Source organism: Nocardia sp. CDC153, assembly GCF_035818515.1.
Taxonomy (GTDB): Bacteria; Actinomycetota; Actinomycetes; order Mycobacteriales; family Mycobacteriaceae; genus Nocardia.
In genome coordinates this window covers 1,730,189-1,787,200 of sequence record NZ_JAYKYU010000001.1, presented here as the reverse complement: position 1 = coordinate 1,787,200, position 57,012 = coordinate 1,730,189, and the positions used below count along the sequence as shown (strand labels likewise).

General features: G+C 67.6%; 51 protein-coding genes (2 of these 51 only partly in view). 21 read left to right on the top strand and 30 right to left on the bottom strand.

What is annotated here, in order from left to right:
- From lpdA to VMT65_RS08210, 6 genes are all read left to right on the top strand, one after another.
- Positions 1 to 1,377, top strand: partial view of a dihydrolipoyl dehydrogenase gene (gene lpdA, locus VMT65_RS08235; RefSeq protein WP_326307354.1) — the 3' portion only. The gene continues 81 nt to the left of window position 1, outside the view; 1,377 of the gene's 1,458 nt are visible here — the last part of the coding sequence; its start codon lies beyond the left edge, outside the window; the stop codon is at positions 1,375 to 1,377.
- 11 nt (positions 1,378 to 1,388) lie between these two features.
- Entirely contained in the window at positions 1,389 to 2,525 is a 1,137-nt protein-coding gene (gene pdhA, locus VMT65_RS08230; protein ID WP_326307353.1) for a pyruvate dehydrogenase (acetyl-transferring) E1 component subunit alpha, read from the top strand.
- Positions 2,526 to 2,544: 19 nt separating this feature from the next.
- The gene (locus tag VMT65_RS08225; protein WP_326307352.1) at positions 2,545 to 3,528 is read left to right on the top strand and encodes an alpha-ketoacid dehydrogenase subunit beta; all 984 of its coding nucleotides are present in this window, start codon (positions 2,545 to 2,547) and stop codon (positions 3,526 to 3,528) included.
- A 15-nt stretch (positions 3,529 to 3,543) separates the two neighbouring features.
- Entirely contained in the window at positions 3,544 to 4,836 is a 1,293-nt protein-coding gene (locus VMT65_RS08220) for a dihydrolipoamide acetyltransferase family protein (protein WP_326307351.1), read from the top strand.
- A gap of 322 nt (positions 4,837 to 5,158) precedes the next feature.
- Positions 5,159 to 6,061: an oxygenase MpaB family protein gene (locus VMT65_RS08215; protein ID WP_326307350.1), complete on the top strand. Its 903-nt coding sequence runs from the start codon at positions 5,159 to 5,161 to the stop codon at positions 6,059 to 6,061.
- A 176-nt stretch (positions 6,062 to 6,237) separates the two neighbouring features.
- Entirely contained in the window at positions 6,238 to 6,642 is a 405-nt protein-coding gene (locus tag VMT65_RS08210) for a DUF4240 domain-containing protein (RefSeq protein WP_326307349.1), read from the top strand.
- Positions 6,643 to 6,666: 24 nt separating this feature from the next.
- Here the strand turns inward: VMT65_RS08210 and VMT65_RS08205 are convergent, their stop codons facing one another.
- Together VMT65_RS08205 and VMT65_RS08200 are read right to left on the bottom strand one after the other, a co-directional pair.
- A complete protein-coding gene (locus VMT65_RS08205) occupies positions 6,667 to 7,524 on the bottom strand; it encodes an ADP-ribosylglycohydrolase family protein (protein ID WP_326307348.1) in 858 nt (285 codons plus the stop codon).
- Between the two features lie 112 nt (positions 7,525 to 7,636).
- Positions 7,637 to 8,311: a GNAT family N-acetyltransferase gene (locus VMT65_RS08200; protein ID WP_326307347.1), complete on the bottom strand. Its 675-nt coding sequence runs from the start codon at positions 8,309 to 8,311 to the stop codon at positions 7,637 to 7,639.
- Between the two features lie 178 nt (positions 8,312 to 8,489).
- Between VMT65_RS08200 and VMT65_RS08195 the strand changes: the two genes are divergently transcribed.
- From VMT65_RS08195 to VMT65_RS08185, 3 genes are all read left to right on the top strand, one after another.
- Positions 8,490 to 10,151, top strand: coding sequence for a CocE/NonD family hydrolase (locus VMT65_RS08195; RefSeq protein ID WP_326307346.1), 1,662 nt, complete (start codon positions 8,490 to 8,492; stop codon positions 10,149 to 10,151).
- A gap of 4 nt (positions 10,152 to 10,155) precedes the next feature.
- The gene (locus tag VMT65_RS08190) at positions 10,156 to 11,526 is read left to right on the top strand and encodes a M20/M25/M40 family metallo-hydrolase (protein WP_326307345.1); all 1,371 of its coding nucleotides are present in this window, start codon (positions 10,156 to 10,158) and stop codon (positions 11,524 to 11,526) included.
- 156 nt (positions 11,527 to 11,682) lie between these two features.
- The gene (locus VMT65_RS08185; RefSeq protein ID WP_326307344.1) at positions 11,683 to 12,522 is read left to right on the top strand and encodes an alpha/beta hydrolase; all 840 of its coding nucleotides are present in this window, start codon (positions 11,683 to 11,685) and stop codon (positions 12,520 to 12,522) included.
- Positions 12,523 to 12,576: 54 nt separating this feature from the next.
- On the opposite strand, the gene VMT65_RS08180 is transcribed toward VMT65_RS08185, so the two are convergent.
- Positions 12,577 to 13,470: an SEL1-like repeat protein gene (locus VMT65_RS08180; RefSeq protein ID WP_326307343.1), complete on the bottom strand. Its 894-nt coding sequence runs from the start codon at positions 13,468 to 13,470 to the stop codon at positions 12,577 to 12,579.
- 133 nt (positions 13,471 to 13,603) lie between these two features.
- Positions 13,604 to 15,049, bottom strand: coding sequence for a metallopeptidase (locus VMT65_RS08175; RefSeq protein ID WP_326307342.1), 1,446 nt, complete (start codon positions 15,047 to 15,049; stop codon positions 13,604 to 13,606).
- A 176-nt stretch (positions 15,050 to 15,225) separates the two neighbouring features.
- Here VMT65_RS08175 and VMT65_RS08170 point away from each other — a divergent pair, with 176 nt between their 5' ends.
- Entirely contained in the window at positions 15,226 to 16,050 is an 825-nt protein-coding gene (locus VMT65_RS08170; protein ID WP_326307480.1) for a class I SAM-dependent methyltransferase, read from the top strand.
- A 13-nt stretch (positions 16,051 to 16,063) separates the two neighbouring features.
- Here VMT65_RS08170 and VMT65_RS08165 read toward each other — a convergent pair whose 3' ends face one another.
- The 6 genes from VMT65_RS08165 to VMT65_RS08140 all read right to left on the bottom strand — a co-directional run bounded on the left by VMT65_RS08165 (position 16,064) and on the right by VMT65_RS08140 (position 22,775).
- Entirely contained in the window at positions 16,064 to 16,372 is a 309-nt protein-coding gene (locus VMT65_RS08165) for a hypothetical protein (protein ID WP_326307341.1), read from the bottom strand.
- 11 nt (positions 16,373 to 16,383) lie between these two features.
- Positions 16,384 to 16,863 (bottom strand): SUKH-3 domain-containing protein, encoded by a 480-nt coding sequence (locus VMT65_RS08160; protein WP_326307340.1) that lies wholly within the window; start codon positions 16,861 to 16,863, stop codon positions 16,384 to 16,386.
- 14 nt (positions 16,864 to 16,877) lie between these two features.
- Complete coding sequence (locus tag VMT65_RS08155; protein WP_326307339.1) at positions 16,878 to 17,522, bottom strand: hypothetical protein; 645 nt, start codon at positions 17,520 to 17,522, stop codon at positions 16,878 to 16,880.
- Positions 17,519 to 21,757 (bottom strand): WXG100-like domain-containing protein, encoded by a 4,239-nt coding sequence (locus tag VMT65_RS08150; protein WP_326307338.1) that lies wholly within the window; start codon positions 21,755 to 21,757, stop codon positions 17,519 to 17,521. The genes VMT65_RS08155 and VMT65_RS08150 overlap by 4 nt, the downstream gene beginning before the upstream one ends.
- Before the next feature lie 194 nt (positions 21,758 to 21,951).
- Positions 21,952 to 22,455 (bottom strand): YbaB/EbfC family nucleoid-associated protein, encoded by a 504-nt coding sequence (locus tag VMT65_RS08145; RefSeq protein ID WP_326307337.1) that lies wholly within the window; start codon positions 22,453 to 22,455, stop codon positions 21,952 to 21,954.
- Entirely contained in the window at positions 22,455 to 22,775 is a 321-nt protein-coding gene (locus VMT65_RS08140) for a hypothetical protein (protein ID WP_326307336.1), read from the bottom strand. Before VMT65_RS08140 ends, VMT65_RS08145 begins: the two co-directional genes overlap by 1 nt.
- 129 nt (positions 22,776 to 22,904) lie before the next feature.
- Between VMT65_RS08140 and VMT65_RS08135 the strand changes: the two genes are divergently transcribed.
- Positions 22,905 to 24,038 (top strand): hypothetical protein, encoded by a 1,134-nt coding sequence (locus tag VMT65_RS08135; protein WP_326307335.1) that lies wholly within the window; start codon positions 22,905 to 22,907, stop codon positions 24,036 to 24,038.
- Between the two features lie 206 nt (positions 24,039 to 24,244).
- Positions 24,245 to 25,420 carry a hypothetical protein gene (locus VMT65_RS08130; RefSeq protein WP_326307334.1) on the top strand — a complete coding sequence of 392 codons (1,176 nt, stop codon included), beginning with the start codon at positions 24,245 to 24,247 and terminating at the stop codon, positions 25,418 to 25,420.
- Between the two features lie 7 nt (positions 25,421 to 25,427).
- Here the strand turns inward: VMT65_RS08130 and VMT65_RS08125 are convergent, their stop codons facing one another.
- From VMT65_RS08125 to VMT65_RS08115, 3 genes are all read right to left on the bottom strand, one after another.
- Positions 25,428 to 28,442, bottom strand: a complete 3,015-nt coding sequence (locus VMT65_RS08125; RefSeq protein WP_326307333.1) for a bifunctional [glutamine synthetase] adenylyltransferase/[glutamine synthetase]-adenylyl-L-tyrosine phosphorylase — start codon at positions 28,440 to 28,442, stop codon at positions 25,428 to 25,430.
- Positions 28,443 to 28,587: 145 nt separating this feature from the next.
- A complete protein-coding gene (locus VMT65_RS08120) occupies positions 28,588 to 29,442 on the bottom strand; it encodes a fumarylacetoacetate hydrolase family protein (protein WP_326307332.1) in 855 nt (284 codons plus the stop codon).
- 27 nt (positions 29,443 to 29,469) lie between these two features.
- Entirely contained in the window at positions 29,470 to 30,312 is an 843-nt protein-coding gene (locus tag VMT65_RS08115; protein WP_326307331.1) for an amidohydrolase family protein, read from the bottom strand.
- A 41-nt stretch (positions 30,313 to 30,353) separates the two neighbouring features.
- Here VMT65_RS08115 and VMT65_RS08110 point away from each other — a divergent pair, with 41 nt between their 5' ends.
- Positions 30,354 to 31,025 carry a FadR/GntR family transcriptional regulator gene (locus tag VMT65_RS08110; RefSeq protein ID WP_326307330.1) on the top strand — a complete coding sequence of 224 codons (672 nt, stop codon included), beginning with the start codon at positions 30,354 to 30,356 and terminating at the stop codon, positions 31,023 to 31,025.
- Between the two features lie 20 nt (positions 31,026 to 31,045).
- Here VMT65_RS08110 and VMT65_RS08105 read toward each other — a convergent pair whose 3' ends face one another.
- The 6 genes from VMT65_RS08105 to VMT65_RS08080 are packed head-to-tail and all read right to left on the bottom strand — an operon-like array spanning position 31,046 to position 37,399.
- A complete protein-coding gene (locus tag VMT65_RS08105; RefSeq protein WP_326307329.1) occupies positions 31,046 to 32,014 on the bottom strand; it encodes an aldo/keto reductase in 969 nt (322 codons plus the stop codon).
- Positions 31,995 to 32,321 (bottom strand): L-rhamnose mutarotase, encoded by a 327-nt coding sequence (locus VMT65_RS08100; protein ID WP_326307328.1) that lies wholly within the window; start codon positions 32,319 to 32,321, stop codon positions 31,995 to 31,997. Before VMT65_RS08100 ends, VMT65_RS08105 begins: the two co-directional genes overlap by 20 nt.
- Position 32,322: 1 nt before the next feature.
- Positions 32,323 to 33,363, bottom strand: coding sequence for an ABC transporter permease (locus VMT65_RS08095; RefSeq protein WP_326307327.1), 1,041 nt, complete (start codon positions 33,361 to 33,363; stop codon positions 32,323 to 32,325).
- 20 nt (positions 33,364 to 33,383) lie between these two features.
- Complete coding sequence (locus VMT65_RS08090) at positions 33,384 to 34,907, bottom strand: sugar ABC transporter ATP-binding protein (protein ID WP_326307326.1); 1,524 nt, start codon at positions 34,905 to 34,907, stop codon at positions 33,384 to 33,386.
- A gap of 48 nt (positions 34,908 to 34,955) precedes the next feature.
- Positions 34,956 to 36,053 (bottom strand): sugar ABC transporter substrate-binding protein, encoded by a 1,098-nt coding sequence (locus VMT65_RS08085; protein WP_326307325.1) that lies wholly within the window; start codon positions 36,051 to 36,053, stop codon positions 34,956 to 34,958.
- Positions 36,050 to 37,399 (bottom strand): enolase C-terminal domain-like protein, encoded by a 1,350-nt coding sequence (locus VMT65_RS08080; protein ID WP_326307324.1) that lies wholly within the window; start codon positions 37,397 to 37,399, stop codon positions 36,050 to 36,052. The genes VMT65_RS08085 and VMT65_RS08080 overlap by 4 nt, the downstream gene beginning before the upstream one ends.
- Before the next feature lie 173 nt (positions 37,400 to 37,572).
- On the opposite strand from VMT65_RS08080, the gene VMT65_RS08075 reads away from it, so the two are divergent.
- On the top strand, positions 37,573 to 38,352 hold the full coding sequence (locus VMT65_RS08075; protein ID WP_326307323.1) for an SDR family NAD(P)-dependent oxidoreductase: 780 nt from the start codon (positions 37,573 to 37,575) through the stop codon (positions 38,350 to 38,352).
- A complete protein-coding gene (locus VMT65_RS08070) occupies positions 38,349 to 39,581 on the top strand; it encodes an alpha-hydroxy acid oxidase (protein ID WP_326307322.1) in 1,233 nt (410 codons plus the stop codon). The genes VMT65_RS08075 and VMT65_RS08070 overlap by 4 nt, the downstream gene beginning before the upstream one ends.
- An 82-nt stretch (positions 39,582 to 39,663) precedes the next feature.
- On the opposite strand, the gene VMT65_RS08065 is transcribed toward VMT65_RS08070, so the two are convergent.
- Both VMT65_RS08065 and VMT65_RS08060 read right to left on the bottom strand, forming a co-directional pair.
- Positions 39,664 to 41,004, bottom strand: coding sequence for a glutamine synthetase family protein (locus VMT65_RS08065; RefSeq protein WP_326307321.1), 1,341 nt, complete (start codon positions 41,002 to 41,004; stop codon positions 39,664 to 39,666).
- Positions 41,005 to 41,078: 74 nt separating this feature from the next.
- Positions 41,079 to 42,611 carry an alpha/beta hydrolase gene (locus VMT65_RS08060; RefSeq protein ID WP_442790188.1) on the bottom strand — a complete coding sequence of 511 codons (1,533 nt, stop codon included), beginning with the start codon at positions 42,609 to 42,611 and terminating at the stop codon, positions 41,079 to 41,081.
- A 266-nt stretch (positions 42,612 to 42,877) separates the two neighbouring features.
- On the opposite strand from VMT65_RS08060, the gene VMT65_RS08055 reads away from it, so the two are divergent.
- The 5 genes from VMT65_RS08055 (at position 42,878) to VMT65_RS08035 (ending at position 47,497) form a co-directional block, all read left to right on the top strand.
- Positions 42,878 to 43,969 (top strand): S1C family serine protease, encoded by a 1,092-nt coding sequence (locus tag VMT65_RS08055; RefSeq protein WP_326307320.1) that lies wholly within the window; start codon positions 42,878 to 42,880, stop codon positions 43,967 to 43,969.
- Between the two features lie 131 nt (positions 43,970 to 44,100).
- Complete coding sequence (panB, locus tag VMT65_RS08050; protein ID WP_326307319.1) at positions 44,101 to 44,952, top strand: 3-methyl-2-oxobutanoate hydroxymethyltransferase; 852 nt, start codon at positions 44,101 to 44,103, stop codon at positions 44,950 to 44,952.
- A 242-nt stretch (positions 44,953 to 45,194) separates the two neighbouring features.
- Positions 45,195 to 45,644 carry a hypothetical protein gene (locus tag VMT65_RS08045; protein ID WP_326307318.1) on the top strand — a complete coding sequence of 150 codons (450 nt, stop codon included), beginning with the start codon at positions 45,195 to 45,197 and terminating at the stop codon, positions 45,642 to 45,644.
- Positions 45,644 to 46,600 carry a prolyl aminopeptidase gene (gene pip / locus VMT65_RS08040; RefSeq protein ID WP_326307317.1) on the top strand — a complete coding sequence of 319 codons (957 nt, stop codon included), beginning with the start codon at positions 45,644 to 45,646 and terminating at the stop codon, positions 46,598 to 46,600. Before VMT65_RS08045 ends, pip begins: the two co-directional genes overlap by 1 nt.
- Positions 46,601 to 47,497: a CHAD domain-containing protein gene (locus tag VMT65_RS08035; RefSeq protein WP_326307316.1), complete on the top strand. Its 897-nt coding sequence runs from the start codon at positions 46,601 to 46,603 to the stop codon at positions 47,495 to 47,497.
- Positions 47,498 to 47,517: 20 nt separating this feature from the next.
- Here the strand turns inward: VMT65_RS08035 and VMT65_RS08030 are convergent, their stop codons facing one another.
- Positions 47,518 to 48,279, bottom strand: a complete 762-nt coding sequence (locus tag VMT65_RS08030; RefSeq protein WP_326307315.1) for a TIGR00645 family protein — start codon at positions 48,277 to 48,279, stop codon at positions 47,518 to 47,520.
- A 123-nt stretch (positions 48,280 to 48,402) separates the two neighbouring features.
- On the opposite strand from VMT65_RS08030, the gene VMT65_RS08025 reads away from it, so the two are divergent.
- Entirely contained in the window at positions 48,403 to 49,320 is a 918-nt protein-coding gene (locus VMT65_RS08025) for a DUF4436 family protein (protein WP_326307314.1), read from the top strand.
- A 1-nt stretch (position 49,321) separates the two neighbouring features.
- On the opposite strand, the gene dgoD is transcribed toward VMT65_RS08025, so the two are convergent.
- The 8 genes in view from dgoD to VMT65_RS07985 are tightly spaced (at most 57 nt apart) and all read right to left on the bottom strand, a layout consistent with a single transcriptional unit that may run on beyond the window.
- Positions 49,322 to 50,467: a galactonate dehydratase gene (gene dgoD, locus VMT65_RS08020; protein WP_326307313.1), complete on the bottom strand. Its 1,146-nt coding sequence runs from the start codon at positions 50,465 to 50,467 to the stop codon at positions 49,322 to 49,324.
- Entirely contained in the window at positions 50,464 to 51,240 is a 777-nt protein-coding gene (locus VMT65_RS08015) for an SDR family NAD(P)-dependent oxidoreductase (protein WP_326307312.1), read from the bottom strand. Before VMT65_RS08015 ends, dgoD begins: the two co-directional genes overlap by 4 nt.
- Positions 51,237 to 52,325 (bottom strand): sugar kinase, encoded by a 1,089-nt coding sequence (locus VMT65_RS08010; protein WP_326307311.1) that lies wholly within the window; start codon positions 52,323 to 52,325, stop codon positions 51,237 to 51,239. Before VMT65_RS08010 ends, VMT65_RS08015 begins: the two co-directional genes overlap by 4 nt.
- Before the next feature lie 11 nt (positions 52,326 to 52,336).
- Positions 52,337 to 52,963: a bifunctional 4-hydroxy-2-oxoglutarate aldolase/2-dehydro-3-deoxy-phosphogluconate aldolase gene (locus VMT65_RS08005; protein ID WP_326307310.1), complete on the bottom strand. Its 627-nt coding sequence runs from the start codon at positions 52,961 to 52,963 to the stop codon at positions 52,337 to 52,339.
- On the bottom strand, positions 52,953 to 53,864 hold the full coding sequence (locus tag VMT65_RS08000; RefSeq protein WP_326307309.1) for an SMP-30/gluconolactonase/LRE family protein: 912 nt from the start codon (positions 53,862 to 53,864) through the stop codon (positions 52,953 to 52,955). Before VMT65_RS08000 ends, VMT65_RS08005 begins: the two co-directional genes overlap by 11 nt.
- Before the next feature lie 20 nt (positions 53,865 to 53,884).
- The gene (locus tag VMT65_RS07995; protein ID WP_326307308.1) at positions 53,885 to 54,952 is read right to left on the bottom strand and encodes an ABC transporter permease; all 1,068 of its coding nucleotides are present in this window, start codon (positions 54,950 to 54,952) and stop codon (positions 53,885 to 53,887) included.
- Between the two features lie 57 nt (positions 54,953 to 55,009).
- Positions 55,010 to 56,521, bottom strand: coding sequence for a sugar ABC transporter ATP-binding protein (locus tag VMT65_RS07990; RefSeq protein WP_326307307.1), 1,512 nt, complete (start codon positions 56,519 to 56,521; stop codon positions 55,010 to 55,012).
- Positions 56,512 to 57,012, bottom strand: partial view of a substrate-binding domain-containing protein gene (locus VMT65_RS07985; protein ID WP_326307306.1) — the end only. The gene runs 549 nt beyond the window's last position; 501 of the gene's 1,050 nt are visible here — the last part of the coding sequence; its start codon lies off the right edge, out of view; it ends in the stop codon at positions 56,512 to 56,514. The genes VMT65_RS07990 and VMT65_RS07985 overlap by 10 nt, the downstream gene beginning before the upstream one ends.

The following is a 57,012-nucleotide window of genomic DNA, read 5'->3' as shown; positions in this document are numbered from 1 at the left end:
AATGTGGGCCTGGTGGAGAAGGAGCGCCCGGGCGGGGTCTGCCTGAACTGGGGCTGCATCCCGACCAAGGCGATGCTGCGCTCGGCCGAGGTCTTCCACACCATCGCGCACGCCGCCGACTTCGGCATCTACGCCGACAACCTGCGCTTCGACTACGCCGCGGTGCGGCAGCGCAAGGACGGCATCGTCAAGGAACTGACCGACGGTGTCGCGGGTCTGCTCAAGGCCAATGGCGTGACGGTCATCGAGGGCCACGCCCGCTTCACCGGGCCCACGACCGTCGAGGTCGTCGAGGCCGGGCCGTCGCCGATCTTCGAGGGCGGCCCACGCTACGCCGCCGCCCCGACCGCCAACGCGGTGCGGACCGTAAGCGCCAAGGACGTCATCATCGCGACCGGTTCGGTTCCGGCCGTGCTCCCGATTCCGGGCGCCGATCTGCCCGGCGTGATCACCTCCGACGGCGCGTTCGGTCTGACCGAGGTCCCGAAGCGGCTGGTCGTCATCGGCGGCAGCGCGGTCGGCGCGGAGTGGGCCAACCTGTTCCACGAGTTCGGCGCGGACGTCACCGTGGTGGAGATGCAGGATCGCCTGGTTCCGTTGGAGGACAAGGAGATCGGCACCGCGCTGGTGCGCTCGTTCACCAAGCGGGGCATCAAGGTGCTGACCGGCGCGACCGTCACCGCCATCGCCGAAGCCGGTAACGGCCTGTCCGTCACCGTCGGCGGCGCGAAGCCGCAGGAGCTGCCCGCGGACGTGGTGCTGGTCGGCGTGGGTCGCCGCCCCAACACCGCTGAGCTGGGCCTGGATGTCGCCGGAATCGACACGGACGCACGCGGTTTCATCCCCGTCGACGAGCACCTGCGCACCGGTGTCGAGCACGTGTACGCCATCGGCGATGTCACCGGCAAGGCGCTGCTCGCGCACGTCGCCTCGCATCAGGGCCTGGTCGCCTCCGACACCATCGCGGGCCACGCGGCCCACATCGACTACAACGTCATCCCCGCCGCGACCTTCACCCACCCGGAGATCGCCAGCGTCGGCCTCACCGAGGACGCCGCCAAGGCCGCGGGCCACGACGTCATCGTCGCCAAGTTCCCGTTCGCGGCGCTGGGCCGGGCCAAGTCCTTCGGCGATCAGGAGGGCTTCCTCAAGATCGTCGCCGGTGCCAAGCACAAGGACGTCCTCGGCGTGCACATCATCGGCCCGTCGGCCTCGGATCTGATTACCGAAGGGGCCCTGGCGATCTCGCTCGAGGCGACCCTCGACGAGCTGGCCGAGACCATCCACGCCCACCCCACCCTCGGCGAGATCGGCATGGAGGCCGCCCTGGTCGGGCTGGGCCTGCCGGTTCACGTCGCGCCGCCCCGGAAGCGTTGAGGAGTTCGCTCATGACCACCACCACCGCAGCGCCGCGCAAGTCGGCGCGCAAGGCCGGCAAGGCCGCCGACGTATCCGCTCTTGAAAAGGGCACAGCCGAGACCGCCGAAAAGCTGCTCGGCGGAGCCGATTTCGGCGGCGCGGATGCCAACGACCTGCTCGAGCTGTACACCGACATGTTGTTCATCCGCCGCTTCGAGGAGCGGACCGCGCAGGCGTACCAGCAGGCCAAGATCGGCGGCTACTGCCACCTGAACCTGGGTGAGGAAGCCACCGTCGTCGGCGTCGGAAAGGCCATGCGGCCCACCGACTACCTGTTCACCAACTACCGCGAGCACGGTTACGCGCTGGCCAAGGGCATCGAGCCCGGCCGCGTCATGGCCGAGCTGTACGGCCGCTCCACCGGCACCTCCAAGGGCTGGGGCGGGTCGATGCACATGTACGACACCGCCACCCGTCTGCTCGGCGGTTACGCCATTGTCGGCGGCCAGGTTCCGCTGGCCATCGGCGCGGCGCTGGCCATCGACTACCGCGGCGGCGACGACGTCGTGGTGTGCCAGATGGGTGAGGGCACCACCAATATCGGCGCCTTCCACGAGTCGCTGAACATCGCGGCGCTGTGGAATCTGCCCGTCGTGTTCCTGGTGATCAACAACCAGACCGGCATGGGCACCACCGTCGAGAAGTCTTCCGCCGAACCGGATCTGTGGAAGCGCGCCTCCGCCTACCGCATGCGCGGTGAGCGCGTGGACGGCACCGATGTGCTGGCCGTGCGCGAGGTCGCCTCCGACCTCATCGAGACCGCGCGCCGCGAGGGCAAGCCCGCGCTGCTCGAGGCCGTCTCCTACCGGCTCAAGGGCCACTCGGTGGTCGACCCGGCCAAGTACCGCACCGAAGAGGCCGTCTCGGTCGCCGTCGGGCACGACCCGATCGTGCTGTGGCACGAGCGGCTGCTCGAAGCCGGTGTGCTGAGCGAGGATTCGGCCGCCGCCATCGAGGCCGACGTCAAGGAGCGCGTGCGCGCGGCCGTCGATTTCGCCGACTCGTCCCCGCACCCGGACCCGGCCACCCTGTTCGATTACAACTACGCGACCCCGGTCGCGGGCGATTCCCGTCGCCTGCCCGGCGATGCGCTCTTCACCTTCTAAGGACATCACCGTGGCTGTCATGACCTACCGTGAAGCGCTGCGCGAGACCCTCCGCGAGGAGATGCAGCGCGACGACGACATCTTCCTGATCGGCGAGGAGATCGGCGTCTTCGAGGGCTCCTACAAGATCACCGCCGGCCTGCTGGCCGAGTTCGGCGAGAAGCGGGTGCGCGACACCCCGATCGCCGAAGAGGGTTTCGTCGGCGCGGCCATCGGCGCCGCCATGCTGGGCCTGCGCCCGGTCGTCGAACTCATGACGATCAACTTCTCGCTGCTGGCGCTGGACCAGATCGTCAATCACGCCGCCAAGATCTACGGCATGTTCGGCGGTCAGACGTCGGTGCCGATGGTCATCCGCACGCCCGGCGGCGGTGGCCAGCAGTTGGGTGCGACGCACTCGCAGAACATCGAGCTGTACTACGCGTTCGTGCCCGGCCTCAAGGTCGTCGCGCCGAGCACCCCGGCCGATGCCAAGGCGCTGCTCAAGGCCGCCATCGACGATGACGATCCGGTGCTGTTCCTCGAGAACCTCTCGCTCTACAACACCAAGGGCGAAGTGCCCGACGATCTTCCGGCCGCCGAGCTGGGCAAGGCCGCGGTCACCCGCGAGGGCACCGACATCACGCTGATCGGCTACTCGCGCATGGCGACCGTGTGCACCCAGGTCGCGGAAAAGCTGGCCGCCGAGGGCATTTCGGCGGAGGTCGTGGACCTGCGCAGCCTGCGCCCGCTGGACCGCGACACCATCGTCGCCTCGGCCAAGAAGACCGGCGCGGTCGTGATCGGCGAGGACGACTGGCTGACCTACGGCATCGGCGCGGAGGTCGCGGCGTCGATCTCCGATGGCGCGTTCGACTACCTCGACGCCCCCGTGCGCCGCGTGGCCATGGCCGAGGTGCCGCTGCCGTATGCCAAGCCGCTCGAGAAGCTGGCGCTGCCGTCGCCGGATTCGCTGTACAAGGCCGCCCTGGAAACCCTTGCCGCCGTGGGCAAGCGTCGCTGAGACCCGGAAGGAAACATGTCCGAAGTAACCATGCCCCGGCTCTCCGACACCATGGAGGAGGGCATCGTCTCGGCCTGGCTCAAGCAGGTCGGCGATCAGGTCAAGGCCGGTGAGATTCTCGCCGAGATCGAGACCGACAAGGCGCTCATGGAGCTCGAGGCGTACGAGGACGGCGTCCTCGAGCAGATCCTCGCGGAGCCGGGTACGACCGTGGCGATCGGTGAGCCGATCGCGTTGCTGGGTGATGGCAGTGGGGCTGCGGCTCCGGCCGCTTCGGCTGCCGCTGCTCCGGCTCCCGCCGCTGCCGCTCCGGCCGCCGCGTCCGCCCCGGCTCCGGCCGCTCCCACCGCCGCTGGCGCGCAGGCGGTTTCGGCTCCGGCCGCCGGAAACGGCAGCGCCCCTGTCGAATCCGGTGACCGCAAGAAGTCGTCGCCGCTGGCCCGCAAGGTCGCCAAGGAGCTCGGCGTCGACATCAATGCCGTGACCGGCACCGGTCCCGGCGGCCGCGTCACCAAGCAGGATGTCGAAACCGCGGGCAGCACAGCCGCTCCGGTGGCCGCACCGGCCGCTCCGGCCGCCGCCGCGCCCGCCCCGGCCGCCGTTGCGCCCGCGACCGGCGACTACGACGAGATCCCGTTGACCAACATCCAGCGTGTCTCGGCCCAGCGTCTGACCGAGTCCAAGCAGCAGGCCCCGCACATCTATCTCACCAGTGCTATCGATGTGACCGAGCTGCTCGCCTTCCGCGCGCAGATCAACAAGACCCTGGAGGAGACCGGCTCCGGCAAGGTCAGCGTGAACGACCTGCTGGTCAAGGCGGTCGCCACCGCGCTGCGCCTGGACCCGGCCGTGAACGTCTCCTTCGCGGGCGACAAGCTGTTGCGGCACAAGGCGATCAATATCGGCATCGCCGTGGCCACCGACGCGGGCCTGTTCGTCCCCGTCATCCACGACGCCGACCGCAAGAGCGTGTCCGCCATCGCGGCCGAGGGCAAGGAGAAGGCCGGTCGCGCCCGCGACCGAAAGCTCAAGGGCGAGGACATGTCCGGCGGCACCTTCACCATCTCCAACCTGGGCATGTTCGGCATCGAGCAGTTCACCGCCGTCATCAACCCGCCGGAGTCCGCGATCCTCGCGGTCGGCGCGGCCCAGGACGAGCTGAAGCTGGACGGCGAGAAGGTGGTGTCGCGCAAGATCCTGCGCGTCACCCTGTCGGCCGATCACCGTTCCATCGACGGTGCCGTCGCGGCCCGCTTCCTCCAGCAGCTCAAGGAGCTCATCGAGCACCCGCTGCGCATCGTGACCTAGTCACTGTGTACACGGTGACCTAGTCACTCCCAGACCGCCGTCCGATTTTTTGATCCAGGATCGGACGACGCAGCCCGCCACCCGGCCCGCGCGGCATCCCATGCCACGCCGCGCGCCCGGGAGCCGAACTCACCCGGCGGCGGGTAGAAACGCCGGATGGCGTGGACCGGGTTACCCGGCCGGTCCCGCCATCCGGCGTTTCGTGTTTCCGGGGGACGTGACGGTTGCCACTCGGCCGACATGATGAGAAGATTCGGTAGTAAGTCTCTCATCCTGTCGACGAGTGGCAGTTGGCAGGAACGGTTGATCAAAGGAGATCACCATGACCGCCGCCATCCAGCTCGAGCAACAGGCGCGCCCCGAACGTCGCCCCTTCGGCCCGGACACCCGCCTCTGGGAAGACACCGGGCTGATCACCTTCTCACTCACCGCCGGCTCCGCGTTCCTGTTGCAGACCATGGAACCGACCATCGCCGCGGTGGTGGACGAGCACTCGACCTTCCGCACCGATCCCATGGGTCGCGCGATGCGGAGTCTCGCCTCGGTGATGATGTGGGTCTACGGCGGTGACGAGGCGCTGGCCGAGGCCGATCGGCTGCGGAAGATGCATGCCAGCCTGAACACCACCGACGCACAAGGGCGTAAGCATCAGGCGTTGTCGTCCGGCCCGTGGGCCTGGGTGTTGCACACCGGCGTCTTCGCCTTCACCGAGGGCAACAAGTACTTCTCGGCGGACAAGCTCACCGACGCCGACAAAGAGGCGTACTACCGAGAAACCGTCCAACTCATGCGCAATTTCTCGGTGGCCCCCAAGGAGATTCCGGCCACGTACGCCGAGTGGGAGCCCTGGTTCTGGAACCAGGTCGAAAACCATTTGGAGGTCACGAGTGTCGCCTACGACTACCTGAAAGTGATCCGAAAGATCGCCCCGCCCAAGCAGATTCCCCGCCCCCTACACCCGGTCTGGCGAGCCGCCACCACCCCGGTCGGCCGCCTCCAATACTTCTTCACCGTCGGCACCACCCCGAACATCGTGCGCGACAAGCTCGGCCTGGAGTGGACCGCCAACGACGAACGCGCCCTACGAGTCCTGGGTTGGCTCATCGGCCGCACCATGCCCCTACTCCCCGAACGCATCCGCTACTTCCCCATCGCCTACGAGGCCCGCAAACTCGAACGCGACCGCGCCCGCCTCCGCAAAATGATCAACCTCCGCCCAATCTGACCACCTGCCCACATCGCCGAATCCTGAAGGCACCCAAGGCCCGATGTCTGCGGGCTCTGCTACCGTCCGGCGGTGTGGGCATGATCTCGACACCAGCCGAGGAGTCTCGGTTCTGGGACCTGATAGAGTAGGCGTGGGAACGTCTCGGTACCGAGCCGAACCAGCTGCGGAGCCGGTTGGTCGACCGCGGCAGCGACGACGAAGCCTATGCCGTCGACAAGTACCTCGACGAATTCCTCGACCAGTTGCGGAACCTGACCCAGGACATGTCGGCTCAGGAATTGACCGCGTTGGACCGGGTGCTAGAACGCAAGCTGTACAACATCGACCGCGCCGACATCCAACAGGTGATTGACGGTTCCGACGACGGATTTCTCTACTGCCGAGGCTTCATCGTCGCAATGGGCCAAACCTTCTACGATGCGGTCGCGGCCGACCCCACCGTCGCGGTACTAGACGCCGAGTGCGAGGCAATGTGCTACTTCTTCGCGCACATCCACAACAACCACTTCGGCACTTTCCCCAACACCGGTTCCAACATTTCGCGAGAATCAGCATCCAACCCTGCCGGCTGGTCATGATCTACCGGCCACAGTGAAATTCGGTCAGAGGATCGCCCACGATGGGAGAGGTTCTCTGGCGGAAAGCCATTCTCGCGGTACGCCTCTGAGGTTGGCTCGGTTTCCGATGCCGGTATGGGCGGCCACGATGCCGCCGGCGATGGCGGCGGTGGTGTCCGCGTCACCGCCGGCTTGGATGCAGGCGGTGATGGCGGCGGGGTAGTCGTGCAGGTGGGTGGCCGCGACCCAGAGGGTGAAAGGGACTGTGTCCTGGGCGCTGACGCGGGCACCGTTTCCGAGTTCGTACGCGGCCTCGGCGAGCGTGTGGCCCAGCAGTTCCCGGGCTCGGCGAATACCCGCGCAGGTGTGCCCGTCGATCAGGTACGGGTCGACCGCGGCGAACAGTTCCGCTGGTGTGCAGCCTGTTTCGCGAGTGGCGGCGGCGTGGCTGGCGGCGACGGCCACGGCTATCGCGCCGACGATCGCCTCCGGATGGCGGTGGGTGATCTCGGCGGAGCAGGCCGCGTGAATGGCGGCTTGGTCCGGGTTGTCGGCGAAGTGGGCTCCGAGTGGGGCGACGCGCATGGCCGCTCCGTTGCCCCAGGAACCACGTCCGTCGAATACGGCCGCGGCCGCTTCGTCCCAGGGCCGCCCGTCTCGGATCTGGTGCAGCACAACGACCGTGCCGGCACCGTAACCACGGTAGGGCTCACAGCGGTCGGCGAACGCGGTCGCGAGTGCGTCGCGATCGATGCCGCCGCGGGTTCGGATCTCCGCGTGCACCGAGCACGCCATCTCGGTGTCGTCGGTCCAGGGCCACGGTCCGGCGGGTGGCCGTCCGGCGAGAAGGTCGGGAATCGAGCTGCCGGGCACGAAGAATTGGGCGCCGAGTGCGTCCCCCACTGACAGGCCGTCTAGGCTGTCACGAGCGAAATCGGATGGATGCGGCATACCCGGGCCATACTGCCAACGGCGATCGGTATCCGCAATGGCCGAATGTCGTGGCGGTATCCGGCTAGCTCGTTGGCTGGGTGAGTCGGGTCGTGAGGCCTGCTCGGACCTTTGGCCAGTCTTCGGTGGTGATGGAGAACAGGACGCTGTCGCGGATGGTGCCGTCGGCGCGGCGGAATTGACGGCGTAGGGTGCCTTCGTATTTTGCGCCCAGGCGGGCTATTGCTTGTTGGGAGCGGTGGTTGCGGACGTCGGTTTTGAGTTGTATTCGGCCGACGTTCAGGGACTCGAAGGCGTATTCGAGTAGGAGGAGCTTGGTTTCGGGGTTCACGGTGGTGCCCCAGACCGAGGGGGTGTAGACGGTGAAGCCGATTTCCAGGGCGGCGTCGCGTGGGCGGACGTCCAGGTAGGCCGTTAGTCCGAGGATCGCTCCGGGCGGGTTCGGGCCGATCGCCTCCTGTGAGCGAACGGTCCACAGCTGCCAGTCGGCCAGGGAATCTCGTTGCCGCAGTAGCTCGGCCAGTTGTTCCGGCGCATCGGGCCGGCCCGGGATGTGTGCCCATACGCGGTCGTGGTCCAGCGCTCGGAACAGCTCTTCCGCGTCGTGTTCCGGATCGACGGTCGCCAGCTCCACCCGCTTCCCCGTCAGCACCGTCGCCTCCGGCACGGGCCACACCATCTCCGGCCACACCTCGTCCTCCGGCCGAGGATCGGGCACCACCTGAAACCGCTCCGACATCTCCCACTCCCCTCACGTACTCCCCCATATCCTCCACGAGCCGAGATCAGGGAGCTGCCACGGTGGGGAATCGGACACTTTTCCGCATTGAGAGCTCCCTGATCTTGAAACGCTCGCGGGGTGATGTGCACCCCGGTTCCTGGGGCTGGTTCGGGGCGGCGTGTTCTACCAAGGTCAAATGGTGATCATGCGGATGGTGGTGTGGCGCGCGCCGGTCGGCGTGCTCCTGGTGGTGGGCGTGGTGGCGGCGCCGGGGCGCGCGGCTGCGGCGGATACGGCGTATCAGTGGCATGAGGAGTTCATTACGTCGGCGGACGGGACGCGGTTGCACGCGGATGTGTTGCGGCCGGTCGGGCTGGCCGATGACGTGCGCACGCCGGTGATCATGACCGTCAGCCCGTATCGGGCGCATCTCATGCGGTTGAGCGAGCCGCGGCCCAAGGGCGGGCCGTCCACCGATGATCTGCCGGTGTCGACATTTCTGCAGGCCGGGTACACCTATGTGATCGTGGATCTGCGCGGGTTCGGCGGCTCGAACGGCTGCCCGGATTTCGGCGGCCCGGGTGAGCGCTCGGATGTGAAGGCGGCGGTGGAATGGGCTGCGGGACAGCCCTGGTCGACCGGGAAGGTCGGATTGAACGGCGTCTCGTACGAGGCTTGGACCGGGCTCATGGGCCTGGCCGAGAAGCCCGCGGGGCTGGCGGCGGTGGCCTCGTTCGAACCGGTCGTGGATCCCAACGCGTACCTCTACATGCAGGGCATCGCGTGGAAGTTCTCCCTCAAGCCGATCAGCGAAAACGGTTTTCGGCCGGGCGATTTCGCGGGCTTCGAGCATTTGCTGATCGCGTCCACGCCGCCGTATCCGACCGATTCGGACGAATACAAGGCGAATGCCTCCAGCATCGATCCGGCCTGCTATTCGCATTACCTCGCCGAAACCTCCAACCATGACGCGAATTCCGCGTGGTGGCGGGATCGGGATCTCGTGGAGAAACTGCGCGGCAATACGATTCCGCTGTTCCTGGGCCAAGGGTTCGTCGACTACAACACCAAGGCCGATCGCGTGTTCCAGCTGTGGAATTCGCTCGGCCCCGGCGATCACAAGGCCTGGTTCGGCCAATGGGGGCACCAGGACTGCACCGAGAAATGCGGTGCGCCGCAGTTCACTTCGGAGCTGCTCGGTTTCTTCGACAAGCATGTGGCGGGCAAGGACGTGACGGTGCCCGGCCCGCGCGTCACGGTCGGGCAGTTCGACGGCCGCTGGCGGTCGGAGGCCGCGTGGCCGCCCGCCGACAGCCGGGCCTTCGATATCGATCTGCGGCCCGGCCGCTACAACGACCGCGGACTGATCCCCGGCTCGGATCGGGAGATCTGGACCGTCTCCCAGCCTTTGGAGCAGGACCAGCACATCTCCGGCACGGCCACGGCCACTCTCGACCTGGACGGTCCCGCCGCAGCCAGCGTCACCGTCGAGGTCTACGACATCGCGCCGGACAATCGCGCCACGGTCATCACCCGCGGCATCGCCCCGGTCACCCCGACCGCGCAGGTTCGGCTGCTCGGCCAGGACTGGCCGCTCGCGGCCGGACACCGCCTCGGCATTCGCGTGACCGATGTCGTCGACGACGTGTGGGCGCATGCTCCCGCCTTCGCTCCCGTCACGGTCACCGCGGCCCAACTGCACCTGCCCCTGCTCGGCACGATCCGCACCCCCGATCTGCCCGGCGACGCGGGCGAGTCCCTGGTCAAATGGCGAAACAAGAAGACGGTCTCGCTGGACCCCGATGTGGTGAACAATGCCACTGTGACCATCAACTTCCCCGCCCGGACCGGCGGTTAAGCCGATGACCAGGACCGCACCGGCTGACGAGCCGACCGTCGACGAAGTCACCGCCGAGCGCCTGGCCGTGGCGCTGCGCTGCCGGACCGTGTCGTACGAGGATCGCGAGCGGATCGAGCTCACCGAATTCGATCGGCTCGCCGAACACCTGGAGCGGTCGTTCCCGCTGGTGCACAAGCAGCTGGCGGTGGAGACCTTCGGGCACAGTCGGCTGTATCGGTGGGCGGGCAGCGCTGGCAAGGACGACTCCGAGAGCGCGGCGATTCTGCTGGCGCACATGGATGTCGTGCCGGTCGACGATCTCGACGGGTGGACGCATCCGCCGTTCGACGGTGTGGTGGACGACGAGTTCATCTGGGGGCGCGGGGCGATCGACGACAAGAGCCGGGTGCTGGCCATTCTCGAGGCGGTCGAGCAGGCGCTGGCCGAGGGGGTGCAGCCCGCGCGGACCGTGTACCTGGCCTTCGGGCACGACGAGGAGATCTTCGGGTCCCAGGGTGCGGGGCGCATGGCCGCGCGGCTGGGGGCGGTCGGGGTGCGGGCGCGGCTGCTGCTGGACGAGGGCGGCGTGATCACCACCGGGGTCGCCGACGGTATCAACGTGCCGGTGGCCACGATCATGGTGGGCGAGAAGGGATTCGCCACCGTGCGCCTGTCGGTGTCCGACATCGGCGGGCACTCCTCCATGCCGGGACGGCAGACCGTGGTGGGTCGGCTGGCGCGGGCGGTGGCGCGGATTCAGGACAATCCGTTCCCATTGCGTCTGACCCCCGTGAGCATCGACATGCTCTCGCGCATACGGCAATTCATGTCCGAACCACGGCGAACGCTGGTCGGACTGGTGAATTCGGCGGGTCCGGTGGTGGCGCGGGTGCTGGCGGCCCGGCCGCAGACCGAGGCGTTGGTGCGCACCACGACCGCGCCGACCGTGATCCGGGGTGGCGTGAAACCCAATGTGCTGCCGCAGAAGGCCGAGGCGTTCGTGAATTTCCGTATCCTGCCCGGGGATTCGGTCGCCGACGTGCTGAAGCACTGCCGAAAGGTGGTGCGCGACAAGGGCGTGACCATCGAACTCGAGGGCACCACCTCCGAGCCCTCCGACAATCCCGCCGCGGGCCCGGACTTCGAGCTGGTCGCCGAGATCGCCCGCGAAGTGGTGCCGGGCATCGCCGTCACGGTGGGCGTCGTCCCCGGCGCGACCGACTCCCGCTATTACGACGAGCTGGCCGCCACCCGCTGCAATTTCGCGCCGATCATCCTGACCGCCGCCGATCTGGAGCGCATCCACGGCACCGACGAGCGCATCTCCCGCGCCGACTACGCCCGATTGATCCGCTTCAATCGTCTGCTCATCGATCGACTGGCCGGCTTCTGAGGCAATGTCCCGCCCGGGACGCGATTTCGGACCGATCCGCCCCGTCGCGCGCCGGATGCGCGAGAATGACCGCGCCGGTACGCGACAATTCGGGCGGACACCGCGATGGCCGCGGCATCCCGGCAGCCTGACCACCTCGATCCGAAGGGAGCGGCGATGACCCGCAACGAGACCGGCGAATTCCAGGGTGCGGGCGGCCGCGTGTACTGGCAGGCGTGGCTGCCGGACGGCGATCCGCGTGCCGTCGCCGTGCTTGTGCATGGGTATGCCGAGCATTCGGGTCGGTACGCGCATGTGGCGCGGCGGCTGACCGAATCCGGGTTCGCGGTGTACGCGCTGGATCACACCGGGCACGGCAAGTCGGAGGGCGCGCGGGCGAATATCGGCTCCCTCGACACCGCCGCCGACAATGTCCGCACCATGCTCGCCACCGCGACCGGCCGTCACCCCGGCCTGCCGAGTTTTCTCATCGGCCACAGCATGGGCGGCCTCACCGTGGCCTACTTCGCCGTTCGTGATCAGCCCGAGGTGACCGGCATCGTGCTGTCCGGCCCGGCCATCGATATCGAGGCGGGCAATGCGATCCAGCGCGCGGCCGCCCCGCTGGTCTCGAAGTACCTCCCGAATCTGCCTGTGGTGAAACTGGATTCGACGCTGGTCAGCCGCGATCCGGAGGTGGTGCGCGCCTACGACGAGGACCCGCTGGTCCATCACGGCGGCGTCCCCGCCCGCACCGCCGGTGAAATGCTCCGCGCGGGCGAATACGTGAAATCGCACCTCGACCGCCTGACCTCACCCCTGCTGGTCCAACACGGCACCGCCGACGGCCTCGCCTCCCCCACCGGCTCGGACATTCTCGAAAAGCAAGCCGCCGCAAACGACAAGACGGTCATCCGCTACGACGGCCTCTTCCATGAGATCTACAACGAGCCCGAACAGGACAAGGTCCTCTCCGACCTCACCCACTGGCTCGAGGCCCACCTCCCGACCGCGTAGCGGCCGCACCCGGTCATTCCCGGGGCCGGGCAGTGAACTCAGCGACCGTTCAGGTCAAGCCTCGGCGGCCTTGCGGTACCAGCGTTCGGCCCCGACGACGTCTCCTTCCGCGCTGGCGATATCCCCCGCCCAGGTCATCGCCAGGGGGCTGCCCAGTTCGGCGGCTCGAAGTGTCCAGGACCGGTAACCCGCGTCGTCACCACGGCGGTGTGCGAGCGAACCCAGGTCCAGCATCGCCAGGGGGTCGCCGAATTCGGCTGCGCGCAGCCACCATTGCTCGGCCTGGGCCAGATCGCCCCGCGCCTCGAAGACCGCGCCTAGATCCTCCATGGCGTGGACGTCACCGAGATCCATCGCGCGCCGGAACCACCATTCGGCCTCGTCGAACTTCTTACAGGTGTATGCGAACCGGGCGTAGTGGCGCACGGCCCTCGGATCACCGGTCTCGGCGGCCGTGCGGAGCCAGAGCCGCGCTTCGACGAGGTTGTCGCGATGGTCCTGGAGGAGGAAACCGAGCAGAAGGTACGCGGTGATGACGCCCCGGGACGCTTCTTCCCGGAACACCCGTTCGGCCGCGTCGATCTCACCGCAGTCCTGGAACAGGCGGCCGAGATTGAGTCTCGCCGCGGTGCCACCGGCCTCGATGGAGCAGCGATACCAATGTTCCGCCCCCACGGTGTCACCTTGGCTGTCGCACTTCATACCCAACTCGTTCATCGCGCCAGAATTGCCCGCTTCCGCGGCCTCGCGATACAGGTCGAGCGCTGCCGCGAGCTCGCCGCGCTCCTCGAGCAGCACACCGAGCCGGTAGGTGGCCTCGGACCAACCTTGCTCCGAGGCCAGGCGATACCACCACTCGGCTTCGGCGAACTCGCCGCGGTCTTGGCACAACGACCCGACGTTGTAGGCCGCTCGAGCTTTGTTCGGGTCGGAATCGAGACGTCCCATCGCGCGCTCCCTACGTAATCATCACGAAATATGGCCTGCCGCAACCATATTGGTCTGTCTGACCATCGCCTGTTGGGAACTATGCTACGGCTGGGGTACGACAAGTAATCCCGACGTGATTCGCCGGTGTCGCCTACTTGTAGGTGGTGAGGCAGGCGGTGTCGCCGTCCAGGACGCCGGTGCGGAAGGCTTCGAGGCGGACGAAGCCGCTGGGCACCACGGTGCCGTTGATGTCGGCGGCGGCCAGGCCGTCGGAGAGGAGGCCGGAGATGGCGGCGTCGAGATCTGTTGCGGAGAGTTGGATTTCGCTGCCGGGAAGGCTGATTCGCGTGCTGTACGCGCCGGAGAGGCAGGCGGTGCGCAGGCCCGCGGTATCCGCGCCGGTGAGGGAGAGGTTGCGGCTCTGCTCGAAGGCGAGCATGTAGCGGGAGACGAAGACCACGAAGGCGTTGTAGTCGCCGGCGACCATGGCGGAGAAGAGATCGCCCTTCTCGCTGACGACGGCCCGTTTGGCCAGGGTGGGAATGTCGGTGGAGAGGACGTTGGTGCTCGGACAGTACGAGACCGTTTGGGTGGGAGTCACTTTCGGGCAGGTCTTGGTGACGCCGGAGTAGTCGTAGGTCGGCTCGGGCTGGATGGGGTAGTTCTGCTCCAGGGATTTCGCCACCAGCGCCAGGTCGGGTTGGTCGACGGGGAGCTGTCGTTCCTTGTCTCCCGGTTGGAAACTGGTGGGCAGGGTGCCGCGGCGCTTCTGAAGTTCGCTGCGGGTGATGCCTTTACAGCCGCTCGCGCCGTCGGTGTAGCCGATCTGCACGGCGGTGACGCGTTCGAAGGCGGTGCCGTGTTCGTCCTGCGACGCGCCGGGCTCGCGGTCGCGGAAGGAGATGACCGCGGCCAGCACGCCATTGAGCCCTACGGTGGTGTTGAGGGTGAAGTGGCGCGAATTCCCTTCCGCCACATTGCGCAAGAACACTCCGGCGAAGCAGTCGGCCTGCTGTTCGCGCACGACGCTGGAAGTGAAGAAGCCATTGAGCTTGGCCTGCGATTGGACCGAATGCCCGTACTCGTGGGCCAGCACCATGACCACCGCCATCTGCCCGAACTTCCGAACCAGCTCCGGCAGCAGGGTGCCGCGATCCCAGCCGATGGTTTGGTCGACACTGCAGTAGGCGGCATTGACCTCTTGAAAAGTGCTGCCGCGACAGAAGGTGACGGCCTGACCGCGCGGCGCGGTGGAATCCCAGGAGACGAAGTGATTCACCGCCGTGAAGGTGCCGGGAAAGGTCTTGGCGTACTGGGCTTTCCAGTACTCGGCGATATCGGAGATGGCATTGAGGGCCAGCTTGTCGATGGCCCCGCCGTCGCCGTTCTCGGCGGTGAGATCGGCATCGGGCACTCCGGGACGGGCCCCGTTGGGCCCGCTGGCGGAGGTCTGGCCCGCCAGCTGCCACGGATCGGTGGTCGCCGGAGCCGAAATACTCTGCGCGTTGGGGACTTTCACCCCCGAACACCCGGTGAGCGCCACACACGCCAGCACCAGAACGGCGGCCAAACCCAGCCGCACCCGCGACGTCCTCATCTCGCGCCTCCCGCATACCGCCTCGGGTCCCGCACCGAGTATCCACCGACGTATCGCGTGCGGTCCCCGGTCTGACAACGACACTGCGCGCAAAACACCAAGATCCCGGCGTGCCGCCCGCGACACGCAGCCGAAAATCAGCTGAACCCAGCCATACCTTCGTGGCACAGTCGAGCATCATGAGCGACTACCGCCGCCTCAACCGCGCCAACTGGGACGACCGAGCTCCCCTGCACGCCGATTCCGTCGACTACGCCCTGGATGCCTTCAAGACCGACCCGTCCTATCTGAGCCAGGTAGTCCGCTTCGACCTCCCCCGCCTCGGCGACATCCGCGGCCTCCGCGCGGTCCACCTCCAATGCCACATCGGCACCGACACCCTCTCCCTGGCCCGCCTCGGCGCCACCATGACCGGCCTCGACTTCTCCCCCGCCTCCCTCGCCGAGGCCCGCAAACTGGCCGAAGCCACCTCCACCCCCATCGATTTCGTCGAATCCGACGTCTACGACGCCGTCTCCGCCCTGGGCGCAGCCCAATTCGACCTCGTCTACACCGGCATCGGCGCCCTCTGCTGGCTCCCCGACATCCGCCGCTGGGCCGACACGGTCACGGCCCTGCTCCGCCCCGGCGGCCGCCTCTTCATTCGCGACGGCCACCCGATCCTCTGGTCCATCGACGAAACCCGCACCGACGCCCTAACCATCGGCTACCCCTACTTCGAAACACCCAACCCCACCGAATTCACCGACGAAACCACCTATGTAACAACAGATTCCGTGGTGTCCCACCCCACCACCCACGAGTGGAACCACGGCCTCGGCGAAATAGTAGAAGCCCTCCTACAATCCGACCTGACCCTCACCCAACTCATAGAACACGACAGCGTCCCCTGGGAACCCCTCCCCGGCCGCATGACCTGCGACGCGGACGGCGAATGGCGCCTCCTGGACCATCCCGAACGTCTCCCCCTCACCTACACCCTCCAGGCCCGCAAGCCTTGAATCGCGAAGCGACTCAGTCGTTTCGAGCTGCCGCAAAAACCGGGTTGGGGTTGGGGCGCGCCCGAACGTTGGGGTTGGTGGCTACCGCAACTGATGGGAGAGAACCGAGCTGACCGGTGCCCTTGTAGACCACCGGGACGCCACCCGCGATGGCGAATGACAAATCGCCGTCCACCAGCCACTCCCGTGCGCCCACCTTGAATACATACAGCTCATCGGTTTCGACGATTTCTTGATCGTCGACATAAAACGTGCCGTGACTCCACTTCGGCCTGAAATGACTGACAATCATCTCGAACGCTTGGTCGTATGTTGTGGTCATGATTCCCTCTCTTAGTTGTGCTCGCGGATGCCGGGCACCGCGTCACCCTTCTCAACAGGCACAGGTGATTTGCCGAGGATCAGGGACTCTAGTGCCTGTGGAGTCCGGCCGAACGAGGCCAGCCAATCGGCGACCAGGTAGAGATCACCCGACATGGATACTCCGAGGAGGTAGCGGCCGGAGTCGAGTTCACCGACCGGTGCGATCGGCTCACGGATAACCTCGGACCACTCGGCGAACCTGTCGTCTTCGCCGTCGGCCAACGTCGGATCCAGCTCGAAAGGTTCACGGGCGGAGGTGATTCCAGGGCCGGAGATGTCGACTTTCAGGCCCCCGAATTCCTCGAGAAACCGATCCGCCGCCGCACTCCACTTAAACCCGCTGCGTTCCAGTCTTTCCCTCCAGGCGTTGGTATCGACCTGCCTGCCGGGCCACCATCCCGAGGCGCGGAGAACGCGCTCGGTTTCGTCCATGAACTGTGCCACCGCCACACCCTGTAGGCTATTCAAACTTCGTATCGCGCCCACACGTCGGACGGGCTGCCATCAGGCTCGAAGTAGTTGTCTACGCCGGTCTCGGTTGGTGTGCCGAAGTAGGTGGAGTCATCTGGATCAGTCTCAGAATCCAGGACATCGGACAGATTCCGCAAGGCAGCGGCAAGGCGTGGCTGGTGCGCGGAATAGATCGCTGGCTGAGCGCGTCCCTTCAGGTCGTAGGGCATCCAGGCATCCGAAAAGGTCACCAAGCTGGTCGTGATGTAGTCCCGGTAAGCGTGTGTAGCCAATCGGAATAGCTTGGGCTGAATGATTTCATTCGCATCCTCGCTGAGAATCCCAGTGCATTCGATCAAGGTATCCACGGAACCGACGGGCCCGGTCTGCCGACCCGCCTGGATCTGATCGGCGAGTTGCGATGCGTATTCAGCTGAGATCTCTGATCCGTTCACAGCGAAGTCGCCCTCGAAGAGGATGTTTTTAGGTTTGCCCGCTTCAGGTACTTCCACGTGGACAACCGCCGAGTCCACCACAAGGTGGTGGGTAGCTAGTACCGCGTACGCGCTCAGCAGCTCCCGCAGACACAGGTCGACGGTATCGGTGTCGTGATGGTCTCGTCCCCAAGTCCAACGCGCGACAGGCGTAGTCGTGATCACGATGCTCCTTCCGGCATGAACGTACCGTCCGGCGGGATGAACACCAATCCGTCCGGAGTTCGAATGACAACTTGGACGCCTTTGTCGGCGAAGTTAGCTTCGAGGCGACCGAGGTGCGGGGTCAGGTCTGCCATTGACACCACAGTATCCAACACAAATGTTTGATAGTCGGCGTGCGAGGCGGTCAGCTGGGCCATCTCCTTGAATACCTTTCCGACTACATTTCTTGGGTTGGTCGACGCGACATCCTTGAACTGCCAGCCATGGACAGCCCCCTCCTTGTCCCTGGCCATCACATCAAGGTCGGTTTCCTTACCGGTGAAAACTCCCGGCCTGATCTCATGCCCGTCCTGTTTCACCTCGAATTGAATATCGGTAACGCCGTTGTCCAGCAGCCGACCGGCAAGTCGTATCTGTTCCAATGAGCCTGGAATCATGTTGGGCCGTGCCGTGGCCGATACCACCATCGAAAAGTTGGGAATGTCTTGGAACCGACCGGAGGCGATGGCCTCCGCGATCTCCTGGCCTGCCGGGTGGTTGGCCAAGTTGTCCAGGATGGTACTGACATCCCCACCCTTGACGTCTGTGGCCTTCAAAGCCTCCCTGACGTGCTGCTCCAGTTCTCCACCCCGTTCGAACGGCTGCGGATCGCCGTGCGGGCGCTCCCAAGAGTCAAGATCTGTCGGCGACTTGCCCGAATCATCGTTTCGATCGACAGCCGCCTCCGGCGGATCGCTTTCGGACGCGGCACCTGCGGTGAACTCGCGCTCGGCGGCCGACGAGTGCTCCCGTTGGAGCCCGGACCCCGCAGGCTCGGAACGATCGGGAAGGAAGAATTTTTCGTTGTCGCCGAGGTATTTGGCGAGTGCGGGTTGGTGCTCGTCGAGCAGTCGCCAAGGTGTGGAGGCCCTGTCGGTATCCGACAGGCCGAGTTTTTCGAATCGGTCGGCGAGGTCGGCGCGGAGACCTGGGAGTTCGTGTTGGCGGGCTGGATCGCTGTCGGCGAGCACGATTTCCCGGCTGAGGGCGCGCAGCTCCTCGAAACGGCCCTTCAGGTATGGGGTCAGGGAGTCAGGACGATCGGGATTGGGCTGATGGTCGGTGTCGTGTACGGCGGTTGGCTGTTCCTCACGGGGATGCGAGGGGGCGTGGTCGTTCTCGGGGTGCTCCGCGGACTGTGGCGTGGCGCGGTCGGGGCTGGAGTCCGGGTTGCTGCGGGGCTCGCTCGGATGCGCTGGTACAGCTGGGTTTTCGGATGTCGGTTCTGGGTGTGTCTGGTGGGAAGGGGTTTCCTCGGGTGCGTGTGGCGCCAGTTCGACATATTCCTCGACCGCGGCGAACGGTGGGGTGGGTTTGTCGTCGAGTCTGATGTATTGCGTGTTTGTGCCGTGGTCGAAGTAGTGGGCGGCATCGACTACGGGAGGTATGGGCTGGCCGTCGACGAATCGGACTGTACCGCCGACATTTTCGACGTTGAAGACGTGACCGCCGCCGGTCTTCCAGTCGATGAAGACCGCGCCGCGCGAGCCCGGCTCGCTGAAGGCTGCCTCGATCTCGGCTCTGGTACCGGCCTGCCACTGACCGCCCCAGGCTTGCGCGACCTCAGAAATGGGCCGACCACCCGGCCCGCCTTCCTCGGTTCGAAGCGGCTTCTCGAGCGGACCGGCGGTCAGCTCGGGTCCGGTCAATCCGCGTCGCCGGATCTCATATGCCTGAACACAACTCGTGCAATTCTCCGAGTATGCCGAGTGGTTCGGCTCGAACTTTATGTTGATCTCGCCGAGTACCTGGTCGACCTCGGCATTTGTCGCAGCCGTCTCGTCGGCAGGGACGGGCGTTTCGATCGGATGGCTGCCCTCTTCGTGTGCTTCCTGGTTCGGGCGTGTTCGCGGATCGGTATTCGGGTGGTCGACGGAGGGCTGTTCCGGACCGTGTTTGGGCGTCTCGGAATGGTCTGGGAGGAAGAACTTCTCGTTGTCGCCCAGATATTTGGCAAGTTGTGGTTGATGCTCTTCGAGCAGCCGCCACGGTGTCGCGGCTCTGTCGGCGTCGAGGCCGAGCTTTTCGAATTGTTCGGCGAATTCGGCACGCAGGGCCGGGAGTTCGTGCTGGCGAGCGGAGTCCGTGTCTGCCAGGACGATTTCCGTAGCACGGGCACGCAGGTCCTCGAAACGCGCCTTCAAGTGGGGAGTCAGTGACTCCGGGCGGTCAGGGTTGGACTGGTGCTCGGGGTCACGCGAAGGGGCAGGCTGTTCATCGTCGCGCCGGGTAGGGACAGAATGCTCATCGTCCGAGCGGGCAGGGATCGCTTGGTCGTCCTCCGAGCGAATCGAGGAAGACCCGTCGTCCGGGTCCGCTGCGGAGCGAGGTGAAGCCTCCTCGTGGTCGGCGTCCGGGGCGCCGTTTGCATCTTCTGCGTGGGAGGAATCCTCCGCGCGGCTTTTCCTCGGAGCGTGCTCGGGCGTAGGGGAAGTCGTGCCGGGTTTACCGGTCGGGTCACCGGGCCGGTTCGCTGGACGGTCTGCGGGTGCACGGTCGACCGGGATCGGCGTGGCTACGGCGGGCTCGATGCGTGTGGGAGTTCCGGTGAGGTTGGCAGGCTTGGTGTTTCGTTGGTCGGCGGCTTCGCTGACAGGTTGAACTGTCCTGTCGGTGCTGACCTGCGGGTCACGTGGCGACGTCGGTGCAGCCTCAACGCCGGAATGCCGGGTTTGCAGTGGAGAGGATTCCGGTCGTTCGGTGCCACCGGAACGAGTATCGGTGGGCAGCGCCGAGCGAGGGTCGAGGGTTGGCCGGGCGGTCTGGGCGCCCGGCAGATCGGAGGCGGGGCGGGATGGGGCCGCCGGAACCTCGGCGGGTTTGGTGTTCGCCAGAACGTCATTGCGAACCGGCGAGGGCGAAGCCGATCCGAGATCGGTGTGAGCGGGCGAGCCCGTACCAGTGGCCGACGGCATCCCGGTGCGGTCGGTGGCGGGCGCAACCTGGACTTGCGCGCTCGGATCACCGAATGCTGGTCCTCCGCTGTGGTTTTCGCCCAGGCGCGGGTTGTCCGCCGTGATCGGCGCATGCTGAGGGCTGTCCCCGAGGCCGGCGGCGCGGGGGTCGGCTTGATGTTCCGACTGGAGCGCGGAGACGTCGCTGGCCTTCGACGGTGCGTCCGCCGGATGCAGGGATGAACCCTGGTCTGCACCGGGATGGCCAGAACTCTGTTCGGCGCCGACGGTATGCGGATTGCTCTGCTGCTTCGGTGATTCGGAATCGGGTGTGGCATGGGTCAGATCGCTGGGATGGGCCGCGGTGGCGTCAACGGTCTTCGGCTGATTGCGCCCCGCTTCGATGGCGCCGTGGCGCAGACCCGCGGTCGCGCCCTGCGCCGCGCCGCCGGTGACTGTGCGCCAATCGAAATCGCCTCCCGTGGCCAGTGAGTACAAGCCACCGACTCCACCGGCCACTCCGCCGCCGATCGCGCCGCCTGCGGCATGTGAGATGTAGGTGCCCGCGCGGTTACCCAGCATGTTCGACAAGGGTTTGGTGAGCCCTTTGCCGATTCCGGCTCCGATCGGGCCGCCGATCGCACCGGCACCGGCGGAGGTCAGGGCGGTGATGCCGAGCTGTCCGAAGTCGAAGTTGTCGCGGGTGCCCTCGATCATCTGGGCGGCCTGGATCCCGGCGTCGGTGGCGGTACCGATGATCGTGTTCAGCGCGACGTGCCGGACGGTGTAGCGAACCACCGCTGCCGCAGCCGATTCCGCGGCTTTCTTCGCGGCCTCCGAGAGCAGCCGTCGGGTCAGGAACCGCACCGCGACCCGGGCGGCACCGACCGCGACCGCTTCGGCCTCTCCCATGAGCGGCCCGGTCAGCGGTGCGGCGGCCAGGTCGATCGCCAGCGTGACCAGCGTGGCGTAGAACATGATTTTGGTGTATTCGGTCTCGGTACCCATGCCGTGGGCACTGTTGCCGATCTTGTCCATCCACCCGGCGAGCTCTTCGATCGAGCCATTGCCCGAACGCATCTTCTCGAGCTCGGCGGCCATCGCCTCACCGCCGTCACCGAACGGATACGCCACTTGCGCGGCGGCTCTCGCGACGTCGATGTGATCGCCGAGAGCGCGCATCTGGTCAGCGTGGGTATGCCAGTCTTCGGCCATGGCCCACAACGAGTCTTCGTTGCCGTCCGGCCATTTCATCCCCGCCAGATACCCCAGCCAGTCCGCACCCGGCGGCCGGGGAATCACCGCCCGTCCTCATCGGTACGAAGGCGACACGGCCACAGCGGGTTCCCTGACGAGCATCGCAATGCGTCGGGCGAATCCCCCCGGATTCCTCGCACCATCCCCCCAAATGCCGCCTACCTCTATGCCGTCACCGGCTGACATGCAACCAAACCGAAGATCGGTGCGCAACCAGCCGGGCTTTGATCACAATGCCTTTACCACTCCGGCGCAGCGATATTGCTCCGCGAGTTCAGATCGATGTACTCCACATCGGTGAAACGCTCGTCCTCGTTGGTGTCGCGCAGGCGTTCTGGGGATCCTGGGGGAGCGGTGGAGATCGGCAGTGGCTCGGGGACCAGGTCCTCCACGTCCGGCAACCCGACGATCAGGTCGGACATTTTGGGAATCCGTGCCCGGCTATCACGCAGCGGGGCCATCAACTCTTCGTTCTTACGTGCCATTTCCGCAGCCGCGGCCTGCGCGGCCTCGGTGACCGCCTGCGCGATCTCGTAGGGCTCGAGGTCGAGGATGTCCTCGCTGAACTTCGTCTCGATGACAACACCGTTCGCGTTGACGGTCACCGTCACGCGCTTGTGTCCAGCGGTGCCGCTGGCCATCAGCTCGGTGCGCCGACGATTGATCTCCGCGATTGCATGAATCTGCGCCTGGAACTCGTCGAGCAAACCGGCCAGCTCGGCCTTGCCCTGTTCATTGGTCATCAATCCGCCCCGAATGATCGGGCGTTGCCACCGTCGACACCCGTCAACGCGTCGGTAGCCTTGCTCTGTGTGGTCGCGAAGTGATCGAAACTCTTCGCGATAGCGGCGATACCGTCGGTCTGGTTGCCGGACTGGGCCAGGTACCCATTCTCACCCCTCGCAAATCGATGCCCGTACTCGTCATCGCCCCACGCAGTTCCCCTGGCGGACAAGGCATCCTGCAGTGAGCTGAGGATATCTCGAACCCGGTCATGCACCTGCGCCGTCTTGTCGGCGGCCGTATGCAGTGCTTCGGCATTGACTTCGACCTTATCGGCCATATCGATCAACTCCTCCCCGAACCGTCCTTCGACGCTGTCATAGCAGCTCCCCATATTCAACCGGAACGACCGACGGGCTGCTGCGCTCGGGTGTGTAGGGTCCCAGTCGACACAGGAGGGGAATCCATCGTGACCGGCCAGCCAACCGACGAGCAGCAACAAATCGCGGCCCGGGCAAGGGACCTGACTCATGCGATCGCCCGCGAACTCGCCGCCGCGGCCCCAACCGGATGGCAGCGCCTGGAGGCGGTGTTCGCGTGGACCGTGGCCGCGCACGCATCGCGGATCTACTCCTTCAGGGACGCCCAAGTGCTGCGAATGGAGCCCTCCGACAAGGTGATCGGATTGGTCCACGACCAGCGCGAGACGGCCGCACGAATGCCCGAAGGCCCCTGGTGGAGGCTATCGATCCGACTTACCAACTCCGGAGCGCTGGAAACTCACTACGACTACGGCGAGGAACCCTTTCCGGACGAAGACCTCTTCGCTCCTGAGGCCTACCACGCCGACCTGGAGCGATATCCACGCTCCCGGGTGCCCGTGTGGCTGGGCGCCTATGTCGGACACCAGGATCGGCAGCGGCGCTCGCCACGCACTGCGGCCGAACAGGCACGCCGCCACCGCGACGGGGGCATGCACCCGCAGCTTTCGACCGACGATTTCCCGCCGCTACCTCAGCTGTGGGCTCGGTGGACGACGCTTGCCGCGTTGTACACCGCTATCGGGTCACCGGAGGGTCCGCGAATCCTCCCGTCCCTGGCCTGGTTCGAAGGACCGACCCGCAGCGGTAGCACCCTCTACTTGCTTGCACACGACCGGGCCGTCATCTCCGGGGGCGTCTGGAACGCCTCGAACCTGGACGCCGCGTATAACCAGACTGCCCCGATGCCGGAACTGTATGCCGGTGCGCCGGAGTGGATCACTGACTCCGTGTTGAACCCGCGCGCCGCGAACGGCACGCTGTCGTTCTGCTATTGGTGGGACAACGGCCGCTGGTACCGTGGCGACTCACCGCCCGGTCCAGCGATTGCGGCGGCAGTACCGGGCATCTGGACCGCCGAATCCACACTCGGCATCGCAACCCGTGTTCTCGCCAGCGGCGGCGTCAATATCGACGGAAGCGCGGAAAGGAATGCCGCGGAACTCATCTCGAATGCGGAATCCGGCGTGGTGTCCCGATCGATGCTGGCCACGCTGCTCGGCGCCGACACCTTTGACATCGACGCCGCCATCAATCAGTTCGCCCTGGCAGGGCTCGCCTGATCGATCGTCGCCCCCAACTGCCTAGAAGGGCGCGGAAATTCCATTCGGGTTCCTCGGCTGGCAGGAAACCTGAGTCGCGGAACCTGTCACCCGTCTCATGCGTCCAACCGATCACAGGACGTCGACGGGAGGATTGGGTGGAGCCAGAAGTGTTGCGGCGCAGGGCTCGTTTGAATCAGGCGGATGCCGAGCATCAGCAGACGCGCATGACCGTGCGGGGCGTGGACCCGGATTACATTCGGGACCTCGAACGCTTCGAGGGCTTCTCGCATGAACGGATCTACCGGCACGCGCAGGCTATGGATCCCGGCGAGATGCACCGTGCCGCGGCGACGTGGGTGAGTATCGCGGATGGGATGTTCGGCGCGCTGACGGTGCTGCACGCCGCGGTGCAGGGGGCACTTTCGGAGGGGATGGCGGGGCATATCGCCGATGCGGCAGAGGGGGCCGCGCGGCGCTTCGTGGGAGATGCCACCGATATCGCGGAGATTATTCACAGCACCGGGCGGCGGATGACGGCGGCCGCGTATGGGGCGGAGGCGGTTCGGAGGACTGTGCCGCCGCCTATGGATCGTGGGTCGGTGAATGTGCGGGAGGAGCAGCGTCAGATTGCGCTGGCCGCGCTGGATGCCAATTACGTGCCGATATATCCGGCGGCTGGTGCGGGTATCCCGGCCTTCTTCGATGTGATGACGCCGGGTGGTGGGGTGGCGGACGGGGAAGATCTCGTCGGGAGTGGGAGCGACACAGGAGATTTCGCGTCGACCGCGTTCATGGGCGGCGCTTCCCGAACAGGCTCGGCCACAGCCGATCACATAGCTGATTCGAGCAATCCTCGTGGTGTGGACGCGCATTCTGTCGGATCCACACCCGCTTCCTCGAATCCGCAGCGCTCCCAAGCCCTCCCGAACGGTGCCTCGATCGCGGACTCCGGCAAGCCCGCCCCGTCCGCCGAGACCGACGCAAACGTCGATACCAAGCCTGCCACTCTCGACCCCGGTGGCGATCCCCTGACGCCTACCTTTCCAAGTGGGGCACCGACACCCGCCGGCACCCCGAGCTGGCCGCGCGCCGTTCCGGCCGCACCCGATCCGGGACGCAGCTACCCGGGACCGGTGAACCCCGAAAACCCCTCCCAATCAAGAATTCCCGGCTCTTCGACCCAGCCAGCCCCCGGTACTGGAATGCTGCCCGGCATGTTCGCCCCGGGCGGGCGAGCCGCACGAGAGGGCGAATCCACTCACCGCACCCCGGAGTGGCTCATTCGGGACCGCCAGGACGAACTTCTCGGCGATCCCCTCCCCTACGTCCCCCAAACCATCGGAGCCGAAATCCTCGCCGCCCGAAACGATCTCACGCTCGGCGAGGACGACCTCGATTGAGCAGCCGTCATTCGCCGCCGAAGACGCGCTCCACGACCGTCTTCGCGCGGCGGGTGACGCGCATGTAGTGGTCGAGGAATTCGCTGCCGTCGTCGGTGGGCCAGCCTGCTACGCGGGCTATGGCGGAGAGGAGGGTGCCGGGGCCGGGGAGTTGGTCGGCGGGTTTGCCTCGGACCAAGACCAGGGCGTTGCGGGCCTTGGTGGCGGTGAGCCAGGCGTCGCGGAGGAGGGCGGCGTCGGCGGAGTCGATGAGTTCGGCTCGTTCGATGGCGTCGAGGGACTCCAGGGTGGAGGTGTTGTGGAGTTCGGGCACCTCGTGGGCGTGCAGGAGTTGCAGGAGTTGGACGGTCCATTCGATATCGGCGAGGCCGCCGCGGCCGAGTTTGGTGTGGGTGGCCGGGTTCGCGCCACGCGGGAGGCGTTCGGAGTCGACACGGGCCTTGATGCGGCGGATCTCGCGGACGCCCTCGGCGGACATGCCGCCCTCGGGATAGCGGATGGGATCGACGGTGCGCAGGAAGCGGATTCCCAGCTCGCGGTCGCCCGCCACCTGGTGGGCCCGCAGCAGGGCCTGCACCTCCCACGGCTGCGCCCACTGCTCGTAGTAGGCCGAGTACGCGGCCAGGGTGCGGACCAGCGCGCCATTGCGCCCCTCGGGACGCAACCCGGCGTCGACCTGCAGCGGCGGGTCGGTGCTGGGCGCGCCGAGCAGCCGCTGCACCTGTTCGGCGACGCCGATGGCCCATTTCACGGCGACGGTCTCGTCCGCGCCGGGGCGCGGATCGCAGACGAACAGCACATCGGCGTCGGAGCCGTACCCGAGTTCCATGCCGCCGAGCCGACCCATGCCGATGACCGCGAAGTCGGCGGGCGCGGGATGACCGAGTTCGGCCTCACTGGCGCGAATCACGGCCTGCAGCGCGGCTTCCAGCGTCGCGATCCACACCGAGGACAGCGCCTCGCACACCTGCGGCACATCGAGCATGCCGAGCACATCGGCGGAGGCCACGCGGGCCAACTCGTGGCGGCGCAGCGAGCGGGCGGTGGCGACGGCCCGCTTGGGATCGTCGTAACGTCCAGCGCCGGAAAGGATTCCGCGCGCCACATCGGACGGCTGGGTCGCCAGCAGCAGCGGACCATCCGGTCCGTCGGCGTACATGCGAATCGTCTCGGGCGCGTTGATCAGCAGATCCGGCAGATACGCCGAGGACCCGAGCACGATCATCAACCGCTGCGCGATGGCCCCTTCGTCGCGCAGTTCGCGCAGGAACCAGATCTCGTTGTCGAGCCCCTCCGACACCCGCCGATACGCGAGCAGTCCCGCATCGGGATTCGGTGTCTCACCGAGCCATTCGAGCAGCGTCGGCAGCAGCAGCGCCTGAATCCGCCCCTTGCGCCCGACCTCCCCGGTGAGCGCCTTCAGATGTCCGAGCGCGTTCTCCGGCGCACCGTAGCCGAGCGCGGCCAGCTGCCGCACCGCCGCCTGCGGGGACAGCCGCAGATTGTCGGCGTCCAGGCGCGCCACCGATTCCAGCAGCGGCCGATAGAACAGCTTGGCGTGCAAGCGCCGCACCCGCACCGCATTGCGCTTGATCTCGCTGGTCAGCACCCCGACCGCGTCCTGCCGCCCGTCGGGCCGCATGTGCGCGGCACGCGCCAGCCAGCGCATGCCCTCCTCGTCCTCGGGGGCGGGCAGAGTGTGGGTGCGCTTGAGTTTCTGCAGCTGCAAGCGGTGTTCGAGCAGCCGCAGGAACTCGTACGAGGCGGTGAGATTGGCGGCGTCGTCACGACCCACGTACCCGCCCGCCGCCAGCGCGGTCAACGCCTCGACGGTCCCCTGCACATGCAGCGACTCATCGGCCTTGCCGTGCACCAATTGCAGCAGCTGGACCGCGAATTCGACATCGCGCAGACTGCCGTGCCCCAGCTTCAGCTCGCGTTCGCGCAGGTCCGCGGGCACCAGATCCTCCACCCGCCGCCGCATGGCCTGCACATCGGCCACGAAGTCCGGGCGTTCGGAGGCCGCCCACACCATGGGCATGAGCGCATCGCGGTACTGCCGGCCCAACTCCAGATCGCCGGTGGCGGGCCGCATCTTGAGCAGCGCCTGGAATTCCCAGGTCCGCGCCCACCGCTTGTAATAGGCGATGTGCGAGTCCAGGGTGCGCACCAGCGCCCCCGCCTTGCCCTCCGGCCGCAGCGCCGCGTCGATCTCGAAGAACGCCGCGCTGCCCACGCTCATCATCTCGGCGGCCAGCCGCGTCGCGGTGGTGTCGGCCGGTTCGGCGACGAAGATGACATCCACGTCGGAGACGTAATTGAGTTCCCGCGCACCGCATTTGCCCATGGCGATGACGGCCAGGCGCACCGGCACCTCGCGATCCACGCACACCCGCGCCACCGCCACCGACAGCGCCGCGGTCAACGCCGCGTCGGCCAGATCGGTGAGGTGCTGTCCCACCTCCTGATACGGCAGCACCGGCTCGTTCTCGACGGTGGCGGCCAGGTCGATGGCGGCCAGCAGCATGAGCTGATCGCGATACCGCTTGCGCAGCAGCGCGATCGCCTCCGGCCCGGCCACCTGCGCGCGGAACAGCATCGGACCGGAATACGGCCCGACCTCCGGTTCGGCCTTCACGACCTCGAGCAGATTCGCGAGCAACTCGTCGCGCGCGGGCAGCCGGGGCCGCTTCAACAACTGCCAGGCCAGGGGATCGGCCACGAGATGATCGGCGAACGCGCTCGACGACCCGATCAGCGCGAACAGCCGCCCGCGCAGCGAGGTATTGCGCCGCAGTTCGGAATCCAAAGCGGCCCAGTCGCTCCCGAGTTGCTCGCGCAGCCGGATGAGCGTCAGCAGCGCCAAATCGGCGTCGGGCGAACGCGACAGCGCCCAGAGCAGCGGAACGCTGTCCACATTGTCCCAGGCCAACTCTCGCAGAGAGGCGGCGGCGGAGGGCTCGAGCAACCCGAGCCGCCCAACACCGGGAACAGCGGAACGCGCAGTCGGTGGCCGAACCATGCCCCCAAATTACATGTCACGTCGACCCGACATGCCGCCCAACCCTCCCAAACGAGACATCGTTGCCTGCTCGCCACCGCACCGATTCCTGCGCGATCCCCCTGTTTCCTTCACGAGCCCGCCGATTCCCCGCCGCCCGCGTCGGTCACTCGTCCGACGCCGACATTCGCTGGCGCATGCGGCCGATCCCCTCGATCTCGAGCTCGACCACATCGCCGGGCCGCAGGTAGGGGAAGCGGCCGGACAGGGCGACGCCCTCCGGGGTGCCGGTATTGAGCAGGTCACCGGGTTCGAGGACCGCGAACTGGGACAGATGCCAGATCAGATACCCGACGTCGAAGATCAGATCGATGGTGCTGGAGTCCTGGCGCGGCTCGCCATTGACGAACGACCGCAGCCGCAAATCCTTGGCATCGAGTTCGGCGGCCGGGACCAGGGCCGGGCCGAGCGGGTTGAAGGTCTCACAGCACTTGCCCTTGGACCACTGCCCGCCGGACTCCTCGAGCTGGAAGCGGCGCTCGGAGACATCGTTGGAAATGGTGTAGCCCGCGACGCATCGCCAGGCCGCCTCCGGCGAGTCGAGATACCGGGCGCGCGCGCCGATCACCACCGCGAGTTCCACCTCCCAGTCGGTGCGATCCGAACCGCGCGGTATGCGGACATCGTCGTAGGGGCCCACGACCGTATTCGGCGCCTTGAAGAAGACCACCGGCTGCTCGGGCGGCGCGGACCCGGATTCGGCGGCGTGCGCGGCGTAGTTCATGCCGATGCACCACACCGCCCCCGGCCGCGCGATCGGCGCGCCGATCCGGCGGCCCGTCACATCGATGCGGGGCAGCCGTCCGGCCGCGAGCGCGGTTGCGGCCCTGGCGATTCCATCGGCGGCGAGGAAGTCGCCGTCGATATCGTGGGTCAGCGGCGTCAAGTCGTGGGCCTGGCCGTCGGCGTCGAGAAGGATCGGCCGTTCCCGGCCGGGCTCGCCCACGCGCTGCAGTTTCATTCGGGTCCTCGGATTCTCTGGGGTCGATCAGGGCAGCCGGTAGATCCGGCGGGCATTGTCCGACAGCACCGCGGCACGGTCGGCGGAAGACAATGCGGTCAGAGTGTCGAGCGTGGTTCGCCACACCGTGCGATAGGTCGCCGCGGTGAGCGTGAACGGCCAGTCGCCGCCGGTGAGGATGCGATCCGGCCCGAACACCGACAGCGCGTGATCCACATAGGGCTGCCAGTCCGCGGCGGTGAATCCCGGTGCGGAGACCGTGGCCAGGCCGGAGAGTTTGGCCACCACATTGGGGCAGGCCGCGGCCTCGGCCAGCCGATCGGCCCAGGGCTGCCAGCCGCGCGCGGCGATCGGCGGCTTGCCCAGATGGTCGAGCACGATGGTCAGCGTCGGGTGCGCGGCCGCGATCACCGGCACCTGCGCCACCAGATCGGGGCGTTCGGCGACCGCGTCGAAGCTCAACCCGGCGGCGGCGAGCAGGCCCAGGCTTTCCGAAACCTGCGGGCGCAGCAGCCATTCCGGGTCGGGGTCGCGATGAATCAGGTGCCGGACACCGACCAGTGCCGGATGCGGCGGGCGGGCCAGTTCCACCGCGGTGCGGGCCGGGTCGTGCAGCGGCAGCCAGCCGACGACGGTGGTCGGCAGCGGCGCGCGCTCGGCGGCGTCGAGCAGGGTGCGGGTCTCGGCGAGCGAGTCGGCGGCCTGCACCAGCACGAGCGCGCCGACGTCGAACTCCGACAGCTGCGGCTTCAGATCGTCGAGGGTGTAGGTCCGATACAAGACATCCGATGTCTTTTCGAGCCAGTCGTACTCGACGTCGAACTTCCCACCGTCGATATCCCAAATATGAACGTGAGCGTCTACAGTCATCGGAGGCATACAGTCTCATCCTGGAGAGTGGGGAATCGGTCTTGTCGGTCACCGACGATGCGATAGCGCGAATCAAGGCCATGATCGTGTCCGGCGATCTGCGGCCGGGTTCGCGGCTGCCCCGGGAGGCCGATCTCGCCGCCGAACTGGGGGTCTCGCGCAATTCGCTGCGCGAGGCGGTGCGCGCGCTGTCGCTGGTGCGCATCCTGGACGTCCGGCAGGGCGACGGCACGTATGTGTCCAGCCTGGAACCGAATTCGCTGCTGGACGCCATGAGCTTTCTGCTGGAATTCCACCAGGACGATTCGGTGCTCGACATTCTCGGGGTGCGCCGCATCCTGGAACCGGCCGCGACGGCCCTGGCCGCGCAGCGCATGTCCGAGGCCGAGATCGAGCATCTGCGCACGCTGGCCGAGCCCCCGCCCAGTTCCTCGGTCACCGACCTGCTGGCCCTGGACCTGAGCTTCCACGCCGCCATCGCCACCGCCTCCGGCAACAAGGTCCTTGCCTCCCTGCTGGATTCGCTGTCCATGCCCACCACCCGCGCCCGCATCTGGCGCGGCATCACCGAGGAGGGCGCGTTCGAGCGCACCGTGGCCGAACACCGCGGGATCTGCGACGCCATCGCCGCCCACGATCCGGACCTCGCGCACGCCCGCGCCCTCGCCCATGTGGCCGGGGTCATGGAATGGCTTGCGCGCGCGGCAGGTTGAGCGTTCATCCCGGCGTGCGGTCACGCGCATCCCAGTTCTCGCCAGAGTTGTTCGGGGACGGGGGTGTTCAGCATCGCGAGGCTGTCGTCGATCTCCTCGGCGGTGCCCGCGCCCAGGACGGTGGCGGTGACCGCGGGGTGGCGGCGCGGGAATTGCAGGGCGGCGGCCCGTAGCGGGACGCCGTAGTCGGCGCAGACCCGGGCCATGCCCCGGGCGCGGGCGAGGACCGGCTCGTCGGCATCGCGGTAGTCGAAGGTGGTGTGGCGCAGGGGATCCGCGAGAATTCCGCTGTTGAGGACGCCGCCGACCAGGACCGCGATGCCGCGGCGCGCGCATTCGGGCAGCAGTTCGGCCTCGGCCCGGCGGTCGAGCAGGGTGTAGCGCCCGGCGATGAGCACGCAGTCGATCGGGGCCTCGCGCACGAAGCGCAGCGCGGTGTCGACGGTGTTGACACCGACCCCGATTCCCGCGGTCAGTCCCTGCTCGCGCATCCGGACCAGTTCCGGCACAGCCGATTTCAGCGCCTGCTCCAGATAGTCCTCGGGGTCGTGTACGAGCAGCATGTCCACGTGGTCGAGACCGAGCCGCAGCAGTGAATCCGTCAGCGACGCCCGCACGCCGCAGGCCGAATAGTCCCGTCGCCGTGACCGTTTCGGGGCCCCATAGAACCCGTCGGTGCCGTCGACCGCCAGCGGATCCTCGCTCAGCAGTCGACCGACCTTGGTGCACACCCAGTAGTCGGACCGCTCCCGGCCCCGCAGGAACGGGCGCAGGCGCTCCTCCCCCAGCCCCGCGCCGTAGTGCGGTGCGGTGTCGAACGCGCGAATTCCGTTCTGCCAGGCGGTGTTCAGTGCCGCGCGGGCGGCGGCCGTGGGCACCGGCCGGAACAATCCCGCGTGTCCCGCCCCGCCCAGAACGATGCCGGGCAGGCCGGGAATCGTGATCGCCGCGGACCGGGCGGCGAACCCCCTACGCATCGCGCGGCTCATGCGCGAGCTCCCAGACCACCGGCAGCCCGGCGTCACCATCCGAATAGTCGTGCGGCACCTCGAGAAACGTCGCCATGTGCCGCTGCCACTCGATGTTCACCGGCAGTCCGGCGAGCTCACCGAGCAGTTTGTCGTAGCTCTCGCAGTCGATGACGTGGAACAGGTCCGTCCCGTTGCGCCAGATCGTCCACGCGGTGGCACCGGCCGCGCGAATGGCGGCGACGAGTTCCGCGGGCACCGCCCGGTGGGCGGCCTCGTATTCGGCTTCGCGGCCGGATTTCAGTCTGGTGTGCAAGGCGATTCGCATATCAATCCTGTCGGCGCCCACCGGCGATCCGGGTGATGACGAGCGCCACCAGGATGAGCGCGCCATTGATGAACTTCAGTGAGTCCGCGCTGACCCCGCCGTAGGACAGCAGCTTCTGAATGAGGGTGAGAATGGTGATGCCGAAGAACGCGCCCAGCACCGATCCGCGCCCGCCATTGAGCGACACCCCGCCGATCACGCAGGCGGCGAAGACATTGAAGATCATGCCGTCGCCCTGGCTGACCTGGACGCTGGCGAACTGCCCGGTGTAGATCAGCCCGCCGATCGCGGCCAGCGCGCCCGCGATCACCAGCACCGCGATGACCACGCGGTCGGTGCGAATGCCCGCCGCCCGCGCCGCGGCCTCGTTGCCGCCCACGGCGTACAGCGCCCGGCCGGCGGTCGTGTAGTTCAGCACCAGATACCCGATCGCGAACAGCAGCAGGCAGACGACGATGTTCACCGGCACCCCGGCCACCCGCGTATTGCCCAGCCACTCCACCGAATCCGGAATCCTGGTGAGCGTGAACCCGCCCGTGAGAAAGGTCAGCAGCCCGCGCAGCGCGATCAACATGGCCAGCGTCACGATGAACCCGTTGAGCCCGAACCGCACGATGAGCAGCCCGTTGACCACACCCACCAGCAGTCCGGTGAGCAGCGCGAGGGGAATGGTCATCCACGGCGACGCCCACGTGAACGCACCGACCTTGGAGGTGCCCATGGTCACCCAAATCGCCACGCCGGGCGCGAGACCGAAGGTCGACTCCAAGGACAAATCCATCCGCCCCACCACCAGCACCAACACCTCGGCCAGCACCAGCAGTGAGATCCCACTCATGGTGGTCAGCACATTCACCAGGTTGTCGTGCGACACGAAGCTGTGGTTGATGAAATACCCGACCACCAGCACCAACAGAATCGGCGGCACCAGCAATAAATCGCGAAACGCACTCCACCGCACCACCCTTCGCGTCCTCATGGTCGACCCGGCGGTGGCCTGGGCAGGCGGGGTGTCGGCGGCGGGGGCCGGGGTGTCGGTCATAGATTCAGGTCTGCTCGCGCTCACATCAATCCCTCCATGGCTGCGACGAGTTCCCTGTCGCTCCAGCCTTTTCCGAATTCGCCGGTCACGGTGCCCTGCACCATGACCAGCACGCGGTCGCAGTCACGTAGGTCGTCGAGCTCGTCGGACACCACGAGGATGGCGGTGCCGCGGTCGGCGGCGGCTCGGACGACCGCGCGCAGTGTTTGTTTGGAGCGCACGTCCACTCCGGCGGTGGGGGTGATGAGGACCAGCACCTTCGGGTTGGTGGCGAGGGCGCGGGCGAAGACCACCTTCTGCTGGTTGCCGCCGGAGAGTTCGGCGATGCCCTGTCCGGGGCTGTCGGCCTTGATGTCGAGATCGGCTATCGCGGTGCGTACCAGCGCGTCTCGGGTGCGCCGGGACAGCAGGCCGAGGCGGCCCAGGCGGCGCGGCACGGTGAGGGTGGCGTTGTCGGCCACGCTCATCGACAGCACCAGACCCTCGTCGTGCCGGTCGCGCGGCACGAACCCGATACCCGCGGCCAGGGCGGCCGGAACTCCGCCACGACGCAGCGTGCGCCCGCCGGAGCGCACGGAACCGGCGGTGGCGGGCCGCAATCCGACGATGGTCTCCGCGACCTCGACGCGCCCGCTGGAGCCGCCGCCCGCCAGGCCGACCATCTCCCCCGGCCGCACCTCGAAGCTGACACCGGCGAATTCGCCGGGCCGGGTGAGCTTTTCGACCGTCAGCACCGGCGGTGCGGCCGTATCCGCGGGCGGGCGCGGGACGGCCCGGTCCAGCTCCGCCGATTCCCCGGTCATGGCGGCGATCAATTCCCGCTTGCCGAGCTCGGCCACCGGCGCGGTGACAATGTGCCGCGCGTCCCGGAAAACCGTGACATCGGAACAGATTTCGTAGGTCTCGTCGAGGTGGTGCGAGATGAATAGAAACGTCACGCCCTGGTTCTGCAGATCCCGCATGCGCTCGAAGAGTCTGCGGATGGCCGGGCCGTCCAATTGCGCGGTCGGCTCGTCGAGAATGATGAACCGCGCGCCGTAGGACAGCGAGCGCGCGATCTCCACCAGCTGCCGGTGCTCCACCGACAGCTCGCGGGCCGGTGTGTCCTCCGCGATCGGCACCGACCAGGTGTCCAGCAGCTCCCGCGCGCGGGCACGCACGGTGCGCCAGCGCACGATTCGGCCGCCGAAGCCCTGCCGGTTGATGAACAGGTTCTCCGCCACCGTCAGGTCCGGAATGATGGTCGAGTGCTGGTAGACGCACGCCACCCGGGACCGCCAGGCGTCGCGGTCACCGGGCGGTGGCGCGGGCCTGCCGCCGAAGCGCACCTGCCCCTCATCGGCGGGTGCGATTCCGGTCAGGATCGACACCAACGTCGACTTGCCCGCGCCATTACGGCCGACCAGTGCGTGGGTCCGGCCCGCGGTCACCCGCAGCCCGACTCGGTCCAGGGCGACGGTGCGACCGAAGCGCTTGGAGACCCCGATCGCCTCGGCCACCGCCACCTCGCCCGAATCCGCCTCGGCCACCGCGTTTTCCGTCATCGATTCCGTCGTTTCCGCCATCGGTGTCCCCGCTTCGCGATCGGTGCGTCAGTGCCCTCGCCCCCACAGTCCGGGGTCGGTACTGGCGACGGTGGCCATGTCCCCGACCTTGCCGCCGGTCTTGGTCACCACCGGCGCGGGCAGCTGATCCTCGAGCTGACCGTTCACGCCGGTGTCGACGATCACCGAGCCGTGGTCCGTGGGCCCCGGCGCGAACTTGCGCCCGTCCGTCGCCGCCTTGGCGTAATAGACCGCGTATTGCGCGTAGAGATCCGCGGGCTGGGACACGGTGGCGTCGATGTCGCCGTTGTCGATCGCGTCCAATTCGGCCTTGATGCCGTCGTTGGACACGATCGTGATGTGGCCCGGCTGACCGGCTTTCACCAATTTGTTGGTGCGCTTGAGCAGCGCCAGGGTGGGTTGCAGGAACGCGCCGCCCGCCTGCATGTAGATGCCGTTGATATCCGGATCGGTGAGCAGCTTGTCCTGCAGACCCGAGACCGCGCGGTCACCCTTCCAGTCGGTGGGGATCTCGATCACCTTGATGCCGGGATAGCGCGTGCGCATGCAGTCGGCGAAGGCCTGGGAGCGGTCGCGGCCATTGATCGAACTCAGATCGCCTTGGAACTCCGCCACTTTGCCCGCGCCGTGCAGGGTTTCGCCCAGGTACACGCAGGCGTTGGTGCCGTAGGCGCGGTTGTCCGCGCGCACCACCATGTAGGCACCGCCCGCGTCGGGCCGGGTGTCCACGCTGACCACCGGCACGTTCTTGGCGGCCGCCGCGCTCAGCGCCGGTTTCACCGCGGCGGTGTCCTGCGGAGCCATGATGAGGGCCTTCACGTTCTTGGCCAGCAGTGTGTCCACATTCGACTTGAGCCGATTGGCGTCGTTGTCGGAGCTGGTGTTCTCCAGCTTCACCCCGGCGGCCGCGGCCTTGGGCCCGAGGTATCCGGCGTAGGCGCTCCAGAAGTCGGTGTCCGAGCGGGGCTGATCGGCCCCGACCAGGACGCCGTCGGCGGCTCCGGAACCGACGTTGACCGCGGCGGGCGCACCGGATCCGCCGCCGGTCGATTCGCGGGAACAGGCCGCCGCCGCGGCCACGACGAGCGCGGCGGCCAGCGCCGCGCCGATGATTCTGGTGTTCATGAGTTTTCGAGCTCCTTTGCCGAAACCTGGGCTGTGGGTGCGAGTTCGACCGGCCGCCAGGCCGCGCCGGTGGGATAGCGGTAGTCGCGCAGGGTCTCGGGCCGCATCTCGGCGCTGAAACCCGGTGCGCGCGGGGCGAGATAGCGACCGTCGGCCACCCGCACCGGATCGCGGAAGTGCTCGTGCAGGTGGTCCACGAATTCGATGGCGCGCCCGGACAAGGTGCCGGAGATGGCCACGTAGTCGATCATCGCGAGGTGCTGCACCAGTTCGCACAGCCCGACCCCGCCCGCGTGCGGGACGACCGGGACACCGAACTTGGCCGCCAGCAACAGGATCGCCAGATTCTCGTTGACCCCGCCGACCCGGGTGGCGTCGATCTGCAGGATGTCCACCGCGCCCGCCTGGAGCAGCTGTTTGAACAGGATCCGGTTCTGCCCGTGCTCGCCGGTGGAGATGGGCGTCCCGGCGACCCGGCGGCGGATCTCCGCGTGGCCCAGGATGTCGTCGGGGCTGGTGGGCTCCTCCACCCAGGCCAGGCCGACCGGCGCGAGCCGCGAAATCCATTCCGCCGCTTCGTCGACGCCCCAGCGCTGATTGGCGTCCACGGCCAGCCCGATGCCCGGGCCGACGGCGTCGCGGGCGATCTTCACCCGGCGCAGATCCTCGTCCACATCGCGCCCCACCTTGATCTTGATGGTGCGGAACCCGTCGGACACGGCCGCGCGGGCCAGCCGGGCCAGCTTGTCGTCGGAGTAGCCGAGCCAGCCCGCCGAGGTGGTGTAGGCCGGGTATCCGGCGGCCAGCAGGTGGGCCCTGCGCTCGGCCCGGCCGGGCTCGGCGCGGCGCAGGATGTCCAGCGCCTCGGCCGGTGCGAGCGCGTCGGTGAGGTAGCGGAAGTCGACCAGATCGACGATCTCCTCCGGGGACAGCTCGGAGATCAACTGCCACACCGGTTTCCCGGCGTATTTGGCGGCCAGGTCCCAGGCGGCATTGACGACCGCGCCGATCGCCATGTGCATCACGCCCTTTTCCGGCCCCAGCCAGCGCAATTGGGAATCACCGGTGAGCTCGCGCGCGAATCCGCCCAGGTCGCCGATGATCTCGTCGACCCGGCGGCCCACCACCAGGTGCGCGAGCGCCTCGATGGCGACGCGCTGCACGTCGTTGCCGCGGCCGATGGTGAACACGAAGCCGTGCCCGTCCGGGCCGCCCGGATCGTCGGTGCGCAGGATGGCGTAGGCGGCCGAATAGTCCGGATCCGGATTCATCGCGTCCGAGCCATCCAGTTGCGTCGAGGTGGGGAACCGGACATCGTGGGTGTCCAACGCCGTGATTCGTACCATGCGGTTTCCCATCTGCCAGTGATCTGGATCACGACTATACATCCGATGTCTAGAAGCGCAATGGGTTCTCGAGAACTCGAATCACGGCCAAAATAAGCAAAATTCGAGCGACCTCCGGGCCGACACTGCTAGCTTCGAAGGGTCAAACATCGGAGCAATAGCGTGAGGTTGCCATGGATCACCCGGAGCTCGACGGACTGGCCGCGGTCGTGACCGGAGGCGGCTCGGGCATCGGAGCGGCGGTGACCGCCGCCCTGCGCGCGGCGGGCGCCCGTGTCGCGGTGCTCGACCTGCGTCCCGGTCCCGCCGTTCCCGACGGCCCGGCCCTGAATTGCGATGTGGCCGATGACGATTCGGTGCGCGCGGCCATCGCCGCCGCGGCGGCCGCCTTCGGCCGGCTCGACATCGTGGTCAACAACGCGGGCATCGGGGCACAGGGCACCGTCGAGGACACCACCGACGCCGAGTGGCGGCAGGTGCTCGAGGTGAATGTGCTGGGCGCGGTGCGGGTTTCGCGCGCCGCCCTGCCGCACCTGCGCCGCTCCCCCGCCGCGGCCATCGTGCACACCTGCTCCATCGCCGCCACCATCGGCCTGCCCGACCGAGTCGCCTACAGCGCCAGCAAGGGCGCGATCCTGGCCCTCACCCGCGCCATGGCCGCCGACCACCTCGCCGAGGGCATCCGCGTCAACTGCGTCAATCCCGGTACCGTCGACACACCCTGGGTCCAGCGCCTGCTCGCCGCCGCCGACGATCCAGCCGCCGAACTCGAGGCGCTGCGCGCCCGCCAGCCCCACGGCCGCCTGGTCACCGCCGAGGAGGTCGCCGCCGCCGTGCTGTATCTGGTGAGCCCGCGCGCCTCCTCCACCGCCGGAACGATGCTGGAGGTGGACGGCGGCATGCATTCGCTGCGCTTGCGTGCGCCCCGGGCCGCGGAAAGTATGCGACGGTGACCGAACGCAGAATTCCCAAGCCCCGCGACCTGGCTCCGCTGCTGAAGTTCGAGCGGCCGTTCGGCGGGCGAGCAGCGCAACTGGCACGCGCGCAAACCATCTGGGACCTGCGGGAACTGGCCCGCAAACGCACACCCAAGGTGGCCTTCGACTACACCGACGGGGCCGCCGACGCCGAGATCGGTCTCGCGCGCGCCCGGCAGGCGTTCCGCGATATCGAATTCCGCCCCGAGATCCTGCGCAATGTGGCCGAGACCGACACCGGCGCAATGGTTCTCGGCCGACCCGCGCGACTGCCCTTCGGCATCGCACCCACCGGCTTCACCCGCATGATGCACACCGCCGGGGAGATCGCGGGCGCGCACGCCGCGCAACGGGCGGGCATTCCCTTCACCCTTTCCACCATGGGCACCACGGCCATCGAAGACATTGCGGCCGCGACGGATTCCGGTGCGCGCAACTGGTTCCAGCTCTACATGTGGAAGGACCGGGACCGCTCCATCGCCCTGGTCGAGCGGGCCGCGAAGGCCGGATTCGAGACCCTCGTGGTGACCGTCGACGTGCCGGTGGCGGGCAATCGGCTGCGCGATGTCCGCAACGGCATGACCGTGCCGCCGTCCATCACCGTCACCGGCGCCCTCGACGCGCTCCGCCGACCCTGGTGGTGGTGGGACTTCCTGACCACCGAACCCCTGGCGTTCGCCTCCCTGGACCGGTGGTCGGGCACCGTGGCCGAACTGTTGGACACCATGTTCGACCCGACCATCGATTTCGACGATCTCGCCTGGCTGCGCGAGCAGTGGCCGGGCCGGGTGCTGGTGAAGGGCGTCCAGACGGTGGCCGACGCCCGACGGCTGGCCGGGCTGGGCGTGGACGGCATCGTCTTGTCCAATCACGGTGGCCGCCAACTGGATCGGGCCCCGGTGCCGCTGCACCTGCTGCCGCACGTGGTTCGCGAGGTCGGCGCGGATCTGGAGATCCACCTCGACACCGGCATCCTGCACGGCGCCGATATCGTCGCGGCCCTCGCTCTCGGCGCGCGCTTCACCCTCATCGGCCGCGCCTACCTCTACGGGCTGATGGCGGGCGGCGAGGCGGGCGTGGACCGGGCCATCGAGATTCTGCGCACCCAGTTGGTGCGGACCATGCGACTGCTCGGGGTCGCCACGCTCGAGGAGCTCGAACCCCGGCACGTCCGGCTCTTGGAGCGCTACCGCACCGTGGAGTGAGCCGCGGAAATCCGCCGAATCCGCCGCAACGCGAACGGGCCACGCTCACCGCGGTGAGCGTGGCCCGTTCGGGTGCAAGCGATTACAGCCCGAGGTATTCCTTCAACTCGTACGGCGTCACCTGGTTGCGGTAGCCCGCCCATTCGCGCCGCTTGTTGCGCAGGAAGAAGTCGAAGACGTGTTCGCCGAGGGTTTCGGCGACCAGTTCGGACTTCTCCATGGCCTTGAGCGCCTCGTCGAGGGAGGCGGGCAGCTCGCGGAAGCCCATTGCCCGACGCTCGGCCGCGGTCAGCGACCAGACGTCGTCCTCGGCCTCCGGGGGCAGCGTGTACCCCTTCTCGATGCCCTGCAGACCCGCGGCCAGCAGCACCGCGAACGCCAGGTACGGGTTGCAAGCACTGTCAGGGCTACGGATCTCGACCCGACGCGAGGCCGACTTGTTCGGCGTGTACATCGGAACACGCACCAGCGCGGAACGATTCGAGCGACCCCAGGAGGCGGCCGTCGGGGCCTCGCCACCGTGCACCAGCCGCTTGTAGGAGTTCACCCACTGATTCGTGACCGCGGAAATCTCGTGCGCGTGCTCGAGAATGCCCGCGATGAACGCCCGCGCGGTCTCCGACAGGTTGATCGGATCGTCCGGGTCGGCGAAGGCGTTCTGCTCACCCTCGAACAGCGACATGTGGGTGTGCATGGCCGAACCCGGGTGATCGGCGAACGGCTTGGGCATGAACGACGCCCGCACGCCCTCGTCGATGGCCACTTCCTTGATCAGGTAGCGGAAGGTCATGACGTTGTCGGCCATGGACAGCGCGTCCGCGTAGCGCAGGTCGATCTCCTGCTGACCCGGCGCGCCCTCGTGGTGGCTGAATTCCACGGAGATGCCCATGGATTCCAGCGAGTCGATGGCGTGGCGGCGGAAGTTCGGGGCCTCGTCGTGCACGGCCTGATCGAAGAAGCCGCCATTGTCGGCAGGAACCGGGGTCGAGCCGTCGTGCGGACCCGGCTTCAACAGGAAGAACTCGATCTCCGGGTGCACGTAGCAGCTGAAGCCCAGGTCACCGGCCTTGTTCAACTGCCGCCGCAGCACGTGGCGCGGATCGGCCCAGGACGGCGAACCATCCGGCATGGCGATATCGCAGAACATGCGCGCGGAGTGCTGATGCCCCTTCGACGTGGACCACGGCAGCACCTGGAAGGTCGACGGATCCGGCTTGGCCACCATGTCCGCCTCGGAGACCCGGGCAAACCCCTCGATGGCCGAACCGTCGAAGCCGATGCCCTCCTCGAACGCGCCCTCCAACTCGGCGGGCGCGATCGCGACGGACTTGAGATAGCCCAGGACATCGGTGAACCAGAGCCGCACGAAACGAATGTCGCGCTCTTCGAGCGTGCGGAGGACGAATTCCTTCTGACGGTCCATGACCGCGACTGTAGGGGCCGGGAGTTAAATCCGTGTTACATAAACGTCAGCAGGCGCGGCGAGTACGGGGGAACTCAGCATGTGAGACCCGCGGCGGGCTCCTTCAGATCGATCAGATACGAAATCACCGGGTCGTCCACGCATGCCTTGCCCTGCAGCGACACCGTGTGCTGGGTGCCCTTGAAGGTGATCAGGCTGGCCCCCAGCTGCTGGGCCAGGTCCACACCGGCCTGGTACGGGGTGGCCGGGTCGTCGGTGGTGGAGATGACGACGGTCTTGGGCAGGCCCTTGATCGAAAGCACGTGCGGGGAGCTGGTATTCGGGACCGGCCAGAATGCGCACAGCTCGAGCGGCGCGGCATTGCTGGCGTGGCCGTCGTCGAGGAAGGGCGCGACGCGGCGGTAGTCGGCGTCCTGCTTGGCCGCGACCGCCCGATCGGTGATCGGCGGATCGTCCACGCAGCGAATCGCGTTGAAGGCGTCGGAGCTGTTGTCGTAGGAGCCGTCGTCGTGGCGGCCGTCGTACAGGTCGGCCAGCGCGAGCAGGGTGTCACCGCTGCCCTGGGCCAGTTCGCGCAGGCCCTTGGTGAGCGCGGGCCACAGCCGCACCGAGTACAGGGTCTGCTGGACGCCGGTGATGGCGTCGCCGTAGTGCAGCCCGCGCGAGTCCTGGGTGGGCACCGGCTTGTCCCACAGCGGATCGACCAGGGCGCGGAACTTCTTGACCGCCTGCGTCGGATCGTCGCCGAGCGGGCAGTTGGTCTTCTCCTTGTCGGCGCAGTTCGCGGCGTAGTTGTCGAACGCCTTCTGGAAACTGGCCGCCTGCGCGAGGGATTCCTTGAGCGGATCCTGATCCGGCTTGAGCGCGCCGTCGAGCACGAGCGCGCGCACGTGGTCGGGGAACTTCTCGGCGTAGGCGTAGCCGAGGCGGGTGCCGTAGGAGTAGCCCAGGTAGGTCAGCTTCGAATCACCCAGGGCCGCCCGAATGACGTCCATGTCCTGCACGACTTCCCGGGTGCCGACGTGGGCGAGGAACTCCTTGCCGGTGCGCTCGACGCACTTGTTGGCGAAGTCCTTGTTCTCGGCCTCGGCCGCGGCGATGCCCGCGGGCGAGTTGTCCTTGTTCGGTTCGGCGCGCTGGGCGTCGTCCTCGGCGGCGGTCATGCACTGGATGGCGGGCTGGGACGCGCCGACGCCGCGCGGGTCGAAGCCGATCCGGTCGAAGCGCTCGGCGAGCTTGGTGCCGTCGCCCTGGCCGACCATGGTCAGGCCGGTCACGCCCGGGCCGCCCGGGTTGAACAGCAGCGATCCGATCTTGTTGCCGGAGGCCTTGATGCGCGAGATGGCGATCTTCGCCGTCGCGCCATTGGGATTCGCGTAGTCCACCGGCACGGTCACCCGGGTGCACTCGACGCCCTTGGGCAGCTGATCGTCGTCGCTCTGGGTGTAGTCCGCACAACTGCCCCACTGCAGGGTCTGGTTGTAGAAGGAGTCCATTCCCACCGGAGCACTCGGAGTCGGGTTGCCGTCCACCACACTGGTGCACGCAGCCGCGGTCATCGCCAACGCCGTTGCCAAAAGCACGACCCGGCCGGTTCGCATCGCCATGCCACGATCGTGCCATCCCACCGAAAACACCCTCGCACCCCTTCCGGCGCCCATATATCTCTCCGTTTACATCGCGGCGGCGACGCGTGTGCGCATCGTCACGCACGCCCGCTCCGGAGTCGAAGAGGGCACGGAACAGCGACGCTAGAGGTTCGGAGCGGACTCCACCCGGTACGTGGGTGTACACAAAGTAAGTCCCCAGGCGGCTCTCAGAAACCGCATGCTTAATGGGAAGAGACCGTGGGGGATCGACTCAGAGGGACGTCATGAACGTGCAATCCACCCTTCGCGCCGCGGCCGCCGCCGTGGTGGCCCTGACCGCCACCCTGGGCCTGGTGGCGTGCGGACCGAACACGCTGGTGCCGGGCAATCCGGTGGCGCAGTCGCCGGGCCAGGTGACGCAGAGCCAGCCCATCGATTTCACCACTCCCCCAGCCGATCTCGACAGCGCCGCGCAGGCCGTGGTGCCCGGCATCGTGGATGTGAACACCGAGCTCGGCCTGCAGAACGGCGAGGGCGCGGGCACCGGCATCGTGCTCACCTCCGACGGCGTCATCCTCACCAACAACCATGTGGTGGAGGGCGCGACCAAGATCTCGGTCACCGATCTGGGCAATGGCCAGACCTACGACGCGACCGTGCTCGGTTTCGATCGCAGCGAGGACATGGCCGTCATCAAACTGGCCGGAGCCTCCGGGCTGACGACCGCGCCGCTCGGTGATTCGGACAAGGTGGCGGTCGGGGACGCGGTGGTCGGCGTCGGCAATGCGGGTGGGCGCGGCACGCCCACCGCGGCGGCGGGCAAAGTGACGGCGTTGAACCGGGCCATTACCGCCAGCGACGACGCCACGGGCAGCTCGGAGCAGCTGACCGGGCTGATCCAGGTGGCCGCGAATATCGAGCCGGGCGATTCCGGTGGGCCGCTGGTCAATTCGGCCGGGCAGGTCATCGGCATGGACACCGCGGCCTCCCAGGGCTTCCGCTTCAGCATCGGCGGCGGGCAGGGCTTCGCGATTCCGATCAACAAGGCGCTGAGCGTGGCCAAGCAGATCCAGTCCGGGCAGTCGTCGGACCGCGTGCACATTGGCGACACCGCCTTCATCGGCGTCTCGGTGACCTCGACGGGCGGCGGCGCGCAGGTGCGCGGCGTGGTCCAGGGCGGCCCGGCCGATTCGCTCGGACTCCAGGCCCGCGACGTCATCACCGGCCTCGACAACCACACCATCACCTCCGCAACGGACCTCACCAACACCATGGACCAGCACCATCCGGGCGACACCGTGACCCTGAAATGGACCGACGGCTATGGCCAATCCGAGTCCGCTCAGGTGCAGCTGGCCAAGGGTCCGGTGGGATAGCGCCACCTACCTTCCGACCGGGATGTGAGCAATTGCATCCCGGCCGGTGGGGGCTCGGATGGCAGACTGATTTCGTCACAACAACCCGGGGACCCGAGACGGGCCTCGAGGAACAGACGAAAGGGACGATGATGTCCGTATCCGATGCGGAAACCCCTGTGTACGGGTCCGCGGCACCGAAAACTTCCAAGCGGAAGACGCGAGTGCAGCATCTGGCCCAGATGAAGCAGGCCGGGGAGCGGTGGTCCATGCTCACCGCGTACGACTATTCGACCGCCCGGCTTTTCGAAGAGGCCGGGATTCCGGTTCTGCTGGTGGGCGATTCGGCCGCCAATGTGGTGTACGGCTACGACACCACGGTGTCGATCACCGTCGACGAACTCATTCCGCTGGTGCGCGGCGTGGTGCGCGGTGCGCCGCACGCGCTGGTGGTGGCCGATCTGCCGTTCGGCAGCTACGAGTCCTCGCCGGAGCAGGCCCTCGCCACGGCCGTGCGCTTCATGAAGGAGGGCGGCGCGCACGCGGTCAAGCTCGAGGGCGGTGAGCGGGTGGCCGACACCATTCACAAGCTGACCGCCGCGGGCATTCCGGTGATGGCGCACATCGGCTTCACCCCGCAGAGCGTCAACACCCTGGGCGGCTTCCGCGTGCAGGGTCGCGGCGACGGGGCCGAGCAGCTCATCGCCGACGCCATCGCGGTCCAGGAGGCCGGCGCCTTCTCCGTGGTCATGGAGATGGTCCCCGCCGAGCTGGCCGGTCAGGTCACCCGCAAGCTGACCATTCCGACCGTCGGCATCGGCGCCGGCGCGGAATGCGATGCCCAGGTGCTGGTCTGGCAGGACATGGTCGGCTACACCGGCGGCAAGACCGCCAAGTTCGTCAAGCAGTTCGCCGATGTGGGCGGCCAATTGCGCACCGCCGCAGCCACTTACGCCGACGAAGTGCGACGCGGCGTGTTCCCGGGCCCGGAACACAGCTACTGATCCGACCCGACGCCTCGTGACCGACGCCCCCACGGAACACCGTGGGGGCGTTGTCGTCTCCCGCTTCGCAGGTATCCCGACGCCCGCTCCTGCTCACCGCCATTCCCTCGTGGGAACATTTGATAGCTGTCGGCTATTGGCACACATTCGGCGATGGTCTTCTCAGTCCGCCCGCATGTTTTGGTGGCAGACTCGGAGTCCAACGAGCTGGATCGACCAAAGGGAAGTTCATGGATCGTGGAATGAGTCGCTGGATTCGGCGCGTGCCGGTGCTGGTCGCGGCGGTGGGTGCCGTGGCGTTGGTGGCGGCGTGCGGGGACAACTCCTCGACCGGATCGTCCCAGCCGCAGGGGTCGGGCTCGCCGCTCACCTCGACGGGTGCGCCGACCACCACGGGTGCGCCGAGCACCTCGGCCAACGGCTCGCAGCTGAATGTGACCGCCGACCAGGCCAAGCAGCTGTGCGACATGCTGCGGCCGCAGCTGTCGGACTGGCGGGTGCAGACCCCGACCATGGACAAGATCTCGCTGAACGCGACCGTCGTGCAGTGGGCGGCGCAGAACGGGCTGTTCCTGCCGAACGAGCGCGGCGTGGTGGATCGGGTCACCACCCAGAGCTGTTCGGATGTGCGTGACGAGGCGCTCAAGGCGATCGAGATCCCGAACCTGTCCGCGGGGCTGGTGGCGGGCTGATGCGCACCCTCTACGCGCCGATCGAGCCCTACGAGCAGGGCATGCTCGATGTCGGCGACGGCCAGCGGCTCTACTACGAGGTGAGCGGAAACCCGGACGGCAAGCCCGCGGTCTTCCTGCACGGCGGCCCGGGCGGTGGCACCGCGCCGTATCACCGGCAGTTCTTCGACCCCGAGGCGTACCGCATCGTGCTGTTCGATCAGCGCGGCTGCGGCAAATCCACCCCGCACATCGCCGACGGCGCCAGCCTCGAGCACAACACCACCTGGCATCTGGTCGCCGATATCGAAAGGCTGCGAACGCATTTGGGCGTCGAGCGCTGGCTGGTGTTCGGCGGTTCCTGGGGTTCGACACTGGCGCTGACCTATGCGCAGACCCATCCGGACCGGGTCACCGAATTGGTCTTGCGCGGGATATTCCTGTTGCGACGCAAGGAAATCGATTGGTACTACAATGGCTCCGCGGGATACGTGTATCCCGATGAGTGGGAGAAGTTCCTGGCGCCGGTGCCGGAAGCCGAACGCGGACACGATCTCGTCGAGGTCTACCACCGCCTGCTGCACTCCCCCGATGCCGCACTCGCCACCGACGCGGCCGTCGCGTGGTCTACCTGGGAGGGCGCCACGAGTTCCCTGCTGCCCCAACCGGATCGGGTCGCCGAAACCGCCGACCCGCGCTTCGCGCTGGCCTTCGCCCGCATCGAGAACCACTATTTCGTCAACCACGGCTTCCTCGACGAGGGGCAGCTGTTGCGCGATATCGAGCGCATCGCCCACATTCCCGGGGTGATCGTGCAGGGCCGCTACGACGTGGTGTGCCCGGCCACCAGTGCCTGGGATCTGCACAAGGCCTGGCCCGGTTCGGAATTGCATCTGGTGCCCGACGCCGGTCACGCCGCCCTCGAACCCGGCATCACCCACCATCTGGTGGAGGCCACGGACAAGTACAGGATGTAGATGAAGACGACAGCCGGTCCCGCATTGGTCGACGCAGTAGCCGCCGATGTGGACCGGCTGTGTACGGCCGAACCCGATGTGCGCGAAGACCTTCCGGATTCGGTGCACCGGATGCGGGTGGCCACCCGGCGCTTGCGCAGCGTGCTCAAGTCCTATCGCCGGGTGTTGCGCCGCAAGCCGGTCGCCGAGATCACCGACGAATTGCGGTGGCTGGCAGGGCTGCTCGGGGTGGCGCGCGATGCCGAGGTGCGGGCCGAGCGGTTCGCCTCGCTTTTGGGCGACACCGGGGTGCCGTTCGACGAGGAGACCGTGCCGCTCGGCGAGAAGTCGGCTCCCCGAAGGGATTTCGGTGAGCGACTGGTGGCCGACGAGCGCCGGTTCTACGCCGGGGCGCACCGGGCGGTGGTGGACGCCTTCGACAGCCGCCGCTATCACACCCTCGTGGCTCGAATGCACGGGTTGATCAGCAACGCCCCCTTGCGTTCCGCGCAGGCGGATCAACCGGCCGAGAAGGTCTTCGCCGCGGTCCTGCGACACGACTTCCGGGAGCTGCGCCGCCTGGTGCGCGAGGAACCCGGTCTCAGCGCGGACGAGCGCGTCGAGCACCTGCACGAGATTCGCAAGGCCGCCAAGCGCCTGCGCTATTCGGCCGAGGCCGCCACCACCGTACTGGGCGAGCCCGCCGCGGAACTCGGCAAGCGAGCCAAGCGCCTCCAGGGCGTCCTCGGTGATCACCGTGACGCCGTGGAGGCCCTGCAAACCCTGCGCACCCACGCCGCCGACGCAGACGAGTCCGGCTACCAACGCCTGTGCGACGCCGAAGAAGCGGCCGCCGCGAAGGCGCTGGAGGAGTACCCCGACGCCATCGAGTTCCTTCGCCACCGCGCTCTGGGCTGAGCGCCGGAATGACGGGAGGTCTAGTTGATGCGGGTGGTCGCCTGATCGCCGTGTCCCCATGGGACAGGGTGTGAACCCTCGGCAGCGGGAACCGGTGCGCCGTGCCCGTATTCACCATTGCCGCCCTGGTGTGCGCCCGGGCGTCCCCCGTGCGCGGCGTGGTGTTCTCCTTGTGCGCCAGGGTGTTCCGCGTGCGCGCCGTGGTGGTCCTTGTGCGCGGCGTGCGGCATGATGCGGTCGATCCAGGCCAGCAGGACCGCGGACAGCACGAAGGCCAGGTGGATGATGACGGGCCACATGTAGCGGGCCGAGTGCGCGCCGGGGTTGGTGTCGGTGGTGATGCTGATGAAGGTCTTGAGCAGGTGGATCGAGGAGATGCCGACGATCGACATGGCCAGTTTGACCTTCAGGACGTTCGCGTTGACCTGGGCCAGCCATTCGGGTTGGTCCGGATGCCCGTCGATGCGCAGGCGGGACACGAAGGTCTCGTAGCCGCCGACGATCACCATGATCAGCAGATTGGAGATCATGACCACGTCGATCAGGCCCAGCACCGACAGCATGATGTTGGTTTCGACATTGCCCTCGTCGAACAGCCCGTGCACCAGATCCCACAGCTCGCGCAGGAATTGCCACACGTACGCGGCCTGCGCCACGATCAGGCCGAGGTACAGCGGCAGCTGCAGCCAGCGGCTCAGGAAGATGAAATAGCCGAGACTGCGCTGCTGGGCGGCCTCCGGGGAAGGCGCGATCGGATAGGGATTCGGTTGCGGAAAAGCCATGGGAGCCAATGAAGCACGCGAGAAATCACGCGCCCATCAGTTCTCGATCACGCCGCCTCGGCCCGAGCCCGAATTGATGTTTTCCTGATCGTTCCGTGATGGCGGCGTCGATAGGTTCGCCGCGTGCAACACGGAATCAAGCAGAAACGTCGTGGCCCGCTGTGGGTGGTCGCGATCGCGGCGGCGCTCATCGTGGGCCTGGTGCTCGCATTGTCGACCTACGAGGTGGGACGCACCCGGTCGGAGGCGTCGCACGCCTTCGGCAATACCGAGGTCAAAGATCGCGTGGATCTGGGGATCTGGGTCGGCAAGATCGATCCGGTGACGCAGACCGCGACGGTCGAGGTGCTGGCCACCCCGCGCGGCGCGCTGGCCGACAAGAACGGCCGCTTCGCCTCCGACGCCCTGCTCTACACCTCGGCGCTCAAGGCCGACCCGATCAAAATCAAAGCGGGCGAGCCGATCTCGGCGTCCGAGGTGAAGGTGGTCGTGGAGGGCACGCTCACCGACTATCCCTTCGACAGCTATGACGCGGTCCTGGCGTTCGACATCTACAACGGCGACAAGCGTTTGCCCACCGCGGCGACCGTGGCCAGCGGCGACACCCTGTTCTCGGTGAGCGAGCAGCCGGAAACCAGTGACGACAATGGTATCGACCTCACCTTGCACGCGGGCCGGTCCGTGCCGTCGCTGGTCTTCGCCGTATTCGTCATGGTGCTCATGCTGGGTCTGGCCCTGGCCGCCGCGATCGCCTGCTATTACGTGCTCAGCGGTCGGCGCGGTCTGATGTTCCCGGCCGTATCCATGATGGGCGCACTGCTTTTCGCGCTGGTGCCGCTGCGCAATGCGGTGCCGGGTGGTGCTCCGATCGGCTCGATCATCGATTTCACGTCGTTCTTCATTGCCGAGGGCATTATCTCGGCGGCGCTGGTCGGCACGGTGGTGGTCGGCTATCGCGTCGAAATGGCGAAGGAGCGTGCCGAAAAGGCCGCGACCCAGCATCCGACCGATCAATTCCGAATGCTGGCCCCGCAGCGGTGATTCACCATTCGGCGAGCGAGCCGTCCCGACGCTGCCAGACCGGATTGCGCCAGCGATGGCCGACCTCGGCAGCGCGGGCCACGGCACGCTCGTCGACGCGGATGCCCAGGCCCGGCTCGTGCAGCAGACCGACGTACCCGTCCCGGTACTCGAAAACCGTTGGGTCGACGAGATAGTCGAGCAGGTCGGAGCCCGTGTTGTAGTGAATGCCGAGGCTCTGTTCCTGGATGAGCAGATTCGGGGTGGCGAAGCCGACCTGCAGACTGGCCGCGAGGGCGATCGGTCCGAGCGGGCAGTGCGGGGCCAGCGCGATATCGCGGGCTTCTGCGAGGGCGGCAATGCGGCGGACCTCGGAGATGCCACCCGCGTGGGACAGGTCCGGCTGCACGACGGCCACCCCGCGTTCGAGGACCGGCAGGAAGTCCCAGCGGGAGAACAGCCGCTCACCGGTCGCGATGGGAATGCTGGTGGCAGCGGTGATCTCGCCGATTCGATCGGAGACCTCCGGCACCAGGGGTTCTTCCACGAAGAACGGCAGGTACGGCTCGAGCAGGGGCAGCACGCGCCGGGCCATGGCGACGGAGAGGCGGCCGTGGAAGTCGACGGCGATGTCGAATTCGTCGCCGACCGCGTCTCGCACCGCCGCCACCCGCTCGACAATGCCGAGGGTCGCGCGCGGGGTGTCGATGAGCTCGAGCTCCGCCGAGGCGTTCATCTTGATCGCGGTGAAGCCCTGGGCTTTTCGCTCCAGGGCGGCGGCCGCGACATCGTCGGGTCGGTCGCCGCCGATCCAGCTGTACACCCGGACGCGGTCACGCACCGCGCCACCGAGCAACTGCCACACCGGGACACCGAGCGCCTTGCCGGTGATGTCCCACAGCGCCTGGTCGATTCCGGCGACCGCGCTCGAAAGGATCGGCCCGCCACGGTAGAAGCCGCCCTTGGTGAGCGTCTGCCAGTGCGCCTCGATGCTCATCGGATCCTTGCCGACGAGGTAGTCGGCGAGTTCGTCGACGGCGGCGGCCACGGTGTGCGCCCGCCCCTCGATCACGGGTTCGCCCCAGCCGGTGATGCCCTCGTCAGTGTCGATGCGCAGGAAGCACCAGCGCGGCGCGACCAGGTGGGTGGTGAGTGCGGTGATCTTCACCGGGATTCCTTTCGCACGCTCCAGCCGCCGTCGACGACGAGGTTCGCGCCGGTGATGAAGGAGGCGTCGTCGGAGGCGAGGAAGGCGACGGCGGCCGCGACTTCCTCGGGTGCGCCGAGTCGATCCAGAACTGTTGCCCGGGCGGACAATTGACGCCCTTCGGCATCGACGTCATCCCAGACCGGGGTGAGGATCGGGCCGGGGAGCACGGCGTTCACGCGCACGCGATCCTGGCCGTATTCCACCGCCAGTTGCCGCACCAGTGCGGTCAGCCCGCCCTTGGCGGCGGCGTAGACCGGGTATCCGGGCAGCCCGAACTGCGCGTGCACGCTGGAGACGGCCACGACATTCCCGCGCCGAGCACGCAAGTCGTCGATGAAGGCCCGGACGCCGAGGAACAGCGGAGTCAGATTGACGGCCAATCCGTCGTCCCACTGCTGCCTGCTCAATTGGTGCGCCGGGATGATCGCCTGCCGGGAGGCGTTGCTGCACAGGAAGTCCAGGGCCCCGAAGCGCTGTTCCACCCGCTCTCGCAGGGACTCCCACGACTCCTCGAGCGAGACATCGCACCGGTGGAACTCGGCCCGCCCGCCCGCCGCGCGAATCTTCTCCGCGACCTCGCGCCCACCGGTCTCGTCGATATCCGCGATCACCACCGCGGCGCCCTCGGCCGCGAGTCTGCGCGCCGTCGCCGCGCCGATCCCGGACGCCGCGCCCGTGACCACCGCGACCCTGTCCGCCAGCCGACCCATGCTCTTCCCCTTCGTACTCATCGCTGAACATCCACCCCATCGAGCAACCCGAGCTCGTCCCGATATGGCAACCCCGCCCAATCACCCGCCACCGACACGGCGAACGCCCCGCACAGCGCCGCCAACCGCAGCCGCTCCGACACCGTCCCGCCATCGAGCAGGCCGGCCAGATACCCGGCGACGAACGCGTCCCCGGCCCCGATCGGATCGACGGCGGTCACCGGCACCGCGCCCTCGCGCAGCAACTCGCCACCGGCCCAGGCCGCCGCGCCGTCCGCGCCGAGCTTGAGGACCACCTCCGAGGGCCCCAGCGCCGCAAGCGATTCGGCCACGAGCGCGAGATCATCCGGGTCCACGGCGTCATCCGGATCCACGGGGTCATCCAGGGCCACCACGTCCTCCAGGGCGACCACCGTCATCCCGGCATGGGCGACATCTGTCATCCCGGCATGCTTTCGCGCCGGAATGACGGGGGGATTCGACGCACCCGAGTTCGCCGGACGGCCGTCGCTCAGGAGCAGCGCGGCCTCGTCGACTCCCGCGAAGAGGATGTCGGCCTTGGCGGCCAAGCTCGCCAGCTCCGCGGCGGCAGCGGCGGGTGTCCACAGCGCGCGCCGATAGTTGACGTCCAGGGACACCGGGACATCGGCGTCGCGGGCAATGCCGATCGCCAAATCGACTGTCGCGCGGGCTGATTCACTCAGGGCGGGGGTGATGCCGGTGAGGTGCAGAACCCCGGCCGTGGCGATGCGCGTCGCGTCGATCGCGTCGACCGACAGGCACGAGCCCGCCAGGCCGCGCCGGTAGTAGGTGCCGCGAATCCGGTCGGCGGTGCGGCGCTCGCGCAGCATCAGCCCGGTCGGCAGCTCGGGGTCGACGCGGCAGTGGGCGATATCCACGCGCTCGGCGCGCAGTCGATCCAGGATCATGCGACCCACGGAGTCCGCGCCGACGCTGCCGACCCAGGTGCTGTGGTGGCCGAGGCGGCTCACGCCAATGGCGACGGTGGCCTCCGCGCCCGCGAAGTCCAGTCGCATTCCCGCGCCGGGGGCCAGCGGCCCGGGGTCGGTCGCCGCCACCACGCCGAGCGCTTCCCCGAGCGTCACCAGTCCGCCCCTCATGGCAGCTGGTCCCGCAGGACGAGCGCGCGCTCGCGCAGCGCGTCGAGATCACCACCGGCACAGGCGTCTCCGATGAGCGGTGATCCGATCCCCAGTGCCGCGGCCCCCGCATCCAGATACGCGCGGGCCTCGCCGAGTCCGACCCCGCCGGTGGGCACCAGCGGAATATCGGGCAGCGGCGCACGGACGGCCTTGATGTACTCCGGTCCTCCGATGGATGCCGGGAAGACTTTTACCATGCTGCTGCCCGCCGTCCACGCGCGGTGAATCTCGGTGGGCGTCAACGCACCCGAGATCACCGGCACGCCGAGGCGGCGGCCCTCCGCGATCACCTCCTCGATCACCGCCGGGGTGATCAGGTAGGCCGCACCGGCATCGACGGCCCGTTCGGCGTCCTGTGCCGTCAGGACCGTGCCCGCGCCGACGGGGTGTGCGAAGCCCGCGCAGTCGCGGATCGCGTCGAGCGCGCCGGCGGAGTTGAGCGTGAATTCCACCGCGGTGATGCCCGATTCCTGGAGGACGGCGGTGACCTCGGCGAACCGCTTGGCGGAGGGTGCGCGCAGAATCGCGACGACGGGAATGTCCGGCCGCAGCGGATCGGCGGCCCGTGTCTCATCGGCCATTGGCCACGACCAACCTTTCATCGGCGAATAGCGTTGCGGGCAGCCCGGTGACACCGGGGCGGCACGCGAACAGGCGGCCCGCGTGCGGTTCTCCGGCGGCCTCGTCCTCGGCCGCGGTGGTGATCACCAGGACGTCCAGATCGGGACCGGCGAAGGTGCAGGACGAGACCTGGGAGGGGCCGACATCGACGGTGGCGCACGGGTTTCCGGAGGGGTCGAAGGCGCGGACCTGGCCCGCGCCCCAGACCGCGACCCAGACATTGCCCTCGGCGTCGACGGTCAGACCGTCCGGTTCACCGTCGGGGAAGTGCGCGAAGGGCTTGCCCTCGCCGAGGGTTCCGGTGTCGAGGTCGTATTCGAAGACGTCCACGCGATGGGTGGGGCTGTCGGCGTGGTAGAGGGTGCGGCCGTCGGGGCTCCAGCCCAGACCGTTGGAGATGGTGATGCCGGTGCGGAGGGTGGTCAGCGTACCGTCCGGGTCGAGGCGGTAGAGCTGAGCGCTGCCGGTCCCGCCGGTGCTTTCGGCCATGGTGCCCGCGAGCAGTCGGCCGCGCGGATCGACCTTGGCATCGTTGAAACGGCGTCTCACACCGTCGTCCGGAAACGGAACCTTCACGACGGGCCGGATGCTGTCGGGCGAACCATCGATACGGACGATGGTGTCGCCCGCCGTCGCCAACAGGCGGCCGGAGGCGCACGGCAGCACCGCGCTCACGGGTGGTGTGAGGGTGCGGGTCACGTGCGGGATCAGGTCGGGGGTGGGACCGGTGAGCATGGCGCAGTGGATGTGGCCGCCACGGATGTCCACCCAGAGCAGTTCCTGTGTGCGGGAGTCCCATACGGGTCCTTCGCACAGTCGGCCGGGTGGCGGTGCGCACAGGTGTGCCGTCAGAGTGTTCATGAGTGCTCTCCGAGCCGCGATTATGTCGGCAGGCCGACGGCGCGTTCGCCGCTGCGGCGCTGCTGGATCACCACGGCCGCGACCAGCAGCGCACCCTGGGCGACGTTCTGCCAGAAGGTGTTGACGCCCACCACGTTCAGGCCGTTGTCCAGCGCACCGAGCAGTACGACCGCGAGCAGGGTGCCGCCGACGGTGCCCTTGCCGCCCTTGAGTGCGCAGCCGCCCAGCGCCGCCGCGGTGATCGCCTTGAGTTCCAGGCCCTCGCTGCCGGAGACGGGCTGGCCGGAGCCGGTGCGGGCGGTCAGGATGATGCCGGCGATGGCCGCGACCACACCGGCCAGCATGTACACCGCGATCAGGTACTTGTTGATGTTGATGCCGGAAAGCCGTGCGGCCGTGTCGTTTCCGCCGATCGCGTAGATATTTCGCCCGATGTCGGTGTACTTCAGCAGCACGTGGACGCCCAGCGCGACGAGTGCGAGCACGATCACCGGCACCGGCAGTCCGATCACCTTGCCGCGCGCCAGGAAGATGAACACGTCGTTGTCGAGCACGAAGCCCTGGGCCTTGCCGCCCGAGATCAGCTGCGCCAGACCCTTGTACGCGGCGAGCGTGGCCAGCGTCGCGATCACCGGATTGACCCGGCCGTAGACGATGATCACGCCGTTCACCAGCCCGAGCACCAGGCCGAGGCCGACGGCCGCGAGGATGCCGACGAAGGCGTTGCCCGAGGCCGAGGTGAAGGCCATGGCGCTGATCACCGAGGCGACCCCGGCCTGCGAACCCACCGAGATGTCCAGTGCGCCGCAAATGATGACGACGGTCTGCACGACCGCCAGCAGCCCGAAAACCGTGACGGCGTCCCCGATTCCGGCGATATTGCGCGGATCCAGATATCCGTCGTTGAGCCAGGCGAAGATGGCCACGACCACCACCAGCGCGCCGATCAGGCTGAGATTTCCGGTGCCGATGAAGCGGATCACGCGGCGCGGGGTCAGTGCGGTCAGGCCGCCCAGATAGCGGGCATAGATCGGCGGCGGCGCGGAAATCGCCGCCTCCGTGCTGATTTCGACTCGTTGGTCGGTCATGGGATTCCTAGCTGTCCAAAAGCGCTACAAGGCTGTCCAAAAGTGCTGCAAGGCTGTCTAAGAGCGCTGCACGGTCAGGTCGTCGGCCATGGCGAGGGCGAGAATCGCCTCCTCGCTGGCCTGCGCGCGGTCCAGTTCGCCGGTGACGCGGCCCTGCTGCATGACGACAATGCGATCGGCCAGGCCGAGGACCTCGGGCAGTTCCGAGGAGATGACCAGCACCGCCACCCCGGACTCGGCCAATTCCTCGATGACGTGGTAGATCTCGATCTTCGCGCCGACATCCACGCCGCGGGTCGGCTCGTCGAGGATGAGCACCGCCGGTTTGCGGGCCAGCCAGCGCGCCAGCACCACCTTCTGCTGATTGCCGCCGGAGAGCTTGCGCACCTCCTGCTCGATGGAAGGCGTGCGCACGCGCAGGGATTCGACATACTGCTGCGCGAGTCGCCGTTCCGCGCCGCGCCGCACGAAGCGCCAGCGCCGCAACCGGTCCAGCATGGCGAGCGAGATGTTGTCGCGCACACCGCGATGCAGCAGCAGCGCCTGCGCCTTGCGTTCCTCGGGCGCGTAACCCATTCCGGCGCGCACGGCGTCGCGCGGTTGGCGCAGCCGCAGACGGGTGCCGTCGATGCGCACCTCGCCCGAGCGGATGGGCAGGTCGCCCGCGAGCGCGCCCGCCAGTTCCGAGCGGCCCGCGCCGACCAGTCCGGCCAGGGCCACCACCTCGCCCGCGCGCACCGTCAGGCTCACATCGCGGACGTCGTCGGTGGTGACGTGATCGACCTCGAGCATGACCCGCCCGAGCTCGGAGTGCTTGCGCGCGAACACCGTCGACAGATCGCGCCCGACCATCATCCGCACGATCTCCTGATCGTCGGTCTCGGCGGTCTCGCGCACCCCGACCAGCGCGCCGTCGCGCAGCACGGCCACGCGATCGGCGAGCTGGAAGATCTCCCGCATCCGATGCGACACGTAGATCACCGCGAGCCCGCGCTCCCGCAGCCGACCGATGAGCGCGAACAGCGATTCGGTCTCGTGATCCGACAGCGAGGAGGTCGGCTCGTCGAAGGCGATGACCTTCGCGTCGGTGGTCAACGCGCGCATGATCTCCACCAACTGCCGTTGCGCGGCGGTCAGTTTCGAGCCGAGCGTGTCGGGATCCAGGTCCCGGTCGAAACCGAGCCGGGTCAGATCCTCCCGCACCCGGGCCCGCAGCGCCGCCCGGTCCACCAGGCGACCCGCCTTGCGCGGCAGCGCACCCAGGTAGACGTTCTCGGCGACCGAGACGTGCGGCACGATCTCCGGCTCCTGCCCGATCACCCGGATCCCCGCCGCCCGCGCATCGGCGGGACTCGCGAATTCCAGTGCGGCACCGTCGAGTTCGAGGGTGCCGCCATCGGGACGATGGTCACCGCCGAGGATCTTGATGAGCGTGGATTTGCCCGCGCCGTTCTCCCCCATCAGCGCGGTCACCATTCCGGCGGGGAAGTCCAGGCTCACCTCGCGCAGCGCGGGCACGCCCGCGAAACCCTTGGTGAGCCCGGAGACCCGCAGTCCCGTCAACTGCACGTGACCCCCGCCTGCTGCCAGTTGCTGGCGTCCACCATCTTGGTCGGGGCGAAAGCCTCGGCGGGCATGGCCTTTCCGTTCTTCAGGTAGTCGACCATGGTCTGCACGGCCAGCGCGCCGACATCCTTGCCATTGATGAACAGCGCCGCCTTGAATCCGGTGGGCTTGCCGCCGCGCCATTCCTTGCACGCCAGGTACGCGCCGAGGCCGACACCGAGCACATTGTCCGCGGAGTAGCCCGCGTTCTGGATGGCCGCGACGCCGCCGCTGACGTTCTCGTCATTGCAGCCCATGACGATCCAGTTCTTCACCGAGCGATTGCCCGCCACGGTCGCGGAGATCTTGTTCTGCGCGTCGGACGGGGTGTTGTCGGTGCCGACCTCGATCACCTTCACATCGGCGCCCGAAACATCCTTGAACGCCTTCTCATTCGCCTTCACCCGGTCGGTGCAGACCGTCACGTCCTGCTTCCAGGCGTCGACGATGGCGGT

Excerpts from the sequence above, each read along its gene's own strand:
- pdhA (WP_326307353.1), top strand. The coding sequence starts at position 1,389 with ATGACCACCACCACCGCAGCGCCGCGCAAGTCGGCGCGCAAGGCCGGC.
- VMT65_RS08225 (WP_326307352.1), top strand. The coding sequence starts at position 2,545 with ATGACCTACCGTGAAGCGCTGCGCGAGACCCTCCGCGAGGAGATGCAG.
- VMT65_RS08220 (WP_326307351.1), top strand. The coding sequence starts at position 3,544 with ATGTCCGAAGTAACCATGCCCCGGCTCTCCGACACCATGGAGGAGGGC.
- VMT65_RS08215 (WP_326307350.1), top strand. The coding sequence starts at position 5,159 with ATGACCGCCGCCATCCAGCTCGAGCAACAGGCGCGCCCCGAACGTCGC.
- VMT65_RS08200 (WP_326307347.1), bottom strand. The coding sequence starts at position 8,311 with ATGTCGGAGCGGTTTCAGGTGGTGCCCGATCCTCGGCCGGAGGACGAG.
- VMT65_RS08195 (WP_326307346.1), top strand. The coding sequence starts at position 8,490 with ATGGTGATCATGCGGATGGTGGTGTGGCGCGCGCCGGTCGGCGTGCTC.
- VMT65_RS08190 (WP_326307345.1), top strand. The coding sequence starts at position 10,156 with ATGACCAGGACCGCACCGGCTGACGAGCCGACCGTCGACGAAGTCACC.
- VMT65_RS08185 (WP_326307344.1), top strand. The coding sequence starts at position 11,683 with ATGACCCGCAACGAGACCGGCGAATTCCAGGGTGCGGGCGGCCGCGTG.
- VMT65_RS08180 (WP_326307343.1), bottom strand. The coding sequence starts at position 13,470 with ATGGGACGTCTCGATTCCGACCCGAACAAAGCTCGAGCGGCCTACAAC.
- VMT65_RS08175 (WP_326307342.1), bottom strand. The coding sequence starts at position 15,049 with ATGAGGACGTCGCGGGTGCGGCTGGGTTTGGCCGCCGTTCTGGTGCTG.
- VMT65_RS08165 (WP_326307341.1), bottom strand. The coding sequence starts at position 16,372 with ATGACCACAACATACGACCAAGCGTTCGAGATGATTGTCAGTCATTTC.
- VMT65_RS08145 (WP_326307337.1), bottom strand. The coding sequence starts at position 22,455 with ATGACCAATGAACAGGGCAAGGCCGAGCTGGCCGGTTTGCTCGACGAG.
- VMT65_RS08140 (WP_326307336.1), bottom strand. The coding sequence starts at position 22,775 with ATGGCCGATAAGGTCGAAGTCAATGCCGAAGCACTGCATACGGCCGCC.
- VMT65_RS08130 (WP_326307334.1), top strand. The coding sequence starts at position 24,245 with ATGACCGTGCGGGGCGTGGACCCGGATTACATTCGGGACCTCGAACGC.
- VMT65_RS08125 (WP_326307333.1), bottom strand. The coding sequence starts at position 28,442 with ATGGTTCGGCCACCGACTGCGCGTTCCGCTGTTCCCGGTGTTGGGCGG.
- VMT65_RS08120 (WP_326307332.1), bottom strand. The coding sequence starts at position 29,442 with ATGAAACTGCAGCGCGTGGGCGAGCCCGGCCGGGAACGGCCGATCCTT.
- VMT65_RS08115 (WP_326307331.1), bottom strand. The coding sequence starts at position 30,312 with ATGACTGTAGACGCTCACGTTCATATTTGGGATATCGACGGTGGGAAG.
- VMT65_RS08105 (WP_326307329.1), bottom strand. The coding sequence starts at position 32,014 with ATGAGCCGCGCGATGCGTAGGGGGTTCGCCGCCCGGTCCGCGGCGATC.
- VMT65_RS08100 (WP_326307328.1), bottom strand. The coding sequence starts at position 32,321 with ATGCGAATCGCCTTGCACACCAGACTGAAATCCGGCCGCGAAGCCGAA.
- VMT65_RS08095 (WP_326307327.1), bottom strand. The coding sequence starts at position 33,363 with ATGACCGACACCCCGGCCCCCGCCGCCGACACCCCGCCTGCCCAGGCC.
- VMT65_RS08090 (WP_326307326.1), bottom strand. The coding sequence starts at position 34,907 with ATGACGGAAAACGCGGTGGCCGAGGCGGATTCGGGCGAGGTGGCGGTG.
- VMT65_RS08085 (WP_326307325.1), bottom strand. The coding sequence starts at position 36,053 with ATGAACACCAGAATCATCGGCGCGGCGCTGGCCGCCGCGCTCGTCGTG.
- VMT65_RS08080 (WP_326307324.1), bottom strand. The coding sequence starts at position 37,399 with ATGGTACGAATCACGGCGTTGGACACCCACGATGTCCGGTTCCCCACC.
- VMT65_RS08075 (WP_326307323.1), top strand. The coding sequence starts at position 37,573 with ATGGATCACCCGGAGCTCGACGGACTGGCCGCGGTCGTGACCGGAGGC.
- VMT65_RS08065 (WP_326307321.1), bottom strand. The coding sequence starts at position 41,004 with ATGGACCGTCAGAAGGAATTCGTCCTCCGCACGCTCGAAGAGCGCGAC.
- VMT65_RS08060 (WP_442790188.1), bottom strand. The coding sequence starts at position 42,611 with ATGGCGATGCGAACCGGCCGGGTCGTGCTTTTGGCAACGGCGTTGGCG.
- VMT65_RS08055 (WP_326307320.1), top strand. The coding sequence starts at position 42,878 with ATGAACGTGCAATCCACCCTTCGCGCCGCGGCCGCCGCCGTGGTGGCC.
- panB (WP_326307319.1), top strand. The coding sequence starts at position 44,101 with ATGTCCGTATCCGATGCGGAAACCCCTGTGTACGGGTCCGCGGCACCG.
- VMT65_RS08045 (WP_326307318.1), top strand. The coding sequence starts at position 45,195 with ATGAGTCGCTGGATTCGGCGCGTGCCGGTGCTGGTCGCGGCGGTGGGT.
- pip (WP_326307317.1), top strand. The coding sequence starts at position 45,644 with ATGCGCACCCTCTACGCGCCGATCGAGCCCTACGAGCAGGGCATGCTC.
- VMT65_RS08035 (WP_326307316.1), top strand. The coding sequence starts at position 46,601 with ATGAAGACGACAGCCGGTCCCGCATTGGTCGACGCAGTAGCCGCCGAT.
- VMT65_RS08030 (WP_326307315.1), bottom strand. The coding sequence starts at position 48,279 with ATGGCTTTTCCGCAACCGAATCCCTATCCGATCGCGCCTTCCCCGGAG.
- VMT65_RS08015 (WP_326307312.1), bottom strand. The coding sequence starts at position 51,240 with ATGAGTACGAAGGGGAAGAGCATGGGTCGGCTGGCGGACAGGGTCGCG.
- VMT65_RS08005 (WP_326307310.1), bottom strand. The coding sequence starts at position 52,963 with ATGGCCGATGAGACACGGGCCGCCGATCCGCTGCGGCCGGACATTCCC.
- VMT65_RS08000 (WP_326307309.1), bottom strand. The coding sequence starts at position 53,864 with ATGAACACTCTGACGGCACACCTGTGCGCACCGCCACCCGGCCGACTG.
- VMT65_RS07995 (WP_326307308.1), bottom strand. The coding sequence starts at position 54,952 with ATGACCGACCAACGAGTCGAAATCAGCACGGAGGCGGCGATTTCCGCG.